57 protein-coding genes (1 of these 57 cut by a window edge) are annotated in these 54697 nt (G+C 72.8%); 26 read left to right on the top strand and 31 right to left on the bottom strand.

What is annotated here, in order from left to right; genetic code table 11:
- A protein-coding gene (locus ACTWPW_RS40615) for an o-succinylbenzoate synthase (RefSeq protein ID WP_443171801.1) crosses the window boundary here: on the top strand, positions 1–234 show its end. Its footprint begins 660 nt before the window's first position; only the last 234 of its 894 coding nucleotides appear in the window; its start codon lies beyond the left edge, outside the window; its stop codon occupies positions 232–234.
- Complete coding sequence (menD, locus tag ACTWPW_RS40610; protein ID WP_443171795.1) at positions 231–1892, top strand: 2-succinyl-5-enolpyruvyl-6-hydroxy-3-cyclohexene-1-carboxylic-acid synthase; 1662 nt, start codon at positions 231–233, stop codon at positions 1890–1892. The genes ACTWPW_RS40615 and menD overlap by 4 nt, the downstream gene beginning before the upstream one ends.
- Positions 1893–1934: 42 nt before the next feature.
- On the opposite strand, the gene ACTWPW_RS40605 is transcribed toward menD, so the two are convergent.
- The gene (locus ACTWPW_RS40605; RefSeq protein ID WP_375108855.1) at positions 1935–2828 is read right to left on the bottom strand and encodes a 5'-3' exonuclease; all 894 of its coding nucleotides are present in this window, start codon (positions 2826–2828) and stop codon (positions 1935–1937) included.
- A gap of 52 nt (positions 2829–2880) precedes the next feature.
- Positions 2881–4239 (bottom strand): PP2C family protein-serine/threonine phosphatase, encoded by a 1359-nt coding sequence (locus ACTWPW_RS40600; protein WP_443171794.1) that lies wholly within the window; start codon positions 4237–4239, stop codon positions 2881–2883.
- 144 nt (positions 4240–4383) lie between these two features.
- On the opposite strand from ACTWPW_RS40600, the gene ACTWPW_RS40595 reads away from it, so the two are divergent.
- Complete coding sequence (locus tag ACTWPW_RS40595) at positions 4384–5493, top strand: M24 family metallopeptidase (protein ID WP_375108273.1); 1110 nt, start codon at positions 4384–4386, stop codon at positions 5491–5493.
- Here ACTWPW_RS40595 and ACTWPW_RS40590 read toward each other — a convergent pair.
- Positions 5490–6071: an HD domain-containing protein gene (locus ACTWPW_RS40590; protein ID WP_375108272.1), complete on the bottom strand. Its 582-nt coding sequence runs from the start codon at positions 6069–6071 to the stop codon at positions 5490–5492. The two genes, ACTWPW_RS40595 and ACTWPW_RS40590, sit on opposite strands and share 4 nt — an antisense overlap.
- A gap of 41 nt (positions 6072–6112) precedes the next feature.
- On the opposite strand from ACTWPW_RS40590, the gene ACTWPW_RS40585 reads away from it, so the two are divergent.
- From ACTWPW_RS40585 to ACTWPW_RS40555, 7 genes are all read left to right on the top strand, one after another.
- Positions 6113–6781 (top strand): protein phosphatase 2C domain-containing protein, encoded by a 669-nt coding sequence (locus ACTWPW_RS40585; RefSeq protein ID WP_443171793.1) that lies wholly within the window; start codon positions 6113–6115, stop codon positions 6779–6781.
- Complete coding sequence (locus tag ACTWPW_RS40580) at positions 6742–6894, top strand: hypothetical protein (protein WP_443171792.1); 153 nt, start codon at positions 6742–6744, stop codon at positions 6892–6894. Before ACTWPW_RS40585 ends, ACTWPW_RS40580 begins: the two co-directional genes overlap by 40 nt.
- Positions 6895–6982: 88 nt before the next feature.
- Positions 6983–9559 carry a helix-turn-helix transcriptional regulator gene (locus ACTWPW_RS40575; protein ID WP_443171791.1) on the top strand — a complete coding sequence of 859 codons (2577 nt, stop codon included), beginning with the start codon at positions 6983–6985 and terminating at the stop codon, positions 9557–9559.
- A 171-nt stretch (positions 9560–9730) separates the two neighbouring features.
- Positions 9731–10597 carry a terpene synthase family protein gene (locus ACTWPW_RS40570; protein ID WP_443171790.1) on the top strand — a complete coding sequence of 289 codons (867 nt, stop codon included), beginning with the start codon at positions 9731–9733 and terminating at the stop codon, positions 10595–10597.
- Positions 10598–10855: 258 nt separating this feature from the next.
- A complete protein-coding gene (locus tag ACTWPW_RS40565) occupies positions 10856–11449 on the top strand; it encodes a GTP-binding protein (protein ID WP_364136067.1) in 594 nt (197 codons plus the stop codon).
- Positions 11450–11472: 23 nt separating this feature from the next.
- On the top strand, positions 11473–11946 hold the full coding sequence (locus ACTWPW_RS40560; RefSeq protein ID WP_375108268.1) for an Lrp/AsnC family transcriptional regulator: 474 nt from the start codon (positions 11473–11475) through the stop codon (positions 11944–11946).
- 84 nt (positions 11947–12030) lie between these two features.
- Positions 12031–13404: a glycosyltransferase 87 family protein gene (locus ACTWPW_RS40555; RefSeq protein WP_443171789.1), complete on the top strand. Its 1374-nt coding sequence runs from the start codon at positions 12031–12033 to the stop codon at positions 13402–13404.
- Here the strand turns inward: ACTWPW_RS40555 and ACTWPW_RS40550 are convergent.
- The 6 genes from ACTWPW_RS40550 to ACTWPW_RS40525 are packed head-to-tail and all read right to left on the bottom strand — an operon-like array spanning position 13307 to position 19955.
- Positions 13307–14293: an N-acetylglucosamine kinase gene (locus ACTWPW_RS40550; protein ID WP_375108266.1), complete on the bottom strand. Its 987-nt coding sequence runs from the start codon at positions 14291–14293 to the stop codon at positions 13307–13309. The two genes, ACTWPW_RS40555 and ACTWPW_RS40550, sit on opposite strands and share 98 nt — an antisense overlap.
- On the bottom strand, positions 14293–15552 hold the full coding sequence (locus tag ACTWPW_RS40545; RefSeq protein ID WP_443171788.1) for a family 4 glycosyl hydrolase: 1260 nt from the start codon (positions 15550–15552) through the stop codon (positions 14293–14295). The genes ACTWPW_RS40550 and ACTWPW_RS40545 overlap by 1 nt, the downstream gene beginning before the upstream one ends.
- On the bottom strand, positions 15549–16442 hold the full coding sequence (locus tag ACTWPW_RS40540; protein WP_443171787.1) for a carbohydrate ABC transporter permease: 894 nt from the start codon (positions 16440–16442) through the stop codon (positions 15549–15551). The genes ACTWPW_RS40545 and ACTWPW_RS40540 overlap by 4 nt, the downstream gene beginning before the upstream one ends.
- On the bottom strand, positions 16439–17401 hold the full coding sequence (locus ACTWPW_RS40535; protein WP_443171786.1) for a carbohydrate ABC transporter permease: 963 nt from the start codon (positions 17399–17401) through the stop codon (positions 16439–16441). Before ACTWPW_RS40535 ends, ACTWPW_RS40540 begins: the two co-directional genes overlap by 4 nt.
- A gap of 3 nt (positions 17402–17404) precedes the next feature.
- Positions 17405–18736 (bottom strand): ABC transporter substrate-binding protein, encoded by a 1332-nt coding sequence (locus ACTWPW_RS40530; protein WP_375108262.1) that lies wholly within the window; start codon positions 18734–18736, stop codon positions 17405–17407.
- Between the two features lie 22 nt (positions 18737–18758).
- Positions 18759–19955, bottom strand: a complete 1197-nt coding sequence (locus ACTWPW_RS40525) for an ROK family transcriptional regulator (protein ID WP_375108261.1) — start codon at positions 19953–19955, stop codon at positions 18759–18761.
- Between the two features lie 346 nt (positions 19956–20301).
- On the opposite strand from ACTWPW_RS40525, the gene ACTWPW_RS40520 reads away from it, so the two are divergent.
- The 4 genes from ACTWPW_RS40520 (at position 20302) to ACTWPW_RS40505 (ending at position 26219) form a co-directional block, all read left to right on the top strand.
- Complete coding sequence (locus ACTWPW_RS40520; protein ID WP_443171785.1) at positions 20302–22467, top strand: HelD family protein; 2166 nt, start codon at positions 20302–20304, stop codon at positions 22465–22467.
- A gap of 907 nt (positions 22468–23374) precedes the next feature.
- A complete protein-coding gene (lnt, locus tag ACTWPW_RS40515) occupies positions 23375–24880 on the top strand; it encodes an apolipoprotein N-acyltransferase (RefSeq protein WP_443171784.1) in 1506 nt (501 codons plus the stop codon).
- Positions 24877–25626, top strand: a complete 750-nt coding sequence (locus ACTWPW_RS40510; RefSeq protein WP_375108258.1) for a polyprenol monophosphomannose synthase — start codon at positions 24877–24879, stop codon at positions 25624–25626. The genes lnt and ACTWPW_RS40510 overlap by 4 nt, the downstream gene beginning before the upstream one ends.
- Before the next feature lie 98 nt (positions 25627–25724).
- Positions 25725–26219, top strand: coding sequence for an FxsA family protein (locus ACTWPW_RS40505; protein ID WP_364136031.1), 495 nt, complete (start codon positions 25725–25727; stop codon positions 26217–26219).
- Positions 26220–26358: 139 nt separating this feature from the next.
- Here the strand turns inward: ACTWPW_RS40505 and ACTWPW_RS40500 are convergent, their stop codons facing one another.
- The 3 genes from ACTWPW_RS40500 to ACTWPW_RS40490 all read right to left on the bottom strand — a co-directional run bounded on the left by ACTWPW_RS40500 (position 26359) and on the right by ACTWPW_RS40490 (position 28083).
- Positions 26359–26703, bottom strand: coding sequence for an RNA polymerase-binding protein RbpA (locus ACTWPW_RS40500; protein ID WP_043625492.1), 345 nt, complete (start codon positions 26701–26703; stop codon positions 26359–26361).
- A gap of 158 nt (positions 26704–26861) precedes the next feature.
- Positions 26862–27479: a hypothetical protein gene (locus ACTWPW_RS40495; RefSeq protein ID WP_375108257.1), complete on the bottom strand. Its 618-nt coding sequence runs from the start codon at positions 27477–27479 to the stop codon at positions 26862–26864.
- A gap of 97 nt (positions 27480–27576) precedes the next feature.
- A complete protein-coding gene (locus ACTWPW_RS40490) occupies positions 27577–28083 on the bottom strand; it encodes a nuclear transport factor 2 family protein (RefSeq protein ID WP_375108256.1) in 507 nt (168 codons plus the stop codon).
- Between the two features lie 34 nt (positions 28084–28117).
- Here ACTWPW_RS40490 and ACTWPW_RS40485 point away from each other — a divergent pair, with 34 nt between their 5' ends.
- Positions 28118–28597: a winged helix-turn-helix transcriptional regulator gene (locus ACTWPW_RS40485; protein WP_443171783.1), complete on the top strand. Its 480-nt coding sequence runs from the start codon at positions 28118–28120 to the stop codon at positions 28595–28597.
- A 77-nt stretch (positions 28598–28674) separates the two neighbouring features.
- Here the strand turns inward: ACTWPW_RS40485 and ACTWPW_RS40480 are convergent, their stop codons facing one another.
- The 7 genes from ACTWPW_RS40480 to ACTWPW_RS40450 all read right to left on the bottom strand — a co-directional run bounded on the left by ACTWPW_RS40480 (position 28675) and on the right by ACTWPW_RS40450 (position 35122).
- Positions 28675–30108, bottom strand: coding sequence for an MFS transporter (locus ACTWPW_RS40480; protein WP_375108254.1), 1434 nt, complete (start codon positions 30106–30108; stop codon positions 28675–28677).
- A gap of 66 nt (positions 30109–30174) precedes the next feature.
- Entirely contained in the window at positions 30175–30972 is a 798-nt protein-coding gene (locus ACTWPW_RS40475; protein WP_364136078.1) for a glycerophosphodiester phosphodiesterase family protein, read from the bottom strand.
- 39 nt (positions 30973–31011) lie between these two features.
- Positions 31012–31551 carry a TrmH family RNA methyltransferase gene (locus ACTWPW_RS40470; protein ID WP_364136016.1) on the bottom strand — a complete coding sequence of 180 codons (540 nt, stop codon included), beginning with the start codon at positions 31549–31551 and terminating at the stop codon, positions 31012–31014.
- The gene (locus ACTWPW_RS40465; protein WP_375108253.1) at positions 31548–32138 is read right to left on the bottom strand and encodes a class I SAM-dependent methyltransferase; all 591 of its coding nucleotides are present in this window, start codon (positions 32136–32138) and stop codon (positions 31548–31550) included. Before ACTWPW_RS40465 ends, ACTWPW_RS40470 begins: the two co-directional genes overlap by 4 nt.
- 11 nt (positions 32139–32149) lie before the next feature.
- Entirely contained in the window at positions 32150–33097 is a 948-nt protein-coding gene (locus ACTWPW_RS40460) for a VWA domain-containing protein (protein ID WP_375108252.1), read from the bottom strand.
- A complete protein-coding gene (locus tag ACTWPW_RS40455) occupies positions 33094–34029 on the bottom strand; it encodes a DUF58 domain-containing protein (protein ID WP_375108251.1) in 936 nt (311 codons plus the stop codon). Before ACTWPW_RS40455 ends, ACTWPW_RS40460 begins: the two co-directional genes overlap by 4 nt.
- 91 nt (positions 34030–34120) lie before the next feature.
- On the bottom strand, positions 34121–35122 hold the full coding sequence (locus tag ACTWPW_RS40450) for an AAA family ATPase (protein WP_364136004.1): 1002 nt from the start codon (positions 35120–35122) through the stop codon (positions 34121–34123).
- A 55-nt stretch (positions 35123–35177) separates the two neighbouring features.
- Between ACTWPW_RS40450 and ACTWPW_RS40445 the strand changes: the two genes are divergently transcribed.
- Both ACTWPW_RS40445 and ACTWPW_RS40440 read left to right on the top strand, forming a co-directional pair.
- Positions 35178–35951, top strand: coding sequence for a hypothetical protein (locus ACTWPW_RS40445; RefSeq protein WP_375108250.1), 774 nt, complete (start codon positions 35178–35180; stop codon positions 35949–35951).
- Between the two features lie 48 nt (positions 35952–35999).
- Positions 36000–36863 carry a DUF2268 domain-containing protein gene (locus tag ACTWPW_RS40440; RefSeq protein WP_443171782.1) on the top strand — a complete coding sequence of 288 codons (864 nt, stop codon included), beginning with the start codon at positions 36000–36002 and terminating at the stop codon, positions 36861–36863.
- Here the strand turns inward: ACTWPW_RS40440 and ACTWPW_RS40435 are convergent.
- On the bottom strand, positions 36860–37507 hold the full coding sequence (locus ACTWPW_RS40435; protein ID WP_443171781.1) for a response regulator: 648 nt from the start codon (positions 37505–37507) through the stop codon (positions 36860–36862). The genes ACTWPW_RS40440 and ACTWPW_RS40435 overlap by 4 nt on opposite strands.
- Positions 37504–38940, bottom strand: a complete 1437-nt coding sequence (locus ACTWPW_RS40430) for a sensor histidine kinase (RefSeq protein ID WP_443171780.1) — start codon at positions 38938–38940, stop codon at positions 37504–37506. Before ACTWPW_RS40430 ends, ACTWPW_RS40435 begins: the two co-directional genes overlap by 4 nt.
- Positions 38941–39083: 143 nt before the next feature.
- On the opposite strand from ACTWPW_RS40430, the gene ACTWPW_RS40425 reads away from it, so the two are divergent.
- The 3 genes from ACTWPW_RS40425 to ACTWPW_RS40415 all read left to right on the top strand — a co-directional run bounded on the left by ACTWPW_RS40425 (position 39084) and on the right by ACTWPW_RS40415 (position 41590).
- Complete coding sequence (locus tag ACTWPW_RS40425; protein ID WP_443171779.1) at positions 39084–39647, top strand: ClpP family protease; 564 nt, start codon at positions 39084–39086, stop codon at positions 39645–39647.
- A gap of 1 nt (position 39648) precedes the next feature.
- Positions 39649–40266 carry an ATP-dependent Clp protease proteolytic subunit gene (locus tag ACTWPW_RS40420; RefSeq protein WP_375108245.1) on the top strand — a complete coding sequence of 206 codons (618 nt, stop codon included), beginning with the start codon at positions 39649–39651 and terminating at the stop codon, positions 40264–40266.
- A 562-nt stretch (positions 40267–40828) separates the two neighbouring features.
- On the top strand, positions 40829–41590 hold the full coding sequence (locus ACTWPW_RS40415) for a TSUP family transporter (protein WP_375108244.1): 762 nt from the start codon (positions 40829–40831) through the stop codon (positions 41588–41590).
- 42 nt (positions 41591–41632) lie between these two features.
- Here the strand turns inward: ACTWPW_RS40415 and ACTWPW_RS40410 are convergent, their stop codons facing one another.
- The gene (locus ACTWPW_RS40410) at positions 41633–42862 is read right to left on the bottom strand and encodes an MFS transporter (protein WP_443171778.1); all 1230 of its coding nucleotides are present in this window, start codon (positions 42860–42862) and stop codon (positions 41633–41635) included.
- Positions 42859–43611, bottom strand: a complete 753-nt coding sequence (locus tag ACTWPW_RS40405) for a DeoR/GlpR family DNA-binding transcription regulator (protein ID WP_443171777.1) — start codon at positions 43609–43611, stop codon at positions 42859–42861. The genes ACTWPW_RS40410 and ACTWPW_RS40405 overlap by 4 nt, the downstream gene beginning before the upstream one ends.
- A gap of 44 nt (positions 43612–43655) precedes the next feature.
- Between ACTWPW_RS40405 and ACTWPW_RS40400 the strand changes: the two genes are divergently transcribed.
- From ACTWPW_RS40400 to ACTWPW_RS40385, 4 genes are all read left to right on the top strand, one after another.
- Positions 43656–44627: a helix-turn-helix transcriptional regulator gene (locus ACTWPW_RS40400; protein WP_443171776.1), complete on the top strand. Its 972-nt coding sequence runs from the start codon at positions 43656–43658 to the stop codon at positions 44625–44627.
- Positions 44628–44772: 145 nt separating this feature from the next.
- Positions 44773–45387: a LysE family translocator gene (locus tag ACTWPW_RS40395; RefSeq protein ID WP_375108240.1), complete on the top strand. Its 615-nt coding sequence runs from the start codon at positions 44773–44775 to the stop codon at positions 45385–45387.
- Positions 45384–46118 carry an alpha/beta fold hydrolase gene (locus ACTWPW_RS40390; protein ID WP_443171775.1) on the top strand — a complete coding sequence of 245 codons (735 nt, stop codon included), beginning with the start codon at positions 45384–45386 and terminating at the stop codon, positions 46116–46118. The genes ACTWPW_RS40395 and ACTWPW_RS40390 overlap by 4 nt, the downstream gene beginning before the upstream one ends.
- Positions 46119–46121: 3 nt before the next feature.
- Positions 46122–46334 (top strand): hypothetical protein, encoded by a 213-nt coding sequence (locus ACTWPW_RS40385; protein ID WP_127933033.1) that lies wholly within the window; start codon positions 46122–46124, stop codon positions 46332–46334.
- Here ACTWPW_RS40385 and ACTWPW_RS40380 read toward each other — a convergent pair.
- Both ACTWPW_RS40380 and ACTWPW_RS40375 read right to left on the bottom strand, forming a co-directional pair.
- Positions 46331–46777: an SRPBCC domain-containing protein gene (locus tag ACTWPW_RS40380; RefSeq protein ID WP_375108238.1), complete on the bottom strand. Its 447-nt coding sequence runs from the start codon at positions 46775–46777 to the stop codon at positions 46331–46333. The genes ACTWPW_RS40385 and ACTWPW_RS40380 overlap by 4 nt on opposite strands.
- A complete protein-coding gene (locus tag ACTWPW_RS40375; protein WP_375108854.1) occupies positions 46774–47076 on the bottom strand; it encodes an ArsR/SmtB family transcription factor in 303 nt (100 codons plus the stop codon). Before ACTWPW_RS40375 ends, ACTWPW_RS40380 begins: the two co-directional genes overlap by 4 nt.
- A gap of 98 nt (positions 47077–47174) precedes the next feature.
- On the opposite strand from ACTWPW_RS40375, the gene ACTWPW_RS40370 reads away from it, so the two are divergent.
- Positions 47175–47516 carry a VOC family protein gene (locus ACTWPW_RS40370; RefSeq protein ID WP_443171774.1) on the top strand — a complete coding sequence of 114 codons (342 nt, stop codon included), beginning with the start codon at positions 47175–47177 and terminating at the stop codon, positions 47514–47516.
- Between the two features lie 65 nt (positions 47517–47581).
- Here ACTWPW_RS40370 and ACTWPW_RS40365 read toward each other — a convergent pair whose 3' ends face one another.
- Complete coding sequence (locus ACTWPW_RS40365) at positions 47582–48463, bottom strand: SCO6745 family protein (RefSeq protein WP_443171773.1); 882 nt, start codon at positions 48461–48463, stop codon at positions 47582–47584.
- Positions 48464–48580: 117 nt separating this feature from the next.
- Between ACTWPW_RS40365 and ACTWPW_RS40360 the strand changes: the two genes are divergently transcribed.
- Positions 48581–49066 (top strand): CGNR zinc finger domain-containing protein, encoded by a 486-nt coding sequence (locus ACTWPW_RS40360; protein ID WP_443171772.1) that lies wholly within the window; start codon positions 48581–48583, stop codon positions 49064–49066.
- A gap of 69 nt (positions 49067–49135) precedes the next feature.
- Here ACTWPW_RS40360 and ACTWPW_RS40355 read toward each other — a convergent pair whose 3' ends face one another.
- The 5 genes from ACTWPW_RS40355 to ACTWPW_RS40335 form a co-directional block, all read right to left on the bottom strand.
- The gene (locus ACTWPW_RS40355) at positions 49136–50014 is read right to left on the bottom strand and encodes an LLM class flavin-dependent oxidoreductase (RefSeq protein ID WP_443171771.1); all 879 of its coding nucleotides are present in this window, start codon (positions 50012–50014) and stop codon (positions 49136–49138) included.
- Between the two features lie 302 nt (positions 50015–50316).
- Positions 50317–51348: a carboxymuconolactone decarboxylase family protein gene (locus ACTWPW_RS40350; protein ID WP_443171770.1), complete on the bottom strand. Its 1032-nt coding sequence runs from the start codon at positions 51346–51348 to the stop codon at positions 50317–50319.
- A 173-nt stretch (positions 51349–51521) separates the two neighbouring features.
- The gene (locus tag ACTWPW_RS40345) at positions 51522–52907 is read right to left on the bottom strand and encodes an alpha-amylase family glycosyl hydrolase (RefSeq protein ID WP_443171769.1); all 1386 of its coding nucleotides are present in this window, start codon (positions 52905–52907) and stop codon (positions 51522–51524) included.
- Positions 52908–53096: 189 nt separating this feature from the next.
- Positions 53097–53465 carry a hypothetical protein gene (locus ACTWPW_RS40340; protein ID WP_443171768.1) on the bottom strand — a complete coding sequence of 123 codons (369 nt, stop codon included), beginning with the start codon at positions 53463–53465 and terminating at the stop codon, positions 53097–53099.
- Between the two features lie 275 nt (positions 53466–53740).
- Positions 53741–54418 carry an alpha/beta fold hydrolase gene (locus ACTWPW_RS40335; protein ID WP_443171767.1) on the bottom strand — a complete coding sequence of 226 codons (678 nt, stop codon included), beginning with the start codon at positions 54416–54418 and terminating at the stop codon, positions 53741–53743.
- Between the last annotated feature and the right edge of the window lie 279 nt (positions 54419–54697).

The raw sequence follows: 54697 nt of genomic DNA, 5'->3' as shown, positions 1-54697 counted from the left end.
ACGTCGGTCGGGCTGGCCGCCGGGCTGGCGCTGGCGGCGGCGCTGCCGTCGTTGCCGTACGCGTGCGGGCTCGGCACGATGTCGCTGCTGTCGGGCGACGTCGTGGACGACTCGCTGGTGCCGGTGGACGGCCGGCTGGCGGTACGCCGTCCTTCGGTGAATTTTCAGCATTTGTCGGCATTTGAGATTGAATCTCCTCAGTGGCTTCACCGGATGCAGGAGGCCTCACGTTGAACCCCGCTACGGCGCTGGCCACGGTGCTGGTCGACGAGCTGGTGCGCTGCGGCCTGACCGACGTGGTGGTGGCCCCCGGCTCTCGCTCCGCCCCGCTGGCGCTGGCGCTGCACGCCGAGTCGCGGGTGCGCCTGCACGTGCGCGTCGACGAGCGTTCGGCGTCGTACCTCGCCCTGGGGCTCGCCAAGCGCTCCGAGCGGCCCGTCGCGCTGATCTGCTCCTCCGGCACCGCCACCGCGAACTTCCACCCCGCCGTGATCGAGGCGAGCGAGTCGGGCGTGCCGCTGCTGGTGCTGACCGCCGACCGCCCGCCCGAGCTGCGCGGCACCGGCGCCAACCAGACGATCGACCAGATCAAGCTGTTCGGCACCGCCACCCGCTGGTTCGCCGAGGTCGGCGTGCCGGAGGACCGCCCCGGGCAGGTCGCCTACTGGCGTTCGCTGGCCTGCCGCGCCTACCAGCGCGCCGCCGGCGCCGGCAACCCCGGCCCGGTCCACCTGAACCTGGCCTTCAGGGAGCCCCTCATCCCTGACGGCGACACGAGCTGGTGCGAGCCCCTCGACGGCGGCGCCAACGGCCCCTGGGTGCGCGCCCGCGTCGCGCCCCCGCCGATCGCCCTGCACATCCCGCCGACCAGGCGCGGCGTGCTCGTGGTCGGCGACGGCGCCGCCAACGTGCGCCGCTACGTCGCGGCGGCGGGCATGGCGGGCTGGCCGGTGCTGTCCGAGCCCAACGGCGGCGCCCGCTACGGCGACCACGCCATCTCCACCTACCACTACCTGCTGGGCACGCCGGAGTTCGCCGATGCCCACCAGCCCGACGTGGTGGTCACGCTGGGCCGCCCCGGGCTGTCGCGGCCGCTGCTGTCGTGGCTGAAGCGGGCCGGCGAGCACATCGTGGTGGCGCCCGACCTCGACCGCTGGCCCGACCCGACCCGGTCGGCCACGCAGGTGGCGCAGGCCGTGGAGATCCCGGTCGCCTCGGGCGACGACACCTGGCTGCACGCCTGGCGGCAGGCCGACCTGGCGGCCAGGGCGGCCATGGACGAGGTCCTCGACGTGTCGGGCACCAGCGAGCCGCGCCTGGCCAGGGACCTGGTGGACGCGCTGCCGAACGGGGCGCTGCTGTTCTGCGGCTCCTCGATGCCGATCCGCGACCTCGACCAGGCGATGCGGCCCCGGCGCGGCATCCGGCTGATGGCCAACCGGGGCGCCTCCGGCATCGACGGGCTGGTGTCCACGGCCATGGGGGCGGCGCTGGCGCACAACGGCCCCTCCTACGCGCTGATCGGCGACCTTTCCTTCCTGCACGACCAGAACGGGCTCATCCTCGGGCCCCGCGAGCCCCGGCCCGACCTGTGCCTGGTGGTGGTCAACAACAACGGCGGGGGCATCTTCTCGCTGCTGCCCCAGGCGGCGGTGCGCGACCCCTTCGAGCGGGTCTTCGGCACGCCGCACGGCGTGGACCTGGGATACGTGGCGGCGGCGACGGGGACGCCGTACAAGCTGGTGGACGACATCAGCGACCTGCCCAAGGCGCTGCGCGGTGAGGGCCCCCGGGTGGTGGAGGTGCGTACAGACCGGGAGGAGAACGTGCTCGTCCACGCCCGGTTGCGCGACGCCGCCCAGGACGCCGTACGCGCCTGCCTGGCCGGCTGACCACCCGGCCCGCCGCCTCCCTCGGCCACCCGGAGCCTTGGGTCAGCCGCCGAGGACGTCGAGGAGCCGGTTGAGAGGGCTGTCCAGGCCGTACCGGTCGGCCAGGCGGACCAGTGCCTCCGGGTCGCGCGGCTTGGCCGGCAGGGTCAGGTCGGTGTCGGGGAGCGGGGCGTCCGGGGCCACCTCGACGACGGCCGGGGCGGCGCGCAGGTAGTCGCGGGCGGCGGCCAGGCGGGTGCGGCTGCCCGCCGGGAAACCGTCGGTGGCGCCCGAGTCGAGGGCTTCGAGCAGGGCGTCCAGGGAGCCGAAGCGGGTGATCAGGGCGGCGGCGGTCTTCTCGCCGACACCCGGCACGCCGGGCAGGCCGTCGCTGGGGTCGCCGCGCAGGGTGGCGAAGTCGGCGTAGCCGCGGCCGGGGATGCCGTATTTGGCGGTGACGAACGCCTCGTCCACGATCTGCAGGTTGCGGATGCCGCGGGCGGTGTACAGGACGCGGACCGGGCGGGCGTCGTCGACCAGCTGGAACAGGTCGCGGTCGCCGGTCACGATGTCCACGGCGCCCGTGGCGCGGTGGGTGAGCGTGCCGATCACGTCGTCGGCCTCGTAGCCGGGCGACTCCAGGCGGGCGATGCCGAGGGCGTCGAGCACCTCCTGGATCACCGCGATCTGCGGCACGAGCGCCTCGGGCACCTCTTCGGTGTCGCCGTGGGCGACGCGGTGGGCCTTGTACGTGGGGATCGCCGCCACCCGGAAGGCCGGCCGCCAGTCGGCGTCCATGGTGGCCGCGAGCCCGGTGGGGGAGTGCTGGCGCACGAGGGTGGCGATCATGTCGATGAGGCCGCGTACCGCGTTGACGGGCGAGCCGTCCGGAGCCTTGATCGACTCCGGGATGCCGAAGAAGGCGCGGAAGTAGAGGGACGGGGTGTCCAGAAGCATCAGCACCCGTCTATGGTCGCACTCCTGGCGGGTCCTCGCCGGTCGGGCGCCGCTACGGCCCCGGGATGCCCACCGCCAGCAGGCACGCGTCGTCCTCCGGGTTGGGGCCGCCGATGTCGGCGAGCAGGCGGTCCAGCCCCGCGTCCATGCTCCCGTCCGTGCTCCCGTCCGTGCTCCCGTCCGTGCTCCCGTCCGTGCTCCCGATCGTGCTCCCGATCGTGCTTCCGTTCGCGCGCCCGTCCAGGTCCGCGGCGCCGATCCGGCGGGCGGCGGCCAGGGCCAGGTCGAGGCCGACGTCGATGTCGCGGGTGCGCCGCTCGACGAGTCCGTCGGTGAACATCAGCAGCAGGTCGCCGGGCAGCAGCCGGGTGGTGGCCAGCTCGTACGGGCGGCCGGCGGCGGCGCCGAGCAGCACGCCCCTGGGCTGCGGCAGCTGGCTGGCCACCCCGTCGCGCACCAGGATGGGCGCCAGGTTGCCGGCCTGGGCCCAGGCGAGCACCCGGGTCTCCGGGTCCAGGTGGCCCACGATCGCGGTGGCGGTGGTGTCCTTGAGCTGGTGCAGGACGAGCTCGTTCAGCCAGTCCAGCAGCCGGTTGGCGGCCTGCCCGGTCATGGCCAGGCCGACGAGGGCGTGGCGGAGCTGGGCCATGCGCGAGATCGCGGGCAGGCCGTGCCCGGAGACGTCGCCGATGGCCAGCAGCAGGCGGCCGTCGGAGGCCGGGGCGGCCTCGAACCAGTCGCCGCCGAGGTTCGCGGTCTTCTCGGCGGGCACGTACCGCACGGCGATCCTGGTGTGCGGCAGGTCGAGGCAGCCGGCCGGCTCGGGCAGGATGGCCTCGCGCAGGGCGAGCATCACGTGGCGATCCTCGGCGGCCTGCTCGCGGGCCTCCAGGAGCTGGCGGCGCGACTCCGACACCATGCGTTCGGCGCGGCGGCGGCCGGTGATGTCCTGGATCACGCCGTGCATGCCGATCGTGCCGCCGGGCCCGGCCAGCGGTTCCAGCACGACCCGCACGTCGCGCAGGTCGCCCGAGCCCGAGCCCGACTCCGGGCCCGTGCCCGCGCCTGAACCCGTGCCCGAGCCCGAGCCCGGCGCCGAGCCGCGCCGGATGCGGAACTCGGCCCGCACCGGCTCGACGCCCTGCACGGCCGACCACAGCAGGCGGTCGAGCGTGGCCACGTCGGCGGGCACGACATGCTCGGCCAGGTCGGGCAGGGCTATGGGGCCCTCGCGCGGGTCGCGGCCGAAGATCACGTACACCTGGTCGGACCAGATCGTCTCGCCGGTGTGCAGGTGCCACTCCGCCCAGCCCATGTTGCCGAGCCGCTGGGCGTGAGCCAGCCGTACGGCGAGCATCTCGGCGTCGGTCTCGTGGCCGAGCAGCTCGGCCGCGCCTATGACGTCGACCATGGCTCTCATCCTCGAAGCGCGGTGGAATTGGACAATTGGCCCCACAATACGTGATCGATCGTGAACGGTGTGTAGCGGAGGCTTGTCGTGTGGTGAGACCTTTTCGCGGATTTTAGGGAGGCGCCCAACGAGTAGATTGGCCCTGTGACGTCCTCAGACTTGTATCCCGTTTCCCGTCTTGCCGCCGTCCAGGAGGCCACCGCCAAGGCCGGGCTCGACGCCCTGCTCCTCACCCCGGGTCCCGACCTGCGTTACGTGAGCGGCTACGACGCCAAGCCGCTGGAGCGGCTGACGTGCCTCGTCGTGCCCGCCGCCGGGGAGGCCTACATGATGGTGCCCCGGCTGGAGCTGCCCGCCGCGCAGGCGTCGCCCGCCGCGCGGCTGGGGCTGGACTTCGTGGCGTGGGACGAGACCGACGACCCCTACGCGATCGCGGCGGCGCGGCTCGGGCAGGTGGCCAAGGTGGGCCTGGCCGACCGGATGTGGGCGATGTCGTCCCTGCGCTTCCGCGAGGCGCTGCCGCGGGCCGAGCAGGTGCTGGCCGGCAGCGTGCTGCGGGAGCTGCGGATGCGCAAGTCGCCCGGCGAGGTGGCGGCGCTGCGCGAGGCCGGCGAGGCGATCGACTCCGTGCACCGGAGGGTGCCGGAGTTCCTGCGCGCCGGGCGGACCGAGCGCGAGGTGGGCAGGGACATCGCCGAGGCGATCCTGGCCTCCGGGCACGAGACCGTCGACTTCGTGATCGTCGCCTCCGGGCCCAACGGCTCCAGCCCGCACCACGACGTGTCCGACCGGGTCATCCAGGCCGGGGAGCCGGTGGTGGTGGACATCGGCGGGCAGCTGCACAACGGCTACTGCTCCGACTCCACGCGCACCTACAGCGTGGGGGAGCCGCCGGCCGAGTTCGCCGCCTACTACGAGGTGCTGCGCCAGGCCCAGGAGGCGGCCTGCGCGGCGGTGCGGCCGGGGGTGTCGTGCGAGTCGATCGACGCGGCCGCCCGCGAGGTCATCGCCGAGGCGGGATACGGCGACTACTTCATCCACCGGACCGGGCACGGGATCGGGATCGAGACGCACGAGGAGCCGTACATCGTCGCCGGCAACGGGGAGCCGATGGAGGCCGGGTTCGCGTTCTCGGTGGAGCCGGGCATCTACCTGCCGGGGCGGCACGGGGCCCGGATCGAGGACATCGTGGTGTGCGGCGAGAGCGGCGGCGAGCGGCTGAACAACACGCCGCGCGAGCTGGTGATCGTCTAGCGCCTCGGGCTCGCGGCCGGGTAGGCGTTCTGGAAGGCCAGGCGGGCGTCGGCGGCCCCGGCGATGCCGGTCAGCAGGTCGTCCAGCTCCATGAACACCTGCCAGGCCGGCGCCGCGCCCGCGAGGCGGTCCACGACGAGCTGCTCCAGGCCGGGCACCCGCTTGGCCTTCCACACCTTGTCCGCCAGGCTGACCAGGTGGTCCTCGAGGGTGGTGCCCTCCTCCGTCCAGGAGGCGTGGGTGCGGGCGAAGCGGGCCAGCCGTTCGGGCACGCCCCGCTCCAGCAGGAGCCGGTGGCCGTCGATCTCGTGGGCCGAGCCGGGGCCGGACAGCTCGCCCGGGTGCAGGCACTTGCCGATGTCGTGGGTGGCGGCGCCGAACAGGACGGCCTCGTGGTCCACGGCGATCGCCGGGTGGCGGGCCCGCAGCCAGGCGGTCAGGTCGCGGGCCGCGTCGTGCACCGCGCGCAGGTGTGCGGCCAGGCGGGGCGGCGCGTCCAGCGAGCGCAGGAGCTCGTCGGCCGCCTGGGGCAGGCGGGGCAGGGGCGGGTCGGCGAGGGCGCGCTGGAGGGTGGTCACGCTGCCACGATAGGCGGGGCGGCTGTGGCACAGTCGCTGTCATGTTCGCGGAGATCACGTACGCCACCAGGCCCGGCTCGGAGCGGCCCAACGAGGACCTGGTGATCGCCGGGCCGTCGTGGATCGTCGTGCTCGACGGGGCCACGGCGGCGGCCGGAGTGGACAGCGGGTGCTCCCACGACGTCGCCTGGCTGGTGGGGCGGCTCGGCGGGGAGCTGGCGCGGCGGCTGGCCGCCGATGACGGCGCCCCGCTGGCGGCGGTCCTGGAGGCGGCCATCGAGGCCGCGGGGGCGGCGCATTCGGGCACCTGCGACCTGGGCAACCCCGACTCGCCGTCGGCGACGGTCGCCATGGTGCGGTGCGGGGGCCGGGGGCGGCTGGAACACCTCGTGCTGGGGGATTCGGCGGTGGCGCTCTCGCTGGTGGACGGCGGGGTCCGGGTGGTGAGTGACGACCGGCTGGACCGGCTGCCGGGCGGGCGGCCGTACTCGCTGGAGCTGGTGCGGCGGATGCGGAACGCTCCTGGCGGGTTCTGGGTGGCGGGCGCGCGGCCCGAGGCGGCGCGGGAGAGCCTCGTCGGGGAGACGGACGCGACCGGGGTGCGCGGTGCCGGGGTGTTCACGGACGGGGTCACGCGGCTGGCCGATGGTACGGGTGGAGCTGGGAGGCCGTGCTCGGCCTGCTGGCGGGCGAGGGGCCGGCGGCGCTGATCGCGGCCGTGCGGGAGCTGGAGGCGGAGCGGGGGCCGGTCCGGGGCAAGCGGCACGACGACGCGACCGCCGCCTGGGGGGTGCCTGACGCGCCGCTGAACGCGGGCTGCTGACGCGTATGGCCGGTTCGAGGCGGTGTGCGGTGTATCAGGCACCGGTGCCGCGGCTCTGGGATGGGCGAGGGCGGCGGAGGGAGTGCGCATGTACGTCGGCAGGACGGAGGAGCTCGCCCTTCTGCGCGCGGAGCTGCGCGCGGCGGGTGGGGGGTCCGCCAGGAGGGTGGCGGTCGAAGGTCCGGAGGGGATCGGTAAGACCGCGTTCATCCACCACGCGCTCGGCGGGGAGGCGGGCGTGCGGGTGCTGGCCGTCAGCGGCGAGGAGAGCGAGCGGGAGCTCCGGCTGGGGGTCATGCGGGAGCTCATGCGGGAGGCGGCACTGCTGGGCCTGGGGGCAGTCGAGCGGCCGGCGGCGGGGGAGCCGGACGCGTGCGTGGCCGGGCAGGCGGCCTGTGACCTCGTCGCGGGGCTGCCGGCCGGGGAGGTGCTGGCGGTGGTGGTCGACGACGCCCAGTGGGCGGACCGGGCGTCGTTGCGGGCCCTGAGCTACGTCCTGCGGCGGGTACGGGCGGGCCGGGTGCTGGTCCTGGTGGCCTGCCGCGACCTCGCCGACCCGTGGCTGCCGGAGGGCCTGCGGCGGCTGCTGACCGGTGACGGCACCCTGCGCATCGCGCTGGGCGGCCTGAGCGCGGCCGAGCTGGCCGAACTCGCCACCGGCCCCGAACTGGGCGTCACGCTCGGCGAGGCGGCCGCCGCACGGCTGCGCCGGCACACCCTGGGCAGCCCGCTGCACGCCCGTGCCCTGCTGGCCGCGCTGCCGCCGGCGGTCCTGGACGACGACAGCGCGCGGCTGCCGGCACCGGGGACGTACCAGCGGCCCTTCGCCCGCCGCCTGCACGCCTGTGCTCCGCCCGCCAGGCGGCTGGTGGCGGCGTGCGCCGTCCTGGGCGGGAACTGCCCGCTGCACGTGGCCGCGGCCGTCGCCACGGGGATCGACGAGCCGCTGAACGCCCTGGAGGAGGCCGTCGCCGCCGGGCTGCTGCGCGAGCTGCCCGGCCGCCTGGTCGACCTCCCCGAGCCGCTGGCGCGGGCCGCCGCGTACGACGGGATCGGCGCGGGCGCGCGGGCGCGGATGCACCTGGCCGCCTCCCGGCTGACCGACGACGACGGCGCGGCGCTGCGGCACCGGGCCGCCGCGGCGGGCGGGCCGGACGAGCCGCTGGCGGAGGAGCTGGCCAGGTTCGCCGCCAAGGCCGCGCAACACGGGCTGTGGCAGGAGGCCGCCGCCCATCTCGACCTGGCCGCCGGGCTCACCGAGTCGACGGCGCGCCGCGACGAGCTGCGTACGGCCGTGCTGGAACACGTCCTCATCGGGGGCGACGTGCTCCGCGCGTCCAGGCTCGCCGCGGCACGCAACGCCGACCCGCGCCCGGTGCGCCGGTACGTGCTGGGACGGCTCGCGCTGGCCGCCGGGCGCTTCGAGGAGGCGTCCGAGCTGCTGGCCGAGGCGTGGCGGCACACCGAGCCCGGATCGGCCGCCGACGTGGCCGAGCAGCTGGCCTGGCTGCACCTGGTCACGGGGGACCGCACGGCGGCGGCGCACTGGGCCCGTCTGGCGATCGAGCAGCCCATCCAGGGCGCGGTCGCCAGGCCGTGGGACGTGCTGGCGCTGGGCGGGGCACCCGGCGCCGGCACGCCGGCCGGCGGTCTCGCCGCGGCTGTGGGGCACCTGGCACGCGACGAGGCGGGCCAGGCGTGTGCCGTGCTCAAGCGGGCCGTGGCCGCCGCGGGGCTGCCGCAGCAGCGGCTGCTGGCCACCGGGCTGCTGGCCGCGGCCGAGCACGCCCTGGCGCGCTGGGACGAGGCCGTGGCGCACGCGGAGGGCGCCCTGGCCGAGGCGACGGCGCTCGGGCAGCGGTGGCTGCTGCCGTGCCTGGAGGCGGCGTGCGTGGCGCCCCTGGCCGCCCGCGGTGATCACGAGCGGGCCCTGGCGCACGCCATGGCCGCCGGGACCGCCGCCCGGGGGATGCGGCACGCCATGGGGGAGCGGCAGGCCGGGCTGGCCATGGCGCTGCTGGGCGCGGGCGAGGTGCCGGACGGGGAAGGGGACCCGTTCGTGCCGGACCCGGGGCCCGCCAGGATCGAGGCGCTGGTCGCCGACGGGCGGCTGGAGGAGGCCGAGCGGGCGCTGGCGGCGTACGGCGAGGGCGGGCCCGGGGTGCGCGCCCGGGCCGAGCGGCTGCGGCTGGCGGGGCTGCTGGTGGCCGCGAGGAACGTTCCAACCCAGGCCGAGGAGCGGTTCGCCGGCGCGCTGGCGCTGGTGGAGTCGGGGGTGTGCCCCCTGGAGGAGGCGCGGGTGCTGCTCGACCTGGGCCGGTTGCTGCGCCGCACCGGGCGGCGCCGGGCGGCGGCCGAGCGGCTCGGGGCGGCGCGCGCCATCTTCGAGCGGCTGGGGGCGCGCCCGCCGGCCGAGCGGTGCGCCCACGAGCTGGAGGCGTGCGGGCTGGAGCCGCCCGCCACCGTACGGCTCGGGCTCACGCCGCAGGAGCTCAGCACCGCCACGCTGGTGGCCGGGGGCCTGACGAACCGGCAGATCGCCAGGGAGCTGCTCATCAGCGTCAAGACCGTCGAGTATCACATCGGCAAGATCTACACCAAGCTCGGGATCAGCTCGCGAGTGGCGCTGACCACCAAGCTCGCCGCCTGCGGCCGGGCGTCATGACGGCCCGCTGCCCGGGGAGGTGTCGTTCCCGGGCAGCGGAGCAGGCTGATCGGCCAGGCTGCTGATACCTTGATCGGGAGCTCGTGATCATGAAACAATTCCCCTACAGGTGTATATCCGGGTATTGGGGGTCGTCGCCCATGATCCGCGAGCCGATCGAGCGGCCCTAGGGTGCGGGACGACGAGCTGGAGCAGGCGTTCGAGCTCGGCAGGACGTGCGCGCTGGCCGCGGAGTGCGGCAGGGACCTGCGGCGGTGCGCCCAGATGTACACCGGGCTGTTCCCCGTCGCGGCCTTCGGTGCCGACCTCGTCAACGGCCTGACCCTCTCCAACGCCTTCAGCGCCCCCTGGGCCGGCGCGGCCCGGCTGAAGGTGGTCAACCGGGCCGCCCTGTGGGTCATGGCCGTGGACCGGCTCGTCGACCACACCGCGACCACCCGCGAGCAGGTCAACCGCCTGACCCGCGAGTGCCTGTCCGTCGCCGAAGGGGCCGTGCCGCGCTCGGCGGTCACCCGGTTCCTCGCGGACCTGCGCGACGAGCTGGCCACCGTCAAGGAGTTCGGCGACCTGCGCTGGATCTGGCGCAACCAGCTCGCGAAGATGTTGCTGGGCATGACCACGGCCTGGGTGTGGCGGGAGACCCACGCCCTGCCGACGCTGGCCCGCTACGTCGACAACGCCGACAGCCGGGGCTCGTGCTTCGTGGACCTCTCGCACTGGATCTACACGGCCGACGACTGGGCGAAGGCCCATCTGGAGGAGCTGTGGGGCGTCAGCCGGCAGGTGCAGCGCTATCTGCACCTGCTCGGCGACATGGCCACCTATCGCCGGGACCTGAGCTGGGGCGACCTCAACGTGCTGGCGCTGGGCGTGGACCGCGCCGACGTGGCCGCGGCCATGGCGGAGCTGGCGCGCGAGGCCGAGGACCTCATCGGCCCGGTGGCCGAGCACAGTCCCCGTACGGCCGCCTACCTGCGAAGACAGATCGGTTTCAGTGCCGGATTCACCGATGTTTCGGGCTACGATCGGGCCACGTAACGGCCTCGTCTGATTCCATGACAGACAATCTTGACTCTTGACTTGTTAGATCGGCGAATATCGGGGCTCGATGCAACAAAACGTGACATTTTGTTTCTTGTAAAAGTTTGCGGCTTGAGTGGAAAATGTGGCGTTGCTAGGGTGTCTCGTTGCCAGGCATGTGGATCGATCTCCTCAACGCGCCTTGACAGGTACCACTGACCACGGCACCTCAGGGGTGGGGTCACGCATGCGCGGGATATGTACGGGCGGTGCTGGATGGAATTCGGTCGCACAGACCGTTGGCGGCTGCCGACCGCGATCAAGATTCTGATCGCGGGTGGATTCGGCGCGGGCAAGACCACCATGGTCGGCGCCGTGTCCGAGACCCGGCCTCTTCGCACGGAAGAGGCGCTCACCCAGGTGGGCACGCACATCGACGACCTGTCGGGCGTGGAGCGCAAGCTCACCACCACCGTGGCCATGGACTTCGGCCGCATCACCATCCGTAACGACTACATGCTCTACCTGTTCGGCACCCCGGGCCAGGAGCGGTTCTGGTTCGTCTGGGACGAGCTGGCCATGGGCGCGCTGGGCGCCGTGGTGCTGGCCGACACCCGCCGCCTGGACGACTGCTTCCCGGCCGTCGACTATTTCGAGAAGCGCGGCCAGCCGTTCATCGTGGCGCTCAACTGCTTCGAGGGCACCACGCCGTTCACCGTCGGCGAGGTGCGCTCGGCGATCGGCCTGGAGCCGGACATCCCCATCGTGCGCTGCGACGCCCGCCGCCGCGACTCCGGCAGGGAGGTGCTCATCACGCTCGTCGAGCACGCGATGCGCAGAGGGGTCACCCCGGTCGGGACCATGTCGTGACCACCACCGGCTACCTTTGACCGATGGAGGAGATCGACCGCCGGATCGTCACGTTGCTGGCCCATGACGGCCGCATGAGCTTCACCGACCTGGCCAGGGAGACCGGGCTCTCGGTCTCAGCGGTGCACCAGCGCGTACGCCGCCTGGAGAAGCGGGGAGTCGTCCGCGGCTACGCCGCGATCATCGACCACGACGCCGTGGGGCTGCCGCTGACCGCGTTCGTGTCGATCAAGCCGATCGACCCCGCCGCGCCCGACGACGCCCCCGAGCGGCTGGCCCACCTGGCCGCCATCGAGGCGTGCCACAGCGTGGCCGGCGACGAGAGCTACATCCTCAAGGTCCGGGTGGCCTCGCCGGTGGCGCTGGAGGACCTCCTGCAGCAGATCCGCGCCTCGGCCAACGTCTCGACCCGCACCACGGTCGTCCTGAGCACCCCCTACGAGCACCGTTCCCCCGACGTCACCAGCGAGCCCGCCCCCGGCCCCGACAGCGCCTGACCGGCCGCGTCAAGCCCTTACGAAATGCGGACGGATGCCTCCGGACGCACCCCGGGGGCCGGCTCCGGTGCCACGCTGCACCCCATGAGCCGCCGTACGCTCCTCGCCGCCGCCCTGCTCGCCGCTCAGGTGGCCGTCCTGGCCGCGATCTTCCGCGCGGCCCCGGCGGGCCTGCCCTGGTGGTACGGCGCCGCCTGGGCGCTGTTCGCGGCCGCCGTGTGGGCCCTGCGCGGCGTGCCCGGCCCGGCGGCCGGCCGGCTCGTGCTGGCGGGCGGCCTGGCCGTGATCGCCACCGGGCTCCTCGGGCCGCCCGCGACCAGCACCGACTCCTACCGGTACGCCTGGGACGGCCGCGTCCAGGCGGCCGGCCTGTCCCCCTACGACCACGCCCCGGCCGACCCGGCCCTGGCCGCCCTGCGCGACCCCTGGCTGTTCCCCGCCTGCTCCGAGGGTCACTTCTACCCGGTCGAAGGGGACACGTGCACGCGGATCAACCGGCCCGGCGTGCACACGATCTATCCCCCGCTGGCGGAGGCGTACTTCCTGCTGGTGGACCGGCTCTCGCCCGAGGGGGCCAGGCACGCGCCGCTGCAGGTCGCGGGGGCGCTGGTGGCGGCGGGGGTGCTGGTCGTGCTGGTCGTGCTGCGCCGCCGGGCGGCGAACCGCGCGGTGTACTGGGCGGCGTGCTGGGCGTGGTGCCCGGCCGTGCCCATGGAGGCGGTCAACAACGCGCACGTGGACCTGCTCGCCGTGGCCGCCGTCGTCCTCGCCCTCGGCGCCGTCCCCAGGGGCGCCGTGGCAGGGCGGGGCCTGCTGCTCGGGGCAGCGGTCGCGATCAAGCTCGTCCCCGCCGTGGCGCTGCCCGGCGCGCTGTCGGGGGCCCTGGCCGGCCGGGAGGGGGCGCGGCGGGCGCTCCGCACGCTCCTGCCCGCCGTCCTGCTCGTCGCCGCCGCCTACCTCCCGTACGTGCTCGCCTCCCGCTCCTCCGTGCTCGGCTACCTGTCCGGGTACCTGGCCGAGGAGGGCTACGACGAGGCCGGCGCCCGCGACCGGTACGGCCTGGTGCGCTGGCTCCTGCCCGACTCCTGGGCCCTGCCGGCGGTCCTGGCCGTCCTGGCGGCGCTGCTGTTCCACGTCCTGCGGCACGGCGACCCCGACCGCCCCGAACGCGGCGCCCTGCTGCTGACCGGCTCGGCCCTGCTGCTGCTCACCCCCGGCTACTCCTGGTACGCGCTGCTGGTCGTCGCCCTGGTGGCCCTCGACGGCCGCTGGGAGTGGCTCGGGGTCCCGCTGGCGGGCGCGGCGGCGTACCTGGTGCCGGGGGCGGGCACTCCGGCGTACGCGCTGGCCGCGGCCCTGGTCATCGCGGGGGCGGCGGCTCGTAGTGGCCGCGCAGGCGCGCCTTGGCCGCCTCGGAGGCTCCCAGCCGCTCCAGGCCGAGCAGCGCCGCCCCCATGACCGGCGGCAGGTCCGCCACCACGATCTTGGCCCGCGGCGCCCGCAGCGCGAAGCCCGCGTCCAGCAGCGAGGTCAGCAGCGGGTCCCGGGCGGTCAGCAGGCCACCGCCCAGCACCACCTCCACCGGCGTCTCCAGCAGGCCGAGCCGGCGCAGGCACACCTGCGCCATCACCGTCACCTCCTCCGCCTGCCGCGCCACCAGCGCCCCGGCCACCGCGTCGCCGTCACCGGCCGCCGCCAGCACGCCGGGGGACAGCTCGTGCAGGCGGTCCTCCGGCACCCGGCCGAAGTGCAGGGCCAGCACGAGCTCCTCGACCGTCGCCGTGCCGAAGTGAGCGGTGACCACGCCGGTCAGCGCGGTCGGCTCGCCCCGGCCGTCCTCGGCGCGCGCGGCGTGCCACAGCGCCTCCTCCGCCAGGCTCTGCCCGCCGCCCCAGTCGCCGCTGATGCGGCCCAGCGCCGGGAAGCGGGCCACCGTGCCGCCGGGGGAGACGCCGACCGCGTTGATGCCCGCCCCGCACACCACGGCCACCCCCCACGGCGCCGACGCGCCGGCCCGCAGCAGCGCGAACGTGTCGTTGCGCACCACCACGTCCGCCGCGAACCCCCGGGCGGCGAACTCCCGGGCCAGCGCCTCCTCCTCGACCGGCAGGTCCGCGCCGGCCAGGCAGGCGGACATGTGGTCGAAGCCGTCCATGGGCAGTCCGTCGACGGGCAGGGTGGTGAGGGCCGCCGCCACCACGTCCACCGCCGCCGCCACGCCGTCCCGCTGCGGCGTGAACGGCCCCGCGCGGCCCGTGGCGAGCACCTCCCCGTGCTCCGAAACCACCACCACGTCGGTCTTGCTGTTGCCGCCGTCCACGGCCAGCACGAGCCGGGCGCGCGCCACTAGCCCACCGTCCACGGCAGGTGCGCCCGGTTGGCCTCCAGCAGCAGCCCCGCCAGCTCCTCGGCGGTCTCGTCCTGCCCGACGAGCGGATGGGCGAGCAGCGCGTCCCGCACCCGGTCCGCGCCGCCGTGCAGGGCCGCCTCCAGGGCGAGCGTCTCGTACGCCGACACGTGCGCGATCAGCCCCGCGTACAGCGGCTCCACGGGCGGCACCGGCAGCGGCGCGGCCCCGGTGGCGGTGACGGCCGCGGGCACTTCGATCACCGCCTCGTCGCCGAGGAACGGCAGCGTGCCGGCGTTGCGCACGTTCACCACCTGCGTGTCGCCCCGGTCGCCGAGCAGCGAGGCGACCAGCGCCACCGCCGCCTCCGAGTAGAACGCCCCGCCCCGCTGCGCCAGCAGCTCCGGCTTGGTCACCACGCCGGGGTCGGCGTACAGCTCCAGCAGCCGCGCCTCCATCGCCGCCACCTCGGCCGCCCGCGACGGCTTCGAGCGCTGCTCGCGCACCACCGCGTCGTGGGCGTAGAAGTAGCGCAGGTAGTAGGAGGGGATCGTGCCGAGCCGGCGCAGCAGCTCCGGCCGCAGCCCCAGGCTGCCGGCGATCTCCTCGCCGTGCTCGCGCAGCAGCGCGGGCAGGACGTCCTCGCCGTCGAGGTGGACCGCCCGCTCCCAGGTCAGGTGGTTGAGCCCGACGTGGCCGAGCGAGACCCGCGCGGGGTCGACGCCCAGGGCCGCGGCGAAGCGGCGCTGGAAGCCGATCGCCACGTTGCACAGCCCGATGGCGCGGTGCCCGGCGTCGAGCAGCGCCCTGGTGACGATGCCGACCGGGTTCGTGAAGTCCACGATCCACGCCTCGGGGGCCACCTCGCGCACCGTCGAGGCGATCTCCAGCACCACCGGCACCGTGCGCAGCGCCTTGGCCAGCCCGCCCGCGCCCGCCGTCTCCTGCCCCACGCAGCCGCACCGCAGCGGCAGCGTCTCGTCGACCTCGCGGGCCGCCTGCCCGCCGACCCTGAGCTGGATCAGCACCGCCGCCGCCCCGGCCACCCCCTCCGCGACGGAGGAGGTGGCCAGCACGCGCGCCGGGTGCCCCGCGTGCGCCAGCATGCGCCGCGACATCCCCGCCACCAGCTCCAGCCGCCCGGCGTCCGGATCGATCAGGGCCAGCTCCGTCACCGGCAGCTCGTCGCGCAGCCGCGCGATCCCGTCGACCAGCTCCGGCGTGTACGTCGAGCCGCCCCCGACCACCGCGAGTCTCAACCCTTCACTCCCGTCAAAGTAACGCCCTCGATGAAGACCCGCTGGGCGAGGAAGAACACGATGATCACAGGCGCGGTCACCAGCAGCGTGGCCGCCATGGTGAGGTTCCACTGCACGCTGTGGAACGCCTTGAACGTGGCAAGGCCGAGCGACAGCGTCAGGTTCTCCTGCTCGACGCCGGCGTACAGCAGCGGCCCGTAGTAGTCGTTCCAGCAGTAGAAGAACTGGAACAGGGCCACCGCCGCGACCGCCGGGCGGGCCATCGGCAGGATCACCCTGATCAGCGTCCTGAAGTCGGAGCAGCCGTCCACCTTCGCCGCGTCGGTGTAGTCGCGCGGGATCGTGACGAGGAACTGCCGCAACAGGAAGATCGAGAACGCGTCGCCGAGCAGCATCGGGAGGATCAGCGGCCACAGGCTGTCGGTCAGCCCCAGCCGCGCCCACACCAGGTAGATCGGCACCGCCACGACCTGCGGCGGCAGCATCATGGCGGTGACGACCAGCAGGAACGCCGCCCGCCGCCCCCGGAAGCGGAACCGGGCCAGCGCGTAGGCCACCGGCACCGACGACACCACGGTGAACAGCGTCCCGAGCGCCGCGTACATGAGCGTGTTGCCAGCCCACCGCAGCAGCAGGGACTTCTCGAACACCTCGGCGAAGTTCGCCCAGTTCCAGGTGCGCGGCCACAGGTCGCTGGTCAGCGCCTGCTCGTCGGTCATCAGCGCGGTCAGCGCGATGAACACCACCGGCGCCAGGAACATCAGCGCCAGCGCGATGGCCAGCGCGTGCGTGGCGATCCACAGCAGCACCCGCCGCCTGCGCGCCCTGGTCCCGTCGCGGCGGGCGCTCGGCGCGAGGACGCGGCGCGGCGCGGTGACGGTGGCGCTCATGAGCCCTCCTCGGCCCGGCGGAACTGCCGCAGCAGGATCAGCGTGAAGATCATCGCGGTGCCGAACAGGAGCAGCGCGAGCACGGACGCGTACCCCATGGAGTAGTCGCGGAACCCGGCCTGGAACAGCCACTGCGGCAGCGTGAGCAGCGACTCGTCCGGGTAGCCGGGGGAGAACGAGCTGCCCGGCGAGTCGGTCGCGCCCGAGGCCACCCGGGAGGCGATCATCGCCTGCGCGAAGTACTGCAGGGCGTAGATGATGTTCGTGACCAGGGCGAACATCAGCACGGGCGCGATCACCGGGAGCGTCACGCTGCGGAACTGCCGCCAGGCGCCCGCGCCGTCGATGGCCGCGGCCTCGTACAGGTGCCGGGGCACGTCGAGCAGCGCCGCCATGAAGATCACGGCGAGCTGGCCGCAGCTCCACAGCGACAGCAGCGTCAGGCTGGGCTTGGACCAGGCCGGGTCGCCGAACCAGTCGGGGCCGTCGATCCCGAACAGGGCCAGGAACTGGTTCCACGGCCCGGTGGACGGGTTCAGCAGGAACACGAACGTGATCGTGCCCGCGGTCACCGGCACCAGCGAGGGCAGGTAGAAGATCGTCCGGAAGAACCCGGAGCCGGCCTTCAGCCTGATCACGAGCTGGGCCAGGCCCAGCGAGAACAGCACGGTGGCCGGGACCATGACGAGCACCAGCCACAGCGTGTTCCCCGCCGAGGTGAGCACCCTGGGGTCCTGGAGCAGGTAGCGGTAGTTGGCCAGGCCGACGAACTCGAGGGTGTACATGTCGTAGCGGTGGAAGGAGAAGTACACCGTGGACACCAGCGGGTAGACGAAGAAGATCGACACGCCGACCAGCCACGGCGACAGCCAGAGGAGGGCGCGCGGGCCCTCCCCGCGCCGCCGCCACATCGGCGCGGGGGCCGGAGCGGGCGGCGGCGCGGGAGTCAGGGTGGCCACCGGTCAGCCTCCGGACAGCTTCAGCTTGTCGTTGATCTGCTTGTCCACGTCCTTCAGGCCGGCGTCCAGGTCCGGCACGTCGCCCTTCTCCCACTTGGCGATGAAGGTGGCGAAGGCCTCCTGGTTGAAGACGCTGTTGACGCTGGCGGGCAGGGTCGAGGTCTTCGGGTGGGCGAAGATGTCCAGGAAGGTCGTGAAATTTGCGTCTTTGGCGAGGTCGGGGGACTCCATCGACGCCTTCGTCGTGGGGACGTTGCGCAGGGCGTTCGACAGGGTCACCAGGGAGCCGGTGTCCATGGTCAGGTGCTTGATCAGCTCCCAGGCGTGCTGCGGGTGCCTGGCGCCCTTCGGCACGCCGATCACGGTGCCGGCGGTGAAGCCGCTGCCGTACAGCTCGGGGCGGTCGTCGGCGACGGGCAGGGGAGCGGTGCCGTAGTCCAGGTCCTTCGCGTCATTGGCGATCATGGCGTTGCGCCACTCGCCGTCGAGGATCATGGCGACCTTGCCCTTGAAGAACGGGTGCTCGGCGCTCCACTCGTCGCCCAGGCTCTTGCGGAACTTCTCCAGCTTGTCGTGGCCGTACCAGTCGACGAGCTCCTTCTGCCAGGTCAGCAGCTCCTTCCAGGCGGGGTCGGAGCCGATGGCCGAGGTGCCGTCGTCGTTGTACCACTTGGCGCCGACCATGGGGCCGAGGTGGCTGGGGCTGTTCTCGTAGTACTGGACGGTCGGGATGAAGCCGGCCACCTTGATCTCGCCGTCGGCGTCCCTGACCGTCAGCTTCTTGGCCAGCTCGGTCAGCTCGCTCAGGGTCTTGGGCGGCTGCTCGCCCTTCATCAGGGCCTTGTTGTAGTAGAGGCCGTAGGCGTCGGCCAGCAGCGGCAGCGTGCACTGCTTGCCCTCGAAGCCCGAGTAGGAGCGCGCCACCGCCGGCAGCACCGACAGGTCCACGCCGTCCTGCGCGATCACGGGCGTGAGGTCCTGGAACGATCCCGACCTGCACCATTGTGCGACGTTGTCGGTCGTGAACGAGGCCGCCACGTCCGGCGCCTTGCCGCCGCGGATGGCCTGGGTGATCTGGTCGTCCTGGACGCCTTTCACGGCCTTGACGGTGATCTGCGGGAACTTCTTGTTGAAGCCGGCGATGGCCGCCTCGAACGCCTTGACCTCGGCGTCGGTGGAGAAGCCGTGCCACAGCTCGAGCGTGGCCGCCGGCAGGGCCTGCGAGGCGGACCCTGAGGGTTTGGGCTGGGCGCCGAGGGAGGGCCCGGCCTCCCGGTTGGCGGTGCACGCGGTCAGCGCGAGTGCCGCGGCGACCGCCAGGGGGACGAAGCGCACGGGGGGTGCCTCCTGTCATGGATCATGACGGAACGGTGGAGCTGAAGACCTCGTCGCGTACGGCGTCGAGGGCGAGATCGAGGGCGCCGGCCAGGACGGGGTTGCCGTCCACGCTCGACAGGCGGACACGGGGGCGGGGGATGGTCAGGGCGTGCAGTTCGTGCTCGACCAGCTCGCGCAGCGTCTCGCCGCCCGACAGCACCACGCCGCCGGTCAGCACGATCAGCCCGGGGTCGATCACCGAGGTGATGGCGGCCAGGCCCACGGCCAGGCGGGCGGCGATGTCGCGCAGCCCGGCCCTGGCGTCGTCGGCCTTCTGCCCGGTCCGGGCCGCCGCGCGTACGGCGTTGGCGACGGCGTGGCGGAAGTCGGTGCCGCGCACGCCGTACGAGCGCAGCAGCTTGAGCACCGCCGGCCCGCCCGTCAGCGCCTGGTAGCCGTGGTTGGCGTAGCGGCCGGCCTCGCGGGCCGTCGGCGCGCCCGGGGTCGGCATGTAGCCCACCTCGCCCGCGCCGCCGGTGGCGCCCCGGTGCATCCGCCCGCCCAGCACGATGGCCGAGCCGATGCCCTCGTCCGCCCACAGCAGCACGAAGTCCCGGTGGTCGCGCGCGGCGCCGTGCGCCTGCTCGGCGATCGCGACCAGGTTGACGTTGTTCTCCACGTCCACCGGGACACCGAGGCCCGAGCTGAGCGCCGGCACCAGGTCGGGCATCTGCCAGCCGGGCACGTCCTTGGCCGCGGCGTACCCGAGCCTGCCGGTGGTCGGGTCGATCGCGGCCTGCACGCCGATCACGACCCGGCGCAGCTTGTCCGGCGGGTCCGCGCCGCGCAGCGCGGCGTTGAGCCGGTCCACCAGCTCGCCGTGCGGCCGGCGCGGCGTCGGGAGCGTGTGCTCGCCGACGACCGTGCCGGTGATGTCGGCCACCTTGGCCTCGATCCGGTCGGGGGTGACGTCGAGCGCGGCCACGTACGCCGCCGCCGGGTTGATCCGGTAGACCTCCGCCGTACGGCCCGGCAGGCCCTCCCTGACGCCGTCCAGCACGACCAGCCCCGCCTGCTGCAGCCGGGACAGGAGCTGGGACGCCGTGGGCTTGGACAGGCCGGTGAGCGCGCCGATCTCGGGACGGGTCAGCGGGCCGCGTTCGAGGAGGGCCTGCAGGGCGGCGCGATCATTGATGGCGCGTAGCAGACTGGGGGTCCCCGGAACCGGACCGCTCACGGCGTCTCCTTCAGCAAGGTTAGGAAACTTTCCTAACTTGAGACGACCATAAAAAGGCCCGCGCCCGGCGGTCAAGGGTCGAAACCAAGACGTAACCGTACGCGGGAAAGGGGGAAAGTGATGAAGGTGCCTCTACAGGCGTGCTAATGTCGTCGTTTGTCGTAACAACAAGCAGAATGGCCCGGAGTGTCCCATTAACCACAATAATGGTCAGGCGGCAACTCGTCAAACAGAGCTCGCCAGGGAGCAGGCGTACGTCACCGGCCTGTACGACCGCCTCGACACGCTGCGCGAGCGTACCCAGCGGCAGCTCAAAGAGGTGCTGGCCGCGGGCGCCGTCGGCACGATGCAGAACAGGTCCGAGCGCGACACGTTCGCCGACATGTACGCCTCGCGCCTCGCCCGGCTCTGGGCGGTCGAGCGCGGCCTGGTTTTCGGACGGCTGGATCACGTCGACGAGGGCCGGCTGTACATCGGCAAGCTCGGCCTGACCGACGACGAGCAGCGGCGCCTGCTCATCGACTGGCGGGCCCCCGTGGCGCAGCCGTTCTACCGCGCCACCCCGGCCGCCCCGATGGGCGTCACCAGGCGCCGCCACCTGCAGACCAAGGGGCGCGCCGTGGTCGGCGTGGACGACGACCTGCTCGACCTCGACTCGCTCACCGACGACGACCGGGCCACGCTCAACGGCGAGGCCGCGCTGCTGGCCGCGCTCGACGAGCGGCGCACGGGCCGCATGCGCGACATTGTCGCCACCATCCAGTTCGAGCAGGACCGCGTCATCCGCAGCGACCTCAACGGCGTGCTGGTCGTCCAGGGCGGCCCCGGCACCGGCAAGACGGTCGTGGCCCTGCACCGGGCCGCGTACCTGCTCTACACCCACAGGGAGCGCCTGGAGCGCCGCGGCGTGCTCATCATCGGCCCCAACCTCACCTTCCTGCGCTACATCGAGCAGGTCCTGCCCTCGCTCGGCGAGACCGACGTGCTGCTGTCCACGGTCGGCGAGCTCTACCCCGGCGTGACCGCCAGTGCCAGGGAGCGGTCCGAGGTGGCCGCGCTCAAGGGCGACCCGCGCATGGCCGAGGTGATCGCCAAGGCCGTGCGCGACCGGCAGAAGGTGCCGCGCCAGCCGATCGAGCTCGCCATCGGCCGCATCACGCTCACCATCGACCGCTCCATGCTGGACGCCGCACGGAACAAGGCCACCCGCTCGCGCCGCCCGCACAACCAGGCCCGCGCCGTGTTCGTCCGGTCGCTGCTCAACGCGCTGGCCAGGCAGCAGGCCCGCAAGATCGGCAAGGGGCTCATCGACGAGGAGGAGCTGGCCGACCTGCGCGAGGAGCTGCGTACCGAACCGGTGGTCAAGTCCGCGCTCAACCGGCTGTGGCCGTACCTGACGCCGCAGCGCCTCCTGCTCGGCCTGTACGGCTCCGCCGACCGCCTCGGCTACGCCGCCTCCGCCCTGACGCCCGAGGAGCGCGGGCTCCTGCGCCGCGACGGAGGGGAGTGGACCGAGTCCGACGTCCCCCTGCTCGACGAGGCCGCCGAACTGCTCGGCGAGATCGACGAGCAGGTGCTGCGCGCCAGCGCGCTGCAGGCCGAGGAGGAGCTGGCCGCCGCCCGCCAGGCCGAGGAACGCGAGCGCGAGGCCGAGCTCTCCTACGCCCGCGAGGTCCTGGAGCTGACGGGCCTGTCCGACGTCATGGACGCCGAACGCCTGGCCGAGCGCCAGCGCGGCGAGGGCCCCTACCTCACCACCGCCGAACGCGCCGCCGCCGACCGCACCTGGGCCTACGGTCACGTGATCGTGGACGAGGCGCAGGAGCTGTCGCCGATGGCGTGGCGGGCGGTCATGCGGCGCTGCCCGACCCGGTCGATGACGATCGTCGGCGACATCGCCCAGACCGGCTCGGCGGCCGGGGCCCGCTCGTGGGAGGAGGTGCTCGACCCGTACGTGGCCGGGCGCTGGCGCCAGGAGCGGCTGACCGTCAACTACCGCACCCCGGTGGAGCTGATGGCCGTGGCCGCCCGGGTCCTGGCCACCATCGACCCCGCGCTGAAGGCCCCCACCTCCGTCCGCGAGCTCGGCGTGGAGCCGTGGTCGGCGCCCCTGTCGGCCCTGCCAGGGCTGGCCAAGGCGGAGGTCGGCGAGGGCGGCAAGGTGGCCGTGGTGGTGCCCGACGCGCTGCTGTCCACCCTCGGCACGGAGGTCGCCGCCGTCGTGACCGGCACCGTGGTGGTCTCGCCGGGGGCCGGCCGGGCCAGGGGAGCCGAGGCCCTGGACGCGCCCGTGGCCGTGATGGGCGTGACGGACGCCAAGGGGCTGGAGTTCGACTCGGTCATCGTGGCCGAGCCCGACCTCATCGCCGCCCAGTCGCCACGAGGGCCCAGCGACCTGTATGTTGCTCTCACACGTGCGACACAACGGCTCGGGGTCGTCCACGAGCGGCCGCTTTCGCAGGCCCTCCAGGGCTTGCCAAGCCGCTCTCCGGCGCCCGCTAATGGGCTTTGACCGGCTTTAGCGCCACCGGTCAAACATGTCCTACCTGCGAAAACTTGATGTTTCTGCTGATCGGGACACGGTTGACATCTGAGGTGGAGTCGGTAGTTTGCTGCGCAGTCCAGCACGGGACTTGGCCGGTTGGCCGTCTCTGACATCGCCGGATCCTGCGTCCGTGACGGAGCGTGACTTCGTCCACACAGCCAGGTGCAGGGCCGTCGGTCCGTCGAGTCGGGGCACCCCAACCGGGCGGGGGGTTGGACCCGGGACGGGTCCGGGAGCCCAGTAGACAACGGAATTCCGAGCTCGCCGCCGACGAGACGGATCCGGTCCGAAGGGTTTCCGGGCCCTCTTCCCGCTCTCGTGCGCCGGACCGCCACTGCGCCGGGTGGTCCCGTTCCGTCACGGGATCACCCTGCCGCCCCGTTCCCCCTACCCCCTTCTAGGGGCGATATTTCGATCTTCCGGGTGCCGTGCAGACCCGAGCGCGGCCGTGGGGCGGTAGCGTTTTCGCAAGCAGGCGTTTGCGAGGTGGCGAGGAGACCCCGGAGTGGTTCAGGAGAGAACGAGCCTACCGCCCGCCGCCCGGCCCGGCCCGGGCCGCGCGGACGGGCCATCCGAGCCTGCCGCCACCCCCGCGGAGGCCACCTCACCGCCCACCGCCGCCACGGCGGCCGCAGCATCCTCGGAGCCGGCACCCGCTTCCGCAGCCGCCGGGGCCGCAGCCGGAGCCGGGTCCGCAACCGAGACCGACGGGGCGACCGTCGCGTCCTCTCACAGCGAGCCGTCCTCTCCCACGGAGCCCGGGGAACCGGCCGGTTCCGATGCGCAATCCGGTCCCGGAGCGCGGGGCGGAGGCGGGGAGCGGGGTAGCGAGCGGCCGATCGCCGGACCGGAAGCCGGGCGGGAGTCGCGGTGGGTGCTGCTGGGCAGGGTCGTGGCGGCCGTCGCCGGCGGTCTCGCCCTCTACACCGCCTTCCCGCCGCTCGACTGGTGGCTGTGCGCCCCCCTGGGCATCGGCCTCATCGTCGCCTCCCTCTACCGCACCCGTCCCAGGCGCGCCGCCTGGCTCGGCTACCTGTCGGCGGCCGTCTTCCTGCTGCCCACCGTCGCCTGGGTGCGCACCATCGGCGACGACGTCTGGTTCATGCTGGTCGGCACCGAGAGCCTGTTCTACGCCGCCATGGCCGCCCTGGCCGCGCTCGTGTTCAGGCTGCCCGCATGGCCCGTGTGGTTCGGCGGCCTGTGGGTGCTGATGGAGTGGGCCCGCAGCCTGGTGCCCATCGGCGGGTTCCCGTGGGCGCGCGTCGCCTTCAGCCAGGGTGAGTCACTGTTCACGCCCTACGCCGCGCTCGGCGGTGTGCCGCTGGTGTCGTTCGCCGTCACGCTGTGCGGCGCCCTGCTCGCCCAGGCCGTGCTGTCCAGGCGGGCCGCCGTCGTGCGCAGGGCCGTGCCGGTCGGGCTGGCGCTGGCCGTGCCCGTGCTGGGGCTGGCCGTGCCCAGGTTCGGCGACGAGGGCCGTACGGTCAACATCGGCATCGTGCAGGGCAACGTCCCCGGCCGGGGCATGTACGCGCTCGGCGACGAGCCCGCCGTCGTGCTGAAGAACCACGCCAACGAGACCAAGCGCCTCGCCCAGGCCGTGCGCGACGGCAAGCTCCCCAAGCCCGACCTGGTCGTCCTGCCGGAGAACTCCACCGACATCGACCCCTACCGCGACGAGACCGCCCGGCAGATCATCCACGACTCCGTCCAGGACGTCGGCGTGCCCACGCTCATCGGGGCGGTCGTGGCGATCGGCGCCGAGCACCGCGCCACCCGGAGCCTCGTGTGGGACCCGGTGACGGGGGCGGGCGACTACTACGACAAGCAGCATCTCGTGCCGTTCGGGGAGTACACCCCGTTCAAGGAGATCGTGCTGGCGCTGTGGGAGCGGGCGAGCCTGGTCGGCAGGCAGTCCGTCGCGGGCGACCAGCCGGGCGACCTGAAGCTGGGGCCGGTCACGATCGGCGCGGTCAACTGCTACGAGGTCGCCTACGACGACACCGTACGCGGCACGGTGCGCGCGGGCGGCACCCCGCTCGTCGTCCAGACCAACAACGCCTCCTACGCCGAGTCCAACCTTCCGCCGCAGCAACTGGCCATGTCCAAGCTGCGCGCCGTCGAGCACAACAGGGCCGTCGTGACCGCCGCCACCACCGGGATCTCGGCATACGTCACGCCGGACGGTAAGGTCTCCTGGCAGACCCGCGAACTTGTCGCGGACATGAACGTGGTCAAGGTGCCCGTGCGCACCCAGGAAACGATCGCCACCAGGGTGGGCGCGCTTCCTGAGTGGGCATTGATGGTGATGGGGGCGGCGGCGGTTGGAGTCGCCGCATGGCGTGGCAGGCGGCGAGGCGATCGGATGAGGAACGACGGATGATGGAGACTCTTGGCCGGGTGCTCGTCGTCGTACCGACCTACAACGAGCGCGACAACCTGCCCATGATCGTCGAGCGGCTGCGCGCCGCCGTGCCCGACGCCCACGTGCTCGTGGCCGACGACAGCAGCCCCGACGGCACCGGCGAGATCGCCGACGGGCTCGCCGCCGACGACGACCACGTGCACGTCCTGCACCGGCCCGGCAAGCAGGGTCTCGGCGCCGCCTACATCGCCGGGTTCCGATGGGGTCTGGAGGAGGGCTTCGACGTCCTGGTCGAGATGGACGCCGACGGCTCCCACCAGCCCGAGGAGCTGCCGAAGCTGCTGGAGGCGCTGGCCGACGGCGCGGACCTGGCGATCGGCTCGCGCTACGTGCCGGGCGGCAAGGTGGTCAACTGGCCGCAGCGGCGGGAGCTGCTGTCCAAGGGCGCCAACATCTACACCCGGGTGATGCTCGGCCTGCCCGTACGCGACGCGACCGCCGGGTTCCGCGCCTACCGGGCCGCCACGCTGGAGAAGGTGGGGCTGGCCGGGGTGGAGTCGCAGGGCTACTGCTTCCAGGTCGACCTGACCCTGCGCACCTCCAGGAACGGGCTGCGGGTGGTGGAGGTGCCGATCACGTTCGTGGAGCGGACGGTGGGCAAGAGCAAGATGAGCGGCAAGGTCATGTCCGAGGCGCTGTGGCGAATCGGCCTGTGGGGCGTCACCGGCCTGCCCAAGCGATTCAAGGGCGCCCCCCGCCACTAGCTCAGGGATGTCCCTGATTTGGGCGGCATGCCGGAACGCTCGGCGGGCTCCGGGCGTTGTTCCTGCTGTAGCGCGCGTGTGCGGAATCGAGGGAAACGATGCGGCTCCTGCTCTTCCTGGCCTTCCTGGTCGTCCCCGTCCTGGAGATCTGGCTGCTGATCCAGGTCGGGTCGGTGATCGGCGGGCCCGCCACCATCGCCCTGCTCATCGCCGACAGCCTTCTGGGGGCCTGGCTGGTGCGGCGGGAGGGCCGCCGGGCCTGGCGGGCGCTGCAGGAGGCGCTGCAGTCCGGCCGCATGCCCGACCGCGAGCTGGCCGACGGCGGCCTCATCCTGGTGGGCGGCGCGCTGCTGCTGACGCCGGGGTTCTTCACCGACGTGTTCGGGTTCCTGTGCGTGCTGCCGTTCACCCGGCCGCTGATGCGCCGGCTGGGCGCCTGGTTCTTCGACCGCCGGGTCAAGAAGCTGGCCGCCTCCTCGCCGTACGCGAACCTCTTCCCGCCGTCCTCCGGCTTCCCCGAAGCGGGCGCGTCGCAGGGCGGTGGCGGCCGGGTGGTGCACGGCGAGGTCATCCGCGAGGACCGCGACTCCTGAAGGCTCGTGAGCGAGCGCCGGGGCACATGACATGTGCGCCCGGCGCTCAGGCATGTGTGCCGGCACTCATGGGCCTGCGCCATTCCGGGCAAGACAAAACCCCCGGGCCGTAGCCCGGGGGTTTCACCGTGAGAGTAGGTCAGGCGCTCTTACGACGTTGGGCCCGCAGTACCGCGAGCCTCTCGTTGAGCACCTCCTCAAGATCCTCGATAGACCGCCGCTCCAGGAGCATGTCCCAGTGTGTCCGCGGGGGCTTCGTCTTCTTGGACTCCGGCTGCTCGCCGTCCACCCGCACCGCGGTGGCGCCGCACATGCGGCACTCCCAGGTTGCGGGGATCTCGGCCTCGGCGGCAAGCGGAACCTCGAAGCGATGGCCCTTAGGACAGGTGTAGGACACCTCCTGGCGCGGGGCCAGATCCGTGTTACGGTCGTTCTCGTAGCTGGTTGCCCCGAGCCGGGTGCCACGAAGCGCGCGCTCGCCCATGTCTAAATGCCTCCTACAGGGCCCCCTTGCGTGGGGGGTCTGTCTCCCACGGTGTCTAACGCTTGGTACCGTGATGGGATTCCCATCCGCGGGGTGATCCAATCGCGGTTGGGGCCTCGGTTATTGACGTGATCGGCGATCAGGCGCGGGGCCTGGGGTTATGCGCTTCGAAGGGCTCGCCGATCGCCGGCCCGCCACAGGGCCGCCGCCGCCCAGAGACCGCCGATCATGATCAGGGCGCCGTGGGCGACGCGCAGCGGGTACGGCCCGAAGAACTGCGGGATGAACAGCACGAATCCCAGCGCCAGCGCCGTGAGACTCCACCTGGGCAGGGTGCCGGAGCGCCAGACGGAGACCGCGGCCATGACCGGGCCGACGGCGAGTAGCACGAGCCCCGCGGCGAACATGGAGACGGGCACGACGCCGTACCTGAACTCCCCGGCCAGCTCCATCAACGCCGGCGTCCCGTCGCGCAGGGAGCGCTGCGCGATCACGTACAGACCGAAGTCCTCGGCCCCGTAGTACGGCAGCGTCAGGCCCGCGCCCGCCCACGTCACCACCGCCGCCCGTAGCGACAGGCGGTCACCGAGCACCTGGTGCAACCCCAGCACGGCCAGGCCCACCAGGACGAAGCCGAGCATCGCGGCCGCGTGTCCGGTCACCCAGGCGGTGGAGGCCATGGCGGCGGCGTCGTCGCCCGACGGGCGGATCGCGGGATAGAGGAAGAAGAGGATGCCGCCGGTGGCGAAGGCCACGGAGGTGAGTCGGGGGGCCATCAGTGCTCCTTGAAGAGGGCATTGCTGCGTTGTGAGAGCAATGCTCTCGCTATGGTGCACTGATGTCAAGAGCGGTGCTCTCGCTTTGGATTGCCGCTTACCGGCGCCCGCGGGTCACGAGGGGGACCAGGGTCCGGTCGCCGAACCTGGTCATCGCCGCCAGCGGCTTGACGGCGGCGCCGACCAGCAGCGCGAGGGCGGGCCGGCCGGTGGCTCTGGCCAGGCCGGGGCCGAGCGCGGCCATCATCGTCGTCAGGGCCGGGAGGGGCCTGATCCACAGGGTGATCTCCTTGATCAGCCCGTCCTCGCCCATCTCGAGGACGGCCGCCTCGTGGAGCTCCATCCGGCCCAGCCGGGCGGTCGCCGTCAGCGCCCGCGTCCGCTCGTCCCCGACGTCGGTCAGGTAGCGCATGTCGGACAGCACGTCCAGCACGACGGAGAACAGCTCCCGGGCCTGCTCCTTGCCCCGGAACTCGGCCCCCGCGCTGAGCGGGGAGTGGAAGACGACGTCGTCGGCGAGCGTGGCCATGAGCGCGTCGAGGTCGTGCGCCTCGCCGGCCCGCCGGTACGCCAGGGCGGGTGAGTCCTGAATGTGAACTGACATGGGTTCACTTTATCAACCCACTATTCTGGGGTCCATGAACAGGTTCGGTGAGATGCACTGTTCCATCGCCCACGCCGTCGGCGTCGTCGCCGAGCCGTGGACGCCGCTGATCCTGCGCGACGTGTTCCTGGGGCTGCGCAGGTTCGACGACCTGGCGGAGGATCTGGGGATCTCGCGCAACCTGCTGACCCGCCGCCTGGAGCACCTGATCGCGGCAGGGGTGATCGAGAAGCGGCCCTACCAGGAGCGGCCGCCGCGCCACGAATACGTGCTGACGGAGGCGGGGCGCGACATCGTGCCCGCGCTGATGACGCTGATGGCCTGGGGCGACCGCTGGGCCACGCCGCCCGGCGGGCCGCCCGCGGTGCTGGTGCACTCCTGCGGCGAGCGCTTCACCCCCGTCGTGACGTGCCCGCACTGCGGGGGCGAGGCCACGGCGGACACGGTGACGGCCGTGCCCGGCCCCGGAGCGGCCCAGGGTCCCGGCACGATGCTCCTGGCCGCCGAGCTCTGACCCCGAGCTCTGCCGGCTGTTCCCAGGCCGGGCCTCGCGTGGCCGGCTCCGCGACGCCCCGGGCGCCGAGCGGGTGCTCAGACCCGCTCGGGCACCTCGTTGCCGGCCGCGCGGATGGCCTTGGGCAGGTTCGTCATGGCCAGCAGCACGAAGCCGATCACGAAGAAGATGATCATGGAGAGGATCGCGGTGCGGTAGCTGTTGGTGAACTGCAGCGTGATCGTGATCGTCAGCGAGCCGATGAACGCCGAGCCCTTGTCGCTGATCTGCAGCAGGCTGAAGTACTCGGCCTCCCGCCCCTTCGGGATCACCTGCGAGAACAGCGAGCGCGACAGCGCCTGCGTGCCGCCCAGCACGATCGCGATCGCGAACGCCATCAGGTAGAACTGCAGCGCCTGCCCCTCGGCGACGAACATGGCCATGGACACGATCGCCGTCCACACCACCAGGCTGGCCAGCACCGTCCGCTTGGTCCCGAAGCCGCGCGCCAGCCATCCGAGCAGCAGCGCGCCGAAGAACGCCACGAACTGCACCATGAGGATCGCCGTGATCTGCACGGTCTGGTCCAGCTTGAGCGCCTCGGAGGCGAAGGCCGCGCTGTTGCCGATGACCGTCTGCACGCCGTCGTTGTAGACCAGGTACGCCACCAGGAACAGCAGCGTCAGCGGGTAGCGGCGCAGCTCGGACAGGGTGCGGCCGAGCTGGCGGAAGCTGCCCCCGACCGAGCGCAGCGCCGTGCTCTCGTGCGCCGGCACGGGCCGGTTGCGCAGCCGCAGCAGCGGGATGATGGTGAACGTGGCCCACCACAGGCCCGCCGACATCATGCAGATCCGCACCGCCATGCCCTCGCTCAGGCCCAGGCTGTCGTGCTGGAGGAAGAGCACCAGGTTGAGGGCCAGCAGCAGCCCGCCGCCCAGGTAGCCGACGGCCCAGCCGCGCGAGGACACCCCGTCGCGCTCGGCGGAGGTGGAGATCTGCGGCAGGAACGAGTCGTAGACCACGACCGACGAGCCGTAGGCCAGGTTGGCCAGGACGAACAGCACCCCGCCCAGCAGGTAGCGGTCGCCCTCGACGAAGAACAGGCCCATGGTGGCCAGCGCGCCGACGTAGGCGAAGCCGCCGAGCATCTCCCGCTTGCGGCCGGTGTGGTCGGCCAGGGCGCCCACGATCGGCAGGAAGAGGATCTGCAGGAACACCGCGACGGTCGTGATCAGCCCGAAGTACGCGGCCGGCCTGATGTCGGCGCCGAGCACGTCGACGTACCCCAGGCCCGGGTTGGCGGCGGCCAGCTGGTCGAAGGTGTCGACGCACGTGGCGGAGGCCACGTTCGCGAAGTCCTTGGCGCAGGCCGCGGTCTTGGCGACCGGGATGAGGTACGGGCCGAGGAAGACCGAGATGACCGTGGTGTAGAAGGCGGAGTTGGCCCAGTCGTAGAAGTACCAGCCACGCTGCTCGCGCCGGCGCGCGCCGGGGGAGTCGTCGAGGGCCGCGGGGGGTGCGGGTACGGGCATGATGTGGTGTCGCTCCTATGCGGCGGGGGCGTCGGGGGGATGCTCTTGTCCGGGCCGGTACGGCCGTCAGGCCGCCATGCGGCCGGGATGCCACAGGCCGCGGCGATCGAGCACGTCGCGCAGGCCGGTGACGTTGTCGGTCATGATGCCGTCCACGCCCAGGTCGAGCAGCTGCTCCATGCGGGCGGTGTCGTTGATCGTCCACACGTGCACCTGCATGCCGATGGCGTGCGCGGTGCGGATCAGGCGCCCGGTGGTGACGCGCAGCCCGCGGAAGCCCACCGGCACCTGCGCGCACGGCACCCCGGCCCGCGACAGGCGGGCCAGCAGGCGGCCGTAGCCGGAGGTGGCCGCGGCGGCCCGGAGCGCGGCGACCCCGCGCGGCCCCAGCGCCGAGCACACCTCCTTGCCCAGCGCGGCCCTGGCCAGCACCAGGCGCTCGTCGGAGAAGGAGGTCAGGCAGATCCGGTCGTAGGAGTTGGTCCGCCTGATCGCCTCGGCCAGCGGCGCGATGGCGGCCGCCTCCTTGACGTCGATGTTGAAGCGGACCTCCGGCCAGGTGCCGAGCAGGTCCTCCAGCAGCGGGATCTCGTGCACCCCGCCGATGCGGGCCCGCCTGACCGCCCGGTAGGGCAGCTCGGAGATGCGGCCACGCCGGTCGGTCACGCGGTCGAGCGTGTGGTCGTGGAAGGCCAGCAGCACGCCGTCGGCGGTGGCGTGCGCGTCTGTCTCCAGGTGGGTGTAGCCGAGCGCCACCGCCCGCTCGAAGGCCGCGGCGGAGTTCTCCGCGCCCTCCGACGCGCCTCCGCGGTGGGCGAAGGCGAGCGGGCCCGGGTGGTCGAGGAAGGCGAATCGGCGGCTCAGCACGTCCTGAAGTATGCCCTTCCCTGGTAAACGGTTCGGTTACGAATCGGGGAGATTCTCCCACTCCTGGCGCCGGGCCTCCGCCAGCGCGATGGCTGCAGCGACGGCGACGTTGAACGAGCCCACCCGGCCGACCTGAGGGATGTAGCAGGCGCCGTCCACGGCGTCGAGCAGGGCGGGGGAGCAGCCGTGGTCCTCGCTGCCGACCACCAGGCACACGTCGCGGCCGAGGTCGGCGCGGTGCAGCGGCACGGCCTCGGCGGTCAGCTCGATGGCCAGCACCGTGAAGCCGCTCTCCCTGGCCGCCTTGACCGCCTCGGTGGCCGGGATCGCCTCGTGCCAGGTGACCAGCCGCTCGGTGCCCAGCGCGGTCTTGCCCGCCTTGGGGTTGGTGGGCGGGGTGGCGTTGCCCGCCAGCCAGACCTCGTCCACGCCGAACGCGGCGGCGCTGCGGAAGATCGAGCCGATGTTGAACGGGCCGGTGACCGACTCGATGATCAGGCCGAGGCGGTTTCCGGTGTTCCTGCGCCAGGTGCGGTTGAGCCGCTTGACGTCGGTGGGGCGCAGCTGCCTTCTCATCGGGTCACCTTCAGGATGCGGTAGGCGGCCCGGCTGGCCTCGCGGGAGGCCTGCCAGCCCTGCTCGCCGAGCCAGCGCTGCAGGGAGTCCGAGCCGAGGTGTTTCTGGACGACCAGGTAGGCCACGCCGTCGGGCGTCAGCCGGGTGAGCCACCTGGTGAGCATGTCGTGCAGGGCCTGCTTCCCAATTCGGATCGCAGGATTAGACCAGATGGCCCGAAATTTCACTTCATCTGGCACATCATCGACATGAACTGACCTTACTTTGTAAAGGCGCGCGGCCTGGGCGTTCCGCTCGGTGAGCTCCAGGCTGCGCCGGTTCACATCGACGGCCCACACGGTCGCCCCGGGCGCCCGCGAGGCCATGGTCAGCGCGATCGGCCCGTAGCCGCAGCCGAGGTCGAGCAGGTCGCCCTCCTGCGGCGGCGGCGGGACGCTCTCCAGCAGCACGCGCGTGCCGACGTCGACCCGCTCGGGGGAGAACACGCCGCTGTCGGTCTCCAGCCGCAGGTGCAGGTCGGGCAGGACGAGATCGACCGACCCCGGCCTGCTCGCGGTGTCCGGCCGCTCGGAGAAGTAGTGCGCCACGTCGCCAAACGTTACGGGATCCGGGAACCGAACAGGACCGCGGCACCGGACACCAGCAGCCCGGCCAGGATCGCGGCCACGATGAACCACTGGGTGACCTCTTGGTTGACCAGCTTGTAGCCGAGCGAGGTGCCGATCTGCTCGTAGACCTCGCGCAGCTCGCTGCCGGACTCGGCGGTGTAGGCGCGCCCGCTGGTGCCGTCGGACAGCGACTGCAGCGTCTGCTTGTTGACCGGCACGTTCACGGGCCTGCCGTCGATGTTGACGGTGCCCTCCTGGGTGCCGTACGCGATCGTGGAGACCGGCACACGCGCCTGCTGGGCGGCCTCGATGGCCTCGTTGACCGACCGGCCGGAGGTGTTGTCGCCGTCGGACAGCAGCACGATGGCGGCCGGCGGCGGGTCGGTGGCGGCCTGCTGGTCGAACGAGCGCAGCGAGTCGAGCGAGTTGAAGACGGCCTCGCCGATCGCGGTGCCGGGGCGGGTGGTGAGGTTGCCGATGGCGGTGATGACGGCCTGGTGGTCGGTGGTGGGGGAGATGACGACGTTGGCCGAGCGGGCGAAGGTGACCACGCCCACGTTGAAGCGGTCGGGCAGCTCGCGGGCGAAGGCCTGGGCGGCGGCCTTGGCGGCGCTGATGCGGTCGGGCTGGACGTCGTCGGCGTCCATGGACAGCGACACGTCCAGGGCGATCATGATGGTGGCGCGGTCGCGTGGCACGCGTACCTCGTCGGCGGGCTTGGCGGCACCGATGACCAGCAGCGACATCATGACCAGGAACAGCGCGGGCGCGACGTGGCGGCGCCAGCCGGGGCCGGCGGGGGCGACCAGGTTGAGCAGGGCCAGGTTGGTGAAGCGCACGGTGTAGCGGCGGCGGGCGAACATGGCCACGATGTAGCCGGCCACCAGCAACAGCACCAGGGTGAACAGCCACAACCAGCCGGGGGCCAGGAATGTCATGGGGTGGGTCTCCTGTGGGCGAGGTGGCTCATTCGACGCTGGCGCAGGACGAACTGCGCGACGTCGAACACCCAGTCGCGGTCGGTGCGCAGGACGAGGTGGGCGATGCCGGCGCGGCGGAGGGCCAGGCGGGTGCCCTCGCGCTGCAGGGCGGCCGCCTCCGCGTACGCATGCCGAATCTTGGGCGAAAGGTGCACTTCGCGTACTTTCCCGGTCTCGGGGTCGGCGAACGCGACGCGGCCCACGTCGGGCAGCTCGAGCTCGCGGGGGTCGATGACCTCGACGGCCAGCACCTGGTGGCGGGCCGCCAGGCGCCTGATGGGGCGCTCCCAGGGGCGTTCGGCGTCGGGGTCGAGGTCGGGCTCGGCGTCGAGGAAGTCGGAGACGATCAGCCGCATGCCGCGCCGCCTGCGGGTGGCCGACAGCACCTCGATGCCCTCGGCCAGGTCGGGCGGGTCGTCCACGATCCGGCCGCGGGGGGCGTCCATGAGGGAGTGCAGCAGGCCGTACAGGGCGGGGCGGCCGGTGCGGGCGGGCATGCGGTGCACGTACTCGTCGTGCAGGACCAGCGCGCCGAACCGGTCGCCCATGCGGCTGGACAGGAACCCGATCGCGCCGACGGCGGCCACCACCAGGTCGCGCTTGTCGGTGTCGGCGGTGCCGAAGTCCATGCTGGGCGACAGGTCGGCCAGCGCCCAGGTCTCCAGCTCGCGGTCGGCGATGAGGTCGCGTACGTGGGGGATGGTCGTGCGGGCGGTCACCGCCCAGTCCATGCGGCGCACGTCGTCCTCGCCGGGCACGTAGACGCGGCTGTCGCCGGCCTCGCTGCCGGTGCCGGGCAGCAGGCCCTGGTGAGCGCCGTGCAGCAGCCCGTCGAGGCGGCGGGTGACGGTGAGCTCCAGCCGCCGCAGGGCCTGCTCAGCTGTGCTCATCGGTCGCTCACCAGCTCCTCGTTCGCCACGCGGCCGCACTCGTCCCTCGCGCGTCCGCTTCGCTCACCGCGTCGGGTTCGCTCCTGGGCCGTCAACGGCTCTGGTTCCAGACGACGAGGGGCGGGGGGACCGCCTGCAGGATCTGCTTGACGACCTGCTCGGGGTCGACGCCGTCGGCCAGGGCGTCGAAGGTGAGCATCAGCCGGTGGGACATGACGTCCACGGCGACGTCGCGTACGTCGTCGGGCAGCAGGTAGTCGCGGCCGCGCAGCAGGGCCAGCGCCCGGCCGGCCGAGACCAGGCCCAGGGTGGCGCGGGGGCTGACGCCGATCTCGATCGTCTCGCCGAGCTCGGTCAGGCCGTACTCGGCGGGGGTGCGGGTGGACATGACCAGCCGTACCACGTAGTCGGCGACGAGCTGGTGCACCGAGACCTGCTCGGCCGCCTCCTGGAGGGCCAGCAGCTTGGCGGGGTCGAGCACGCGATCGGCGACGGGCGGGGTGACGCTCATGCGGTGCAGGATCTCCAGCTCCTCGTGGGCGCTGGGGTGCGGCACCCGCACGCGGAACAGGAACCGGTCGCGCTGCACCTCGGGCAGGGGGTAGACGCCCTCGGACTCGATGGGGTTCTGGGTGGCCAGCACGATGAACGGCTTGGGCAGCGGGTGGGTGACGCCGGCCAGTGTGACCTGGCGCTCGGCCATCACCTCCAGCAGCGCGGACTGGACCTTGGCGGGGGCGCGGTTGATCTCGTCGGCCAGCAGGAAGTTGACGAACACGGGGCCGAGCTCGACGTCGAACTTCTCGTTGGAGGGGTGGAAGACGCGGGTGCCGACGATGTCGCTCGGCACGAGGTCGGGGGTGAACTGGATCCGGGCGAACGTGCCGCCCACGACGGTGGCCAGGGTGGAGGCGGCGAGGGTCTTGGCGACGCCCGGCACTCCTTCGAGCAGGCAGTGCCCGCGCGCCAGCAGGGCCACGACGAGCCTTTCGACCATGTGGTCCTGCCCGACGATGACACGCCGGACCTCGTCGAGACTCTGACGCAGCAGAGCCGCATCGTTTCCGCCTGGCAACTCTTCGGCGACGCTCATGACGCCATTCCACCAAACGCGCCGCAAACGTGCACGACGCCACGTCTGTGCTTTCATGGCAAACGTGGCAAGTCCCCTGCAGTACGGTGATCCACCCCGGCTGGGGCCCTACGCGGTGCAGGCCCGCCTGCACACGGCGCCGGCCGGATTCGTGTACCTGGGCCAGGCGCCGGACGGGCGCGCCGTGTCGCTGGCCGTGCTGACGAGAGGCGCCGCGTACGACGCCGCGGCGCGCGACCGGTTCATCACCGCCGTCAGGGAGGCCGGCGGGCGGGAGCGGTCCGGGATGCGCGCCTGGCTGGGGCGTCCGGGCCGGCCGCGGGGCGCGGTGCTGGACGGCGTGCCGGAGGTGCTGGACTTCCACGCCGGGCCCGCGCCGTGGGTGGCGGTGCCGTACGCGCCGGGGCGGACGGGGGCCGAGTGGTTCCTGGAGCCGGTCATGGTGGGCGGGACGTTCATCGGGGAGGCGCACGGGCCGGACTTCGTACCGTACTGGCTGACCGATCGGGCGCCCGCGCTGCCGGGGCCGACGAGGCGGCGCCGGCCGCCGACCGAGACGCGCAAGCGGGTGCTGCTGGCGGCGCTGGTGCTGGTGCTGCTGCTCCTGCTGGTGACGACGATCCTGCTGTTGCTGCTGCTCGGGCGGCAGGACAGCGAGCCGCAGCCCAGGCAGCTGCCGCCGACGGTGTTCGTGCCGACGCCGCCGCCGACGCCGGAGACGCCCGTGCCGCAGCCCTCGCCGTCGCAGTCACCGTCGCCGACCGACAGCGGGCAGAGCACGCCCGGCCGGTCGCCGGGGGAGGACCCGGGCGACGAATCGCCGCTGTGACGATATCCGGTTGAGCCTCACGTAACGGGAGGCTTTAGCGTCCGCGGCATGGAATTCATCGTTCACGACACCCTCACGGCGATGGCCGAGCTGCTGGAGCAGCCGGTCGAGCGCCGGCCCGACGCGCTGCGGGAGCTCCTGGCGCCCATGCGCGAGGCCATCCCGGTGCCCGGCGACATCGTCGGCATCCACCACCAGGGCGGCGGCTTCCGCGTCGACGCCGACGACCCCCGCTACCTGCCGGCCGTGCGCCGCATGATCGAGGCCGACGTGCTCGGGCAGGTGCGGCGCGAGCTGACCCGCGCCTCCGAGCGGCTGGGCGGGGCCAAGCAGGCCGATTCGCTGCAGGTCATGTTCGTGATGGGCAATCCCGACGACGAGCACCTGATGACGACCACGGGCGGTTACTACGGCATGGGCGGCGCGCCCGGCTGGCTCTACCTGCTGGCCTGGCCCTCGCCGGAGGTGATCGGCCGGATCGGGCATCTCGCGGTGCACGAGTTCCACCACAACGTGCGTTACACCAACGTGGAGTGGAACCCGGTGACCGTGACCGTCGGGGAGCACGTGGTGGCCGAGGGGCTGGCGGAGGCGTTCGTCCGGGAGCTGTCGGGGGCCGAGGCGATGGGGCCGTGGTCGTCGATGGTGACGGGGGAGGCGTTCGAGCGGGCCCACGAGCGGATCATGGCCGACTTCGACCTGCAGGGGATGCAGAACACGCCGGCGTACGTGCTGGGCGACAGCGCCGTGCGCAACTTCGGGCAGGAGCCGCGGGGCATTCCCGACATGGCGGGATATGCGGTGGGGCTGAGCCTGGTCGACCGGGCCCTGGCCGTCACCGGGCTGAGCGCGGCGGAGGCGACCCTGCTGCCCGCCGCCGAGCTGTTGCGGCGCGGTGGCGTGCGTCCTTAGGCGGTGGGGGAGACGAAGCCGGATTCGTACGCGGCGATCACCGCCTGGGTGCGGTCGCGCGCGCCGAGCTTGGCCAGCACGTTGCCCACGTGCGTCTTGACCGTCTCCTGGCTGACGACCAGCTCGGCGGCGATCTCCTGGTTCGACAGGCCCCTGGTCATCAGGCGCAGGACGTCGCCCTCGCGCCCGGTCAGCCGGTCGATGCCGGGCACGCGGGCGGTGCCCTGGGGGCGGCGGCCGGCCAGCGTCCGGATCGCGGCGGGGAACAGCAGCGACTCGCCCGCCGCGACCAGCCGTACCGCCTGGGCCAGGTCGTCCGGGCGGGTGCGCTTGAGCAGGAAGCCGCTGGCGCCGGCGCGCAGCGCGTCGTAGACGTGGTCGTCGTTCTCGAACGTGGTCACCACCAGCACCTTGGGCGGCTCGTCCAGGGTGAGCAGCAGCTCGGTGGCGCGGATGCCGTCGAGGGCGGGCATGCGTACGTCCATGAGGACGACGTCGGGCCGCTCGCGGCGCACCACGGGGATGACGGCGGCGCCGTCGGCGGCCTCCCCGACGACGCTCAGGTCCGGCTCGGCGTCGAGGATGATGCGCAGGCCGGCGCGGATGAGGTCCTCGTCGTCGGCGATCACGACTCTGAGTGTCATGGGCTCGACCGTAGCGGCAGCCGCACGGCCACCCGCCACCCGGCCTCGGTGGGCCCGGCCTCCAGCTCGCCGCGCAGCAGCCGGACCCGCTCCCGCATCCCCGCCACCCCCCTGCCCCCGACCCGCGCGCTCTCCCTGCGGGGTCGGGTGCCATCGTGCGGGTTGCTCACCTCCAGTCGCAGGTCGCCGCCACGGACGGCGGCGGTCAGGCGTACGGGGCCGTGGCCGTGCTTGATGGCGTTGGTGAGCGCCTCCTGCAGGATGCGGTACGCCTCCCGGGACACCACGGCGGGCACCCCGGACAGGTCACCCACCTCCTGGCGCACCTCGGCGCCGGAGGCCGCGACGAGCCCACCGAGATCGGCCAGCGTCGCCCGCGGCACCCGGCGGGCATCGCGATCCTCCGCACCCGCCCAGCGGCCCGAGCCCTCCGCATCGCGGCCCCCCGCCGCGCCGCTCGCCGCGCCGCTCGCCGCGCCGCCCGTCGTGCCGCCCGTCGTGCCGCCCGTCGTGCCGCCCATCACGCCGCCCGTTGTGCCGCCCGGGTGGCCCTTTGCGTGGTGGCCGGCCGTGCCGCTCGTTGTGCGGGCGGGGTGACCGTCTGGGCGGTGGTCGGTTGCACCGCGCCGGTCGTTCGCGCGCAGGACGCCGAGGACGTGGTCGAGGTCGTCCAGGGCGGCGCGGGCCGACTGTTCGATGGCGGCCAGCGCGGTCCTGGCGGTGGCCGGGTCGCGGTCGAGGACCCGGCCGGCCGCGGCGGCCTGCAGGGTGACGACGCTGAGCGCGTGCCCGACCGAGTCGTGCAGCTCGCGGGCCAGCCGGTTGCGCTCGGCCAGCGCGCGGGCGTGCTCCTCGGCGGCGGCCAGCCGCTCGCCGGGGGTGGGGCCGAGCAGGACCGGGGCCAGCCGGGCCAGCAGTTCGCCCGCCCCGGCGGCCATGGCGACCAGCGCGCCGAGCAGCGCCACCCCGCCCACCGCCCACCACACCGCGACCCACCCCGGCGTGATCAGGAACCCGAGCACCGGCGTCGTCCGCCCCGTGAACGGCAGTACGAGCGTGAACAGCGTGAACGGCACGATCGCCAGCGTGCAGCCGCTGACCACGCCGCCGATGCCCAGGTGCAGCGTGAACCAGGCGGCGGTGCGCCGCCGCTCCTGCCAGGACCGTCCGGCCTGCCGCGGCGGGGTCTCGACGCGCGCCCCGAGCAGGCCCTGCGCCGCGCTCACCACCAGCCCCCGCACCGGCAGGAACAGCCCGGTCATCGCCACCACGGGCAGCACCGCGGCGAACACGCCCACCTGGGCCGGCAGCAGCAGGTTGGCCGACTCGCCGCGCACCATGCCCGAGATCAGCACGCCGACCATCATGTACGGCATCAGCAGCGCCCCGCCCAGGATGAGGCACGCCCACCGGCGCGGGAGGTTCCTTCTCACATCCGCGATTGTATGTCGATAAAAATTCGCTGACGGAGTAATGCGCCCTTAGAGAAATGCGCCGCCAGCGAAAAGATTCCATAATTCACGGCCGCCGGGGCTAGCGTTTTTCACAGAAATACCCGCACAGAAAGGCGTCCGTCATGACGGAGACACAGCGCGCACCCTGGCCTGACCAGCTCAGCCACCGCCTGCTGAAGGAGCGCATCGTCGTGCTCGGCCAGGAGGTCGACGACGAGATTTGCAACCGGCTCTGCGGGGAGCTGCTTTTGCTGGCGGCCGAGGACCCCAGGCGCGACATAACGCTTTACATCAATTCACCGGGCGGTTCCGTGCAAGCGGGGATGGCGCTCTACGACATGATGCAGTTCATTCCGTGCGACGTGCAGACGGTGGCGATGGGATTCGCCGCCTCGATGGGTCAGGTTCTGCTGTCGGCGGGCGCGAAGGGCAAGCGCTTCTCCCTGCCCAACGCCCGCATCGTCATGCACCAGCCGCTGGGCGGCATCGGCGGCTCGGCCACCGACATCCAGATCCAGGCCGAGAACATGCTCTACACCAAGCGGCGGATGGCCGAGATCATCGCGCACCACACGGGCCAGCCGCTGGAGCGCATCCAGGAAGACTCCGACCGCGACCGCTGGTTCACCGCTCAGCAGGCCCTGGAATACGGGATCGTCGACCACATCGCAGAAGGGATGAACTGACATGTCCGGCCGATACGTGCTGCCGACGTTCACGGAGCGCACCTCCTACGGCATCAAGGAGATGAACCCGTACAACAAGCTGTTCGAGGACCGGGTGGTGTTCCTGGCGGCGCCGATCGACGACACCGTCGCCAACGACGTGATGGCGCAGTTGCTGACGCTGGAGTCGCTCGACCCCGACCAGGACATCAACATCTACATCAACTCGCCTGGCGGGTCGTTCACGGCGATGACGGCCATCTACGACACGATGCAGTTCGTCCGGCCCGAGATCCACACGGTCTGCATCGGTGAGGCGGCCTCGGCGGCGGCCGTGCTGCTGGCGGCGGGCACGCCGGGCAAGCGGGCGGCGCTGCCGCACTCCCGCGTGCTGCTGCACCAGCCGCACGCCGAGGGCGGGCGCGGGCAGGGCAGCGACCTGGAGATCCACGCCAGGGAGATCCTGCGGATGCGGGACCAGCAGGAGGAGATCCTGGCCCGGCACTCCGGCAGGGGCGTGCTGGAGATCAGGAAGGACATCGAGCGGGATCGCATCTTCACGGCCGAGCAGGCGCGGACCTACGGGCTGATCGACGACATCTACGCGTCGAGGAAGCGGACGCTGGCGAAGACCCGCTGATCGATGCGGCGGCTCGCTGATTGATGATGGGGCGCGGGGCCCCGGATGCCAAGGGCATAGGGAGGTTCCAGGAGGGTCGGAGGGTCCCGAGTTCGCGGAGATCCCGAGGGTTCGGGCAGGTCCCGAGGTGTCGAGCAGGTCCCCGAGGGTTTGGGCGGTCCCGAGGGGTCGAGCAGGTTCCGAGAGTTCGGGGGAGACCGGGGATTGGCTGGAAGGGTCCAGGGGTTCCGGGAAGGTTCCGGGAAGGTACCGGGAGCTCGGGAGCTGGCGACTTTGAGGAGTCGGGCGGCGGCGTGTCGTGTCGCGGGGCGCGCCGCTCCCGGCATTCGCCATGTCACGGGGCCAGGGGGTCGGCGGCTCCGTCCTCGCCGGTGAATGTCGTGGCGACGACCAGCAGCCGGGTGCTGCTCCCCGCTTTCGCCCTTCCGTTGGGGAAGCCGTTTCCGGCCTTCGGTCGTGCCTGGCCTGAGCTGCTGTGTCCCCTGAGGTGAGGGGGTGACAAGTAACAGATTTCCGACTTGTACACTCTTGACGTTTCTTGGGGGAATTGGGGGAGTGGCGCGTGCCGCTGGAGCAGATCGTGGTCTTGCTGATCGCAGCGGCCGGGGCGGGGTGGGTCGATGCCGTCGTGGGCGGCGGCGGCCTGCTGCAGCTTCCCGCGATCCTGGTGACCGGCATTCCGACGGTCGAGGCGATGGCCACCAACAAGCTGTCGTCGGTGTTCGGCACCACCTCGGCCGCCGTGGCGTACGCGCGCTCCACCAAGGTGGACCGGCAGGTGGCCATCCCGGGTGCGGTGATGGCCGTGGTGTGCGCCGGGCTGGGGGCGTGGGCGGCGGCGGCGATCTCGGCCGAGGTGCTGCGGCCCGCCGTCATGGTGGTGCTGCTGGCCGTGGCCGCGTTCGTGACGCTGCGGCCGGCGATGGGCGCCGTGCCGGTGCCGCACCTGCGTACCAGGCCGCGGGTGTTCGCGGCGGTGGCGACTGCGGGTGTGGGGATCGCCTTCTACGACGGCATCATGGGGCCGGGGACGGGAACGTTCCTCATCATCGCCTTCACCACCATCCTCGGGCTGGACTTCGTCTCCGCGTCGGCTTCCGCGAAGATCATCAACATCGGGACGAACGTCGGGGCGCTCGTGGTGTTCGGGCTGCAGGGGCACGTGAACTGGGCGCTGGGGCTCAGCATGGCCGTGTGCAACGTGGCCGGCGCCCAGTTCGGGGCGCGGATGGCGCTCAAGCGTGGCGCCTCATTCGTGCGGATCGTGCTGCTATGTGTGGTGGTGGCGATGGTGATCAGGCTCGGCTGGCAGCAGTTCGGCTGAGACCTGCTCCGGGCGGGCCCTTCCGTGGGTCCGGAGTTCGGGTCAGTTCTGCTCCAGGCGGACGTCTCTGTGTGGTCGGGGTTCGGGTGAGTTGTGCTCCAGGTGGGCCTCTTCGCGGGGTCGGGGTCCGGCTGGGTCGCGGGTCTCGCCGCGCCCCCGGAGGGCCGTGGCCGCCAGGGCGACGAATGCGGCCAGCAGGGCCGGGATGGCCAGTGCGCGCGGCAGGCCCGTCAGCTCGGCGGCGGCGCCGATGAACACCGGGCCCGACAGGAAGCCCAGGTAGCCGATCGAGGCCACCCGTGCCAGCGCCCGTCCCGCGAAGGCCGGGTCGCGGTGGCCGGCGGCCGAGAACACCTGGGGCACGATGCACGACAACCCCGCCCCGAAGCAGCCGAACCCGGCCACCCCCGCCACCGGGTGCCCGCCCAGCAGCGCCAGACCCAGCCCGGCCGCCGCCAGCAGCCCGCAGCAGCGCACCAGCGGCACCGGTCCGAACCGGGCGGCCAGCCGGTCTCCCGCCAGCCGGCCCGCCGTCATCATGATGGAGAAGGCCGCGTACCCGGCGGCGGCGAACCCCGGCGAGGCCGCCAGATCCTCGCGCAGGTAGACCGAGCTCCAATCGGCCGCGGCCCCCTCGCCCACCAGGCAGCAGAACGCCAGCACGCCCAGGAACACGACCCCCTTCGGCAGCCTGGCCCGCCCGCCACCGGCCGGCGCGGGAGCGGGCGCCGAGCGCAGCGCCCACCGCGCCGCCCACACCGCCAGCGCCGCGATCACCGCCCCCGCAGTCCAGAACGTGAGCGCGGGAGGCAGCCCGTAGTGGGCCGACAGCCCGCCCGCCGTGGCCCCGGCGAACCCGCCGACGCTGAAGACGGCGTGGAAGGAGGACATGATCGGCCGCCCGTGGGCCCGCTCCACCTCCACGGCGTTGGCGTTCATGGCCACGTCCAGGATCCCGTGCACGATCCCGAACAGCAGCAGCGCCCCCGCCAGCGCCCCCAAGCCGGGGGCGTACGCGGCGGGGACCAGCGCCAGGCCCTGCACCAGGGCGGCCGGGATCATGACCCGGTTGCTGCCGTACCGGTCGACCAGGCGGCCCACCGCCGTCATCCCGACGACCGCCCCGGCCGCGATGGCCAGCAGGGCCAGGCTGAGCTGGCCGTCGCCGAGCGCCAGGCGCTCCTTGATGGCGGGGATGCGCGCGGTCCACGTGCCGACGGCCGCGCCGGCCAGGAAGAACAGCAGGTAGACGGCCGTACGCTCGCGTCTCACCCGGCCTCCCTGACCAGCACCCCGGCCGCCACCAGCGCGTCGCGCTCCTCCGGGGGGATGCCCGGATCGGTCACCACCACGTCCAGCCGGGTGATCGGGCACACCGCGCCGAACGCCGTACGCGCGAACTTGCCCGAGTCGCACGCCACGATCACCCGCCGCGCCGAGGCGATGGCCGCCTGCTTGACCGCCACCTCGGGCAGGTCGTGCGCGGTCAGGCCGTGCTCGGCCGACAGGCCGCAGCAGCCGATCACGGCCGTGTCGAAGCGCAGCGCCCTGATCGAGCTCTCGGTGAGGGGCCCCATGAGGTTCAGCTCGCCCTTGCGCACCTCGCCACCGGGCAGCACCAGGCGCACCCGCGGCGCGGTGGCCAGCGACATCAGCGCCTGCAACGCCAGCGGCAGCACGGTCACGCGCCGGTCGGCCAGCGCGCGGGCCACCTCCAGCGCGGTCGTGCCGCCGTCCAGCACCACCGCCTCCCCGTCGGCGATCAGTGCGGCCACCTCCATGCCGATGAGCCGCTTGACCTCCACCGCCTCCCGCTCGCGCACCCCGAACGGCGGCTCCTCGCCGCGCAGCAGCAGCGACAGCGCGCCGCCCCGGATGCGGCGCACCACCCCCTGCTGGGCCAGCTCGTCCAGGTCGCGCCTGATCGTCATCTCGGACACGCCGTGCTCGGCGGCCAGCTCGGCCACGGACACGCTGTCCTGGGTCCTCAAGGTGTTCATGATGGCTCGCACACGTTCCATGTGTTCATACAAACACGACATATGTGAGCAATACAATGGGGGGCATGCGTGCCAGCCGTCTCCTCTCGCTGCTCCTGCTCCTGCAGACGCGCGGCCGCATGACCGCGCCGGAGCTGGCCGCGGAGCTGGAGGTGTCAGTCCGTACGGTCTACCGCGACGTGGAGGCGCTGTCCGCGGCCGGCGTGCCGGTCTACGCCGACCGCGGACCGGCCGGGGGTTACCAGCTGCTCGACGGCTACCGCACCCGGCTCAACGGGCTGACGGCCGAGGAGGCCTCGTCGCTGTTCCTGGCCGGTCTGCCCGGCCCCGCCGCCGAGCTGGGACTGGGCGAGGTGGCCGCCAACGCCGAGCTGAAACTGCTGGCCGCGCTGCCGCCCGAGCCGCGCTCGCACGCCTCGCGGATGCGCGAGCGGTTCCTGCTGGACGTGCCCGGCTGGTACCGCTCGGCCGACGACGTGCCGCACCTGAGCGAGGTGGCCGAGGCGGTGTGGGAACGGCGGCCGCTGCACATGACCTACCGGCGCTGGGGTCGGCAGGAGGTGGACCGGGTCATCCATCCGTACGGGCTGGTGCTCAAGGGGGGCTCCTGGTATCTGGTGGCCGCGCCGCCGGACGGCAGCCCCCGTACGTACCGGGTGGCGCGGATCCTGACCCTGGAGACGCTGCCCGGGCGTTTCGTCCCGCCGGAGGGGTTCGACCTGGGCGAGTTCTGGGCGGCGTACGCCAAGGAGTTCCGCGAGCGCATGTACACCGCCGAGGCCGTCATCAAGCTCGCCCCCGGGTACGGTGACCTGCTGGCCTACACCATGGGCGCCGACGTGGTGGGCGCCGCCCTGGCCGCCGCGGGGCCGCCCGACCCCGAGGGCTGGCTCACGCTCACCGTGCCGATCGAGTCGCTCACGCACGCGCGCTGGCTGCTGCTGCGCATGGGCGCCGGCGTCGAGGTGCTCGGCCCGCCGGAGCTGCGCGCGCTGATGGGCGAGGCGGTCGCGGAGCTGGCCAAGCTCTACGGCTGAGGCGGTCGCAGGGACCGGCCGGGCCGTACGGCTGAGGTGGGCCGGCCGAGCCGTACGGCTGAGACGGTCACGGAGCCGTGCGGTCGAGGCGTGCGGACGGAAAACCAGGAGATATTCGGCCCCCGGGTCTGTCAGCATGCCGCGCATGTACCTTCTAGCATTCGCGGGCGCCTGCGTCCTGGTGGCCATGGTGCCCGGGGTCAGCACCGCCATCATCCTGCGCCAGACGCTGCGCGCGGGCCGCGGCTCCGGCCTGGCCGCCACCCTGGGCAACGAGACCGGGATCCTGCTGTGGGGGCTGGCCGCCGCGTTCGGCCTGTCGGCCCTGCTGGTGGCCTCGCAGGTGGCCTACGACGTCATGCGCGTGACCGGCGCCGCCGTCCTCGTGATCATGGGTGCCCAGGCGCTGTGGCAGGCCCGCAAGGGTGCCCCGCCCGCGCCCGAGGGTGAGGTGGTGCCCGGCTGGCGCGGCCCGTACCTGGCGGGGCTGGGAACGTGCCTGGCCAACCCGAAGGCGGCGGTGTTCGCGCTGTCGTTCCTGCCGCAGTTCGTCCCGGCCGGGCAGGACGTGCCGCTGACGCTCGTGACCCTGGCCGTGGTGTGGGTGGCGGTGGACCTGCTGTGGTACGGGCTGCTCATCTGGGCCGTGGGCAAGGCCAAGGAGTGGCTGGGGCGTCCGGCGGTCCGGCGGCGGCTGGAGCGGATCTCCGGCGTGGTGCTGATCGGGCTGGGCGTGCGGATGGTGGTGGAGGCGCGATGACGATCTGGCACGCCGAGCGGGGGACGGGCGAGCCGGTGGTGCTGCTGCACTCGACGGCGACCGACTCCGGCATGTGGGACCACCAGTGGGAGGCGCTGGCCGAGCGCTTCCGCGTGATCAAGGTGGACTTCCGCGGATATGGGCACACCCCCTACCAGGCGGAGAAGCCGTACAACCACGCCGACGACGTGGCCCGCGTGCTGGCCGCGCTGGGTGTCACACAGGCGGCGCTGGTCGGCTCGTCGGGCGCGGGCCGGGTGGCGCTGGAGCTGGCGGCCGCCGGGCTCGCCGGGCGGCTGGTGCTGCTCAACCCCATCTCCACGCTGGAGCCCACGCCGGACCTGCGGGCGTACTGGGAGGAGGAGGGGCGCCTGCTCGAACGGGGCGACGTCCAGGGGGCCGCCGAGCTGAACGCGCGCACCCTGCTCGGCCCCGAGGCGACGGACGTGGCCTGGCGGCGGGTGGTGGAGATGCAGCGGCACGCGTTCGAGGTGCAGCTGGCCGCCGATCCGGAGCCCGAGCAGTTCGAGCACGAGGTGTCGCCGGCGGACATCGACGTGCCGGCGCTGGTGGTGGCCGGCGCGCACGACCTTCCGTACTTCCTGCACAGCGCCCACCACCTGGCCGGCGAGCTGCCCCGGGCGCGGCTGGTGGAGCTGGAGTGGGCCGGGCACCTGCCGGCCCTCGAACGTCCCGAGGAGATCAGTTCGCTGCTGCTGGACTACCTTTAGTGCATGACGAACGACCTGGCGGCCCTCATGAGACAGGCGCAGGACGACGATCCGCTGCTGGCGCTGCACGCCACCACCGCGCTGCGCCGTGAGATCGAACGCCTGGAGGCGGTTCAGGTCCGGCGGGCGCGGGTGGCGGGGCTGGCCTGGGCCCAGATCGCCGACGCGATCGGGGTGAGCAAGCAGGCCGTGCACAAGAAGTACGGCCGCCGCTAGCCTCCCGCCTGCTCGTCCCGGCCCGGCTCCCACTGGTCGGCGAACCAGCCCAGCACGATGTTCCAGGAGTAGCCGCGCCGGATCCGGCCGGCCACGTCCGCCGGCAACGAGTCCAGCCCGCGGTGCTCCAGCAGCACCTCGGTGCCGCCCTCGACGGCGCTGAAGGCCACCTCGATCTCCATCCGGCCGCCCTCGTTGATCAGGTCGGCCCAGACCAGGCGGTGCGGCGGCTCCCAGGTGAGGATCCTGCCGGTGTCGACGTGGCCGCCGTCGGACCACAGCTCGCGCAGGTAGCCGTCCTCGAACCGGATGCCGACCGCGCGGGCGGGGTCGACCCAGCTGTGGCGGCCGCGTACGTACCAGTGGTCGATCTCGTCGGTGAAGACGCGGAACGCGGTCGCCGGGTCGACCGGGACGGTGACGCTGGCCCGTACGGAGTTCACCGGGTGCGCTCCACGTGGTCCTTGAACGAGCCGAGCTGCTCGGTCCAGAACGCCTGCACCTGGTCCAGCCACGCCTGCAGCGCGGTGAAGGGCTCCTGCTGCAGCGTGTAGAGGCGCAGCCGGGCGTCGGCCCCGCCGGCCTCGGCCCGGACGAGACCGCCCGCGCGCAGCACGCGCAGGTGCCGGCTGAGCGCGGGCGCGCTCATCTGCACGGCCTGCGCCAGCTCGCCGGCCGGGCGCGGCCCGTCGCGCAGCAGGTCGATCACCTTGCGCCGGGTCGGGTCGGCGAGCGCCGCCAGCGTGGCGTCGATTTCGTTAACGTTGGTGTTAATCTTTGCCTGCTTCCGTTAGGCTGTTAATCCTTAACGACAGCGACAATTATTGCGGAGGTACGCACATGCCTGTCGAGCTCGGCTACTACACCCTGTCGGTTCGTGACCTGGACCGGGCGGCCGCCTTCTACGGGGCGCTGTTCGGCTGGGAGTTCAAGCGGGAGCACGAGATGTACCTGCACGTCACCAACGCCACCGTGCCGATGGGCTTCGTCGCCGGCGGCCCGTCGTCCCAGCCGAACCTGTACTACCACGTCACCGACATCGACGCGGCGGTCGAGCGGGTGCGCGAGCTCGGGGGCCGCACCGGCGAGCTGCTCGACAGCAAGTCGGGGCGCGGCTGCACCTGCACCGACGACCAGGGCACCGAGCTGGGCCTGTGGCAGCCCGCCCCCGGCTTCGCCTGACCCGCCCGCGTGCCCCGGGGCTGTTCGTCAGTTGGGAACCCGGACCGTCGTGATGCCGAGCGTGCTCAGTCGGGGACCCGGACCGTCGTGATGCCGAGCGTGCTCGTCATCGGCAGCAGCCCCGCCTCGAACACCGCGCCCAGGAACGGCGAGGCGAGCTGGGCCAGCCGCCCGGCCCGCTCCTCCCCGAGGAGCCGCCACGGTTCGGCGGCCAGCTCGTCCGTCATCCGCTCGACCTGGTCGCGCAGCGCCCGCCCCCGCTCGGTGGCCTGCCCGTCGTCCTGGACCAGCCCCCGCGCGGCCAGCCGCTCCCGGGCCTCGGCCCATTCCTGCTCGCTCCAGCCCCGCCCGGCGAAGTTCCGCACCGGCGCGGCCCCGATCGCCGCGAACGACACCAGCGCCTCGCACGGGTCCAGCTCCGCCGCGGCCAGCGCCGCCAGGTGGCCGTCGCCACGGTGCTCGCGCAGCACGGTGGCGGCCTGCCACAACACCAGGTGCGGCTCGTCGTCCGGCCACGGCAGGTCCAGGTTGGCCGCCGCGAACGGCCGCCCGCCCACCGTCACGCTCTCGGCCGCCCGCCTGGCCAGCTCCGCCGCCTCGGCCGCGCCCGGCCCGGTCACCTGGTCGCCGAGCAGCCCGCGATAGGTCTTGTCCACCGCCTTCAGTCGCGCCTCCAGCACCTTCTCGGGCGCGGCGACGTCCCAGACGCCGGGCACGTGCCCGGCCACCATGTCCGGGCTGAAGTTGTAGTAGAGCGCGGTGGCGAGCCGCGCGCCGGCCCGCCCGAGCGGCGCCGTGCGGTAGGCGAAATAGCTGGGCCAGCGCGACTCCACGTCGTAGCCGAGGGCCGCCGCCTCCGCGAACGCCTCCGGCGAGAAGTACAGAACGGCGTGGATGGGCTCGAGCTGGTGCCACATGCTGCGGGCGAGCCTCGACAATGCGCTCATCACAATCCCTCACTGTCTAGATAAGCTATGCCAGTGACGATAGAGGCATGGCGCATCACTGGTCAATCGCAAATAGACAGTTATGTCGGGAGGTGGGCGGAGCTCGCCGTCATCCTGGTGAACGAACTGCACGTCACCCGGGCCCGCGGCCGCCCCGTCACCCCGCCCGCCGACCGCCGGGCCGCGCTGGAGGAAGCGTTCCTGCGCCAGGGCTGGACGCCCAGCCGCGCCCTCACGTCCGCGGACGCCGACCGCCTCGCGGAGGTGGCGGCCGAGCTGCACCCCGCCTTCGCCGGCGACGTCACCGCCCTCAACCAGGCCCTCGTACGCCACGCCGCCGTCCCGAACCTGCACGGCGACCCGCCCGTCCTGGCCTTCCACGGGCCCGCGGCGGACCTGCCGGACGCCTGGGCCGCCGACGCCGCCACGGCGCTGGCCATGGTGATCGGGGTGGGGCAGGGGGTACGGCTGCGGTCGTGCGAGGCGGAGGGGTGCGAGCTGGTGTTCTTCGACGTCACGCGGAACGCCTCACGACGCTTCTGCGGCCTGTCCTGCCAGAACCGCGCCAAGGCCAGCGCCTACCGGGCCCGCCGCCGCGCCTGACGGCCGTCGCGGTCGCGTGGGGTGGCGCGCGCACGTAGCGCCACCGCGCCGCAGGACAGGTGGCGGACGTCAGCGGGACAGCCGTGCCCGGGCCTCCGCCAGGATCTCGGCCTGCCGCATCCAGTCCCCGCCGTCCAGGCCCAGGCCGACCGCGTCCGCCCCGGCCTCCGCGTACGCCGCCAGCCGATCGGTCACCTGCGCCACCCCGCCGGTGACCGGGATGTCCCGGGCCTCCTCCGCCGACATGCCGTGCATGCCGACCAGGCTGCCGATGAAGGACTCCAGGGCGGCCCGGTCGTCCACCAGGATGGCGTGCCCGCCGACGGACACCGACGGCACCGGGCGGCCGAGCTCCCCGGCCAGCTCCCGCAGCCGCGCCACCTTGGGAGCCAGGCCCGCCGGGCTGATGAGGGACGGGGCCCAGCCGTCCCCGTACAGGACGGCCCGGCGCATGGCCGCCTCCGAGTTGCCCCCGACCAGGATCGGCGGGACGGCTGCGGCCGGCCCCAGCGTGACCTCCGCCTCGCCCACCCGGGTCGGCTCCCCGCGAACGAGTCCCGGCAGCGCCTGCAACGCGGCGTCGGTCCAGCGTCCGCGCCCGCTCATCGGCGCGCCCACCGCGCGCCAGAACGGCGAGCCGGGAAAGCCGCCGATCCCGACCCCGAGCACCACCCGCCCGCCCGACAGGTGCTGCAAAGCCTGCACCTGCGCGGCCACCCACGCCACCGGCCGCAACGGCAGGCTGAGCACGCCGAACTCCAGCTCGATCCGCTCCGTGGCGGTTGCGGCGGCGGCGAGCACGACCGCGGGATCCCACCCCGGCGTGCCGTCCCCGATGATCACATCGGCCATCCCCACGGCGTCGTAGCCGAGCTGCTGGAGGTGGCGGGCCTGCGCGAGGTCCGGCACGCCGTTCGCGTCCATGGGCAGGCTGGTGGTCAGCCGCATCACGATCCTCCTTGTACGTTGCCGACGGCCAGGTTGCGGACGGCCAGGTTGCGGACGGCCTGGAAAGACACGCTAGAACCTCAAGCAGAGTTGACATCAACCCCACCGCCACCGCCGGCAGTCGGCACCCCCCCATCAGCACGGCCGCCGGTGCCCGCCATCGCATGACCGCAGTGCCGCAGCGGCTCGCCCTGCCCGTGCGACACCCGCCGTGCAGGCCGTCCCTCGGCGCCGGCACCGCCCGCGACGCGGCCTCGGCTCGGTGCGGGCGCCGGTACCGCTGGGGCGGCCGAGCTCGGGTGTCAGCCGGTGATGTCGGTTTCGATGTGCGTGACGGCCGTCATCGCGCCGTAGGACAGCAGGTAGACGGTGCAGTGATCGCTGAAGCGCCGGTCAGTGGCGCGCCAGGCGGCCACGTCCTCATCGGTGAGGGTCTCCGGCGCCAGCCCGGCCAGGATCGCGACCCGAGCACCCAGAACCTCCTGCTCCGACAACCCCGGCAGCTCCGGCAGCTCCAGCAGCCCCGGCAGCCCTGTCAGCGCCTGGTCCACGTCGCCGAACAAGCGGCGCCCCCGGTGCTCGGCGATCACTCGCGTGACCGCGCTCGCCGCCGCCGGTGAGAGCAGGCCGCTGCCCTGGGCCGCGGTGGCGACCAGGGCGGCGTACGCCGTGCCGATCGGCAGGCCGGCTGCCCACTTCGGCTCGGGTCCGGTGGGCAGCCCGTCCAGCAGCGGCAGCGTGGCGCCCGGCCGCAAGTCCTGGCCGAGCTCGCGCAGGACGGGGGCACCCTCGAACGGCGGCTCGTCGTCCGGGTCCATGCTGCCCGGCGTCAGCCCGGCCGGCAGCATGGCCGCCGACACCCGGTTGACGAAATGCCCGAACAGCGCGGTGCCGACGTACTCGGCGGCCCGCTCGCGCGGGAACGGCGCCGGCTCCGGCTCCCGGTTCGCCACGCCGGTGGCGGCCGCCCAGCTCAGCAGCGCCGCGAGCCGCTGGTCGCCGGGCGGGTCGCCGCGCTCGACGGTGTCGGCGAGCTCCTGCTCGCCCAGCAGACGGAGCACCGACAGGAACGCCTGGACGTCGTACTCCAGCCTGTTGGCCTGCGCCACCCCCAGCGCCACCACCATCTTCTCCAACTGCGGAACGTCCCCCGCGAGCTGCGCCTCCCGCATCAGTGACCAGCCGGCCGCCATCACCTCCGGTGCGGGCGACGTCATCATCACCGCCGGCCCGATGCTGCTGAACTCGGCGTTCACCTGCGCGTACACCTCAGCCACCACGCCCTTGGCGCGCTGAGGGGAGACGGGGGTGATGTGGCGGATCAAAGACGACATGGACGATGCCCTTCATGGTGGTCGTGCTCGGCAAGGGTTCGAGCATCGCCGCCGGGGACTGGCCGTGTCGTCGTACGGGCGGAGACAACGTGCGTTACTTCGCAGGGGGTACGGGCGGGCGCGGCTACCGCTGCGGAGGTACTCCCGAGGGGCGCGCCTGATGAGGGGTGCGGTCAAGCGCGGGAGGAGAGGATGCGCCAGCCGTGGGGCGGGACCAGGGCCGGGTCGTCGTTCGCCGGCGCGCCCGCCTCCGGCACGAGGGTCGCGTGCTCGTCGGTCAGTGGGAAGCGGCGCGGGGCGTCGTCCAGGTTGAGCAGGGTGAGCAGGGTCTCGTCGCCGTCTCCGGCGGTATGCAGGACGGCGCCGTGATTGGCCAGGTGGTGCACGCTGGTGCGGGCCCGGGCCAGCCAGGGGCGTCGGCGGCGCAGGGCTGTCAGGCGGCGGTGCAGCTCGAACACCTCCCACGCGCCCTCCGGCAGATCGGCGGAGAAGGCGCACGGCGCCGCGGGCTCGGCGGACCCGGCGGACCCGGCGGGCTTGGTGGGCTCGGGGGTGGCGGGGAAGGCGGGGGAGTGGTCGGGGTCGCGGAGTGCGGGCGTGGCGGGGAAGGCCGGGCGGATGGCGTCGTCGCCGCCCTCCCGTTCCTCCTTGACGCCGCGCAGGCCCAGCTCGTCGCCGTAGTAGACGCTCGGCACGCCCCCGACCGTGAACAGCACCGCCAGCGCGTGGCCCAGGTGGCGGGGGTCGTCCAGGCGGCTGGCCAGGCGGGTGACGTCGTGGTTGCCGGTGAAGGTCTGCGGGGCGAAGGTGGCGAGCATGGCGTCGTGCCGGTCCAGGGCGTGCGCGAGCTCGTACAGGTTGCGGTCGTTGAGCGAGCTCCAGAGGGCCTTCCACAGCTCGTACTGGGTGACGGAGTCCAGGCCCGAGCGCGCGACGTAGTCGGCGTAGTCGCCGTGGATGACCTCGCCGACGAACCACGCCTGCGGGTGGCGAGCCCGTACGCGGGGCAGCACCGCCTTCCAGAACCCGGCCGGTACGGCGTAGGCCGCGTCCAGCCGCCAGCCCGAGGCGCCCCGGTCGAGCCAGTGAGTCAGCACCGAGGCGACATGATCGCGTACGCCCTCCTGCCCGTGGTCGAGCGCGACCAGCCGCCCGTGACCCTCGAAGGTCTCGACGTCGCCGTCCGGCCCCCGCCTGAGCCAGCCGGCGTCGCCGGTGAAGGAGCGGCCGACGTGGTTGAACACGCCGTCGAGCACGATCCGCAGGCCGCGCTCGCGGGCCTCGCCGACCAGGGCGTCGAAGTCGGCGTCGTCGCCGAGCCGGGGGTCGAGGGCGAAGTGGTCCACGGTGTCGTAGCCGTGCGTCTCGGAGGCGAAGATCGGGCCCAGCAGCAGCCCGGTGCAGCCCAGCTCCGCCACGTGGTCCAGCCAGGGCAGGAGCCGGCGCAGCCGGTGCCGTACGGGGCCGTTGCCCGACGTCGCCGGCGTGATGGGGGCGCCGGTGAAGCCGAGCGGGTAGACCTGCCACCAGATCGCCTGGTCACTCCACGAAGGCGCCATGCCTTTACGGTAGACCGAAACCCCCGCCACGCCTCCGCCCGGGTGCCGTCCCGTCTACCCGTCCGGTACGCCCCACTTCTCGCCGCGCCTCCCGCTTTCCGGCGCCACAAACCGTGCCGGGCAGGCGTTCGGTCGTTCACCGAACGCCTGCCCGCTCATGGATCGCCCCCGCCGATCGGGGACCAGCGATCAGATCGTCACGCAGGGCAGGCCGACCGAGTTCCACTTCCCTCCGACGCGGGACCAGCCCTCCGCGCAGACCTTCCCGCTGCCCTTTCCGGCGTAGCGCCGGGTGTCGTGGTTGGCGGGCCAGTAGCCGTTGGGCGAGCTGACCCTGGGCCGGCCGGGGCCCCAGAAGTCCAGGTGACCGTCCTGAACGTTGGTGTGGTCGAATTCGCCCCATACCTGATATCCGGAGCCGGTGTAGGCGGTGTAAATGCATACGTTCTTGTTGCAGCCGGATGGCCCGTTCTCGTCGGCTCGGGCCGTGCCGGCCGACGCGAAGAGCGTTGCGCTCGCGGCGAGCATGGAGAGGCCGAATGTGATGGGTCGACGCATGTGTTTCCTTCCCCCGGTTGAATGTCCGGCCGCAGCGCGGCCCGTACGTCTCCATTTTCATGGGTCGGGGGGGCATTGCTCCAGGTCAGAAATAGGACATTGACCGGACAAGGGACGGACATATCGTGGACGATTTCGTCGCTTGTGAATTATGTGTGCCGCGGAGTCGAAGTCGTGTCACTGGTGATATTGGGATAATTCGGCGCGGGGGGGCGGTACGATTTTGAATGACTTTGCTGGAATTGAGGGGAAAATCGGTGCATTGCGGTTGGAGTTCATCGTGGACGCGTGGTCAGGTGGGTGAGGATCAGGTCGGCCACCTCGTGCGGGGCCTGGAGGTGCATGTCGTGGCCGGTGGCGAGGTCGGCGAGGGAGAGCAACGGGGTCTGCTCGGCGGCCGCCGTCAGTTCGCGGGCGAAGCCCCGGACGTAGGCGTCGAAGGCCGCCGAGACGTCCGGGGGCAGCATCGCGCTCAGGTCGGCGCCGCTGGAGGAGACGACGAGGAGGGGGCAGCGGGGGCGCCGGTAGACGTCGAGCAGGTCGAGCGCGTCCATCTGGGCGATGAAGTGGGACATCTCCGGATCGTTCGTTGTCTCCTCGGCGAGGAACGCGCGCATCGTACGCTCGGCCTCGACCGGGTCGACCCCCTCGAAGGGGCCGGTGGGATTGGTGTGCCCGTCCAGGTTGACCGCGAGCGGGCATTCGGGGTGTTCCGTCGCCCATAGTGCTGCGACGATGCCGCCCAGGGAGTGCCCGGCCACGGCTGGGCGCGTCAGGCCGTGGCGCTCGATCGTCTCGCCCACGTACTCCACGGCCCCGGCCCAGGACCACGAGCCCAGCTCCGGCAGCTCAACCGCCACCGTACGCAGGCCCGCCGCCTCCAGCAGCGGGGCGGCCGATCGCCAGTCCGCAGACGTGCGCCCACCGCCCGGCAACAGGAGAATCTCCACCACCCCGGCACCTTTTCCGACCGGCGTCCCACCCCGCAACCCGATTTCGTCCGTATCCGTTCAGGCTCGTCGTTGATCCGTGTCGTGGTTGGGGTGGACGTGCCGGTTTTCGGATGAGTGTGGGTGTTGTGGGATTGTGTTCGTACCTCGAGGGGGTTCCTCCTCTGGTGAGCGCGATGATCTGAGCCGTGAGGAGTCGCTGGCCGCGTTGGCCGAGCGGGATGCGGCGATCGCGGCCCTGCTGGCCGAGATCGAGCAGCTGAAGCGGCGGGTACGGTCCGG

This window comes from Nonomuraea sp. KM90, from assembly GCF_052246675.1.
In the GTDB taxonomy this organism is placed as follows: domain Bacteria; phylum Actinomycetota; class Actinomycetes; order Streptosporangiales; family Streptosporangiaceae; genus Nonomuraea.
The sequence above is the reverse complement of the archived record's forward strand: the minus strand, read 5'-3'. Positions and strand labels throughout refer to the sequence as shown.

Bases quoted from the DNA above. Each gene is read 5' to 3' on its own strand.
- ACTWPW_RS40390 (WP_443171775.1), top strand. From the start codon at position 45,384: ATGACGATCTGGCACGCCGAGCGGGGGACGGGCGAGCCGGTGGTGCTG.
- ACTWPW_RS40450 (WP_364136004.1), bottom strand. From the start codon at position 35,122: ATGAGCGTCGCCGAAGAGTTGCCAGGCGGAAACGATGCGGCTCTGCTG.
- ACTWPW_RS40370 (WP_443171774.1), top strand. From the start codon at position 47,175: ATGCCTGTCGAGCTCGGCTACTACACCCTGTCGGTTCGTGACCTGGAC.
- ACTWPW_RS40585 (WP_443171793.1), top strand. From the start codon at position 6,113: ATGTTCGCGGAGATCACGTACGCCACCAGGCCCGGCTCGGAGCGGCCC.
- ACTWPW_RS40440 (WP_443171782.1), top strand. From the start codon at position 36,000: ATGGAATTCATCGTTCACGACACCCTCACGGCGATGGCCGAGCTGCTG.
- ACTWPW_RS40575 (WP_443171791.1), top strand. From the start codon at position 6,983: ATGTACGTCGGCAGGACGGAGGAGCTCGCCCTTCTGCGCGCGGAGCTG.
- ACTWPW_RS40455 (WP_375108251.1), bottom strand. From the start codon at position 34,029: ATGAGCACAGCTGAGCAGGCCCTGCGGCGGCTGGAGCTCACCGTCACC.
- ACTWPW_RS40355 (WP_443171771.1), bottom strand. From the start codon at position 50,014: ATGCGGCTGACCACCAGCCTGCCCATGGACGCGAACGGCGTGCCGGAC.
- ACTWPW_RS40405 (WP_443171777.1), bottom strand. From the start codon at position 43,611: ATGGAACGTGTGCGAGCCATCATGAACACCTTGAGGACCCAGGACAGC.
- ACTWPW_RS40400 (WP_443171776.1), top strand. From the start codon at position 43,656: ATGCGTGCCAGCCGTCTCCTCTCGCTGCTCCTGCTCCTGCAGACGCGC.
- ACTWPW_RS40435 (WP_443171781.1), bottom strand. From the start codon at position 37,507: ATGACACTCAGAGTCGTGATCGCCGACGACGAGGACCTCATCCGCGCC.
- ACTWPW_RS40510 (WP_375108258.1), top strand. From the start codon at position 24,877: ATGATGGAGACTCTTGGCCGGGTGCTCGTCGTCGTACCGACCTACAAC.
- ACTWPW_RS40420 (WP_375108245.1), top strand. From the start codon at position 39,649: ATGTCCGGCCGATACGTGCTGCCGACGTTCACGGAGCGCACCTCCTAC.
- ACTWPW_RS40605 (WP_375108855.1), bottom strand. From the start codon at position 2,828: ATGCTTCTGGACACCCCGTCCCTCTACTTCCGCGCCTTCTTCGGCATC.
- ACTWPW_RS40485 (WP_443171783.1), top strand. From the start codon at position 28,118: ATGAACAGGTTCGGTGAGATGCACTGTTCCATCGCCCACGCCGTCGGC.
- ACTWPW_RS40395 (WP_375108240.1), top strand. From the start codon at position 44,773: ATGTACCTTCTAGCATTCGCGGGCGCCTGCGTCCTGGTGGCCATGGTG.
- ACTWPW_RS40480 (WP_375108254.1), bottom strand. From the start codon at position 30,108: ATGCCCGTACCCGCACCCCCCGCGGCCCTCGACGACTCCCCCGGCGCG.
- ACTWPW_RS40490 (WP_375108256.1), bottom strand. From the start codon at position 28,083: ATGTCAGTTCACATTCAGGACTCACCCGCCCTGGCGTACCGGCGGGCC.
- ACTWPW_RS40445 (WP_375108250.1), top strand. From the start codon at position 35,178: ATGGCAAACGTGGCAAGTCCCCTGCAGTACGGTGATCCACCCCGGCTG.
- ACTWPW_RS40565 (WP_364136067.1), top strand. From the start codon at position 10,856: ATGGAATTCGGTCGCACAGACCGTTGGCGGCTGCCGACCGCGATCAAG.
- ACTWPW_RS40505 (WP_364136031.1), top strand. From the start codon at position 25,725: ATGCGGCTCCTGCTCTTCCTGGCCTTCCTGGTCGTCCCCGTCCTGGAG.
- ACTWPW_RS40495 (WP_375108257.1), bottom strand. From the start codon at position 27,479: ATGGCCCCCCGACTCACCTCCGTGGCCTTCGCCACCGGCGGCATCCTC.
- ACTWPW_RS40385 (WP_127933033.1), top strand. From the start codon at position 46,122: ATGACGAACGACCTGGCGGCCCTCATGAGACAGGCGCAGGACGACGAT.
- ACTWPW_RS40425 (WP_443171779.1), top strand. From the start codon at position 39,084: ATGACGGAGACACAGCGCGCACCCTGGCCTGACCAGCTCAGCCACCGC.
- ACTWPW_RS40345 (WP_443171769.1), bottom strand. From the start codon at position 52,907: ATGGCGCCTTCGTGGAGTGACCAGGCGATCTGGTGGCAGGTCTACCCG.
- ACTWPW_RS40340 (WP_443171768.1), bottom strand. From the start codon at position 53,465: ATGCGTCGACCCATCACATTCGGCCTCTCCATGCTCGCCGCGAGCGCA.
- ACTWPW_RS40460 (WP_375108252.1), bottom strand. From the start codon at position 33,097: ATGACATTCCTGGCCCCCGGCTGGTTGTGGCTGTTCACCCTGGTGCTG.
- ACTWPW_RS40520 (WP_443171785.1), top strand. From the start codon at position 20,302: ATGCAGAACAGGTCCGAGCGCGACACGTTCGCCGACATGTACGCCTCG.
- ACTWPW_RS40555 (WP_443171789.1), top strand. From the start codon at position 12,031: ATGAGCCGCCGTACGCTCCTCGCCGCCGCCCTGCTCGCCGCTCAGGTG.
- ACTWPW_RS40365 (WP_443171773.1), bottom strand. From the start codon at position 48,463: ATGAGCGCATTGTCGAGGCTCGCCCGCAGCATGTGGCACCAGCTCGAG.
- ACTWPW_RS40470 (WP_364136016.1), bottom strand. From the start codon at position 31,551: ATGAGAAGGCAGCTGCGCCCCACCGACGTCAAGCGGCTCAACCGCACC.
- ACTWPW_RS40560 (WP_375108268.1), top strand. From the start codon at position 11,473: ATGGAGGAGATCGACCGCCGGATCGTCACGTTGCTGGCCCATGACGGC.
- ACTWPW_RS40500 (WP_043625492.1), bottom strand. From the start codon at position 26,703: ATGGGCGAGCGCGCGCTTCGTGGCACCCGGCTCGGGGCAACCAGCTAC.
- ACTWPW_RS40540 (WP_443171787.1), bottom strand. From the start codon at position 16,442: ATGAGCGCCACCGTCACCGCGCCGCGCCGCGTCCTCGCGCCGAGCGCC.
- ACTWPW_RS40350 (WP_443171770.1), bottom strand. From the start codon at position 51,348: ATGTCGTCTTTGATCCGCCACATCACCCCCGTCTCCCCTCAGCGCGCC.
- ACTWPW_RS40600 (WP_443171794.1), bottom strand. From the start codon at position 4,239: ATGGTCGACGTCATAGGCGCGGCCGAGCTGCTCGGCCACGAGACCGAC.